Consider the following 56539-nt stretch of genomic DNA (forward strand, 5'->3'; position numbering starts at 1 on the left):
CTCCTGCCCAGAAGGCGGCCCCGGCGCCTGCCCCGGCGGCCCCCGCCCCTGCGCCGGCGGCTCCGGCTCCCAAGGCGGCGCCGATTCAGGCCCCGGCTCCCGCTCCGGCCCCCGCGCCGAAGGTCGCGCCTGCCCCCGCGCCCGCGCCTGCCCAGAAGGTTGCTCCCGAACCGGCGCCGGCGCCCCGGGCAGCTCCGGCCCAGAAGACGGCACCGACCGAGCCGCGCAAGGAGCAGGCTCCGGCACGCGGTCCCGACGCGACGCCGCGGGCCGGGCAGGCCCCCGCAGCAGCGCCGGACGCCAAGCGCGATCCCGCAGCCCCCGAGACCAAGCGCGATCCGGCCGCGGCGCCAGCTCCCGGAGCGCCCGATTCCCGACGCGAGCGGGGCCGCACGCCCGATGCCTCCCCGGCAGTTCCGACCGATGCCGCGCCTCGGGCGGGTGGTCGTGACCGCCCGGCCGACCCGGTCGGCAGCGACAGACGCGAAGGCCGTGACCTTTCACCGGGTGCCGGCCCGGCGGGCGCGACCGGCGAGCGTCGGCGGGATGGACGCGACGACCCGACGGACCGACGCGGCGGGGCCGACCGTGACGGTGACCGGCGTGACGGCGACCGGCGCGCCGGCCCGGATCGCGACAGTGACCGGCGGGACGGCGACCGCCGCGACGGCGACCGCCGCGACGGCGACCGCCGCGGGGGTGGCGACCGCTTCGACCCGCCGCGCGCGGGCGAGCCCGACCGCAGGCCGAGCCGGCTCGAGGACTTTCGCGACGACCGTCGCGAAACCCGCGAGGGCAACCGCACGATCATCCGCGAGCCGGGTGGCCGCACGATCATTCGGGAAGGCGGCCGCACCATCATCCGGCGCGAGGAATCCGACCGTTTCCGGGCGGGCGGGGCCGATATTCGGACCGAGCGGCGCGGCGCCGAGACGGTCACGATCACCGAACGTCCGGGCGGCGTCCGCATCCTGACCTATGTCGACCGGGACGGACGGCTGATCCGCCGCGCCCGTCGCGGCGCGGACGGGCGCGAGGTCGTCATCATCGACAACCGGACGCGCGGGAATGCCCGGGCGGGTTCCTATTTCGTCGACCTGCCTCCGCCGGTGATCCGCGGCCCGCGGGACCGCTACATCTTGGAGGCCGAGGACGCGCCGTATGAGCGCGTCTACGAGACGCTGCTCGCGCCGCCGGTGGAGCGGATCGCCCGGCGCTATACGCTGGACGAGGTGCGCTACAGCCCCGAGGTGAGAGCCCGGATGCCGCGGGTCGACATCGACTCGATCACCTTCGAATCCGGGTCCTGGACGGTCACGCCGGAGCAGGCTCAGCGCCTCACGGTGATCGCCAGGGCCCTGAAGGAGGCCGTCTCCCGCAATCCGCAGGAGGTGTTCCTGATCGAGGGCCATACCGACGCCGTCGGGGCGGACGACGACAACCTGTCGCTTTCCGACCGGCGCGCCGAGGCGGTCGCCGTCGCGCTCCAGGACGTGTTCCAGGTTCCGCCCGAGAACCTGACGACCCAGGGCTACGGCGAGCAGCAGCTGAAGGTGCCGACCGATGCGGCGGAACGCCAGAACCGCCGCGTGACGGTCCGGCGCATCACGCCGCTCCTCACGGGCGATGCGGGCGCCGCGCCGGCGGCCCCGGCGCGCCGCTGAGCAGGGCTACGTCATTCCGGGGCGGCGCGTAGCGCCGAACCCGGAACCCACCCGCATCCGCGGTACCCAACGTCGTGCAGGCGGGTGGAGGAACGTGGGTTTCCGGGTTCGCGCCCTCAGCGAGCCCCGGAATGACGGTCGCGGGCTACAGCCCGAGCTTCTTCTTCCGCTGCGCCAGGGTCCGGAGCCGGAGCGCGTTCAGCTTGATGAAGCCGGCCGCGTCGCGGTGGTCGTAGGCCACCGCGCCCTCCTCGAAGGTGACGAGGTCCTGGTCGTAGAGGGAGTTCGGCGATGAGCGGCCGATGACGTGGACGCCGCCCTTGTAGAGTTTCAGCCTGACCTCGCCGGCGACCAGTTCCTGCGAGGTGTCGATCAGCGCCTGCAGCATCTCGCGCTCGGGCGAGAACCAGAAGCCGTTATAGATGAGCTCCGCGTATTTCGGCATGAGCTCGTCCTTGAGATGCCCGGCGCCCCGGTCGAGCGTCACGCCCTCGATCGCCCGATGCGCGAGCGCCAGGATGGTGCCGCCGGGCGTCTCGTACATGCCGCGCGACTTCATCCCGACGAAGCGGTTCTCGACGAGGTCGAGCCGGCCGATGCCGTTGTCGCGGCCGAGGTCGTTCAAATGCTTCAGCAGCGTCGCGGGCGAGAGCCGCTCCCCGTCCACCGAGACCGGGTCGCCCCGCTCGAAGCCGATCGTGATCACGGTCGGCCGGTCGGGCGCCTCCTCGGGCGAGATCGTGCGCGAGAAGACGTAATCCGGCACCTCCGCGGCCGGGTCCTCCAGGACCTTGCCCTCGGAGGAGGAATGCAGGAGGTTCGCGTCGACCGAGAAGGGCGATTCCCCGCGCTTGTCCTTCGCGATCGGGATCTGGTGTTTCTCGGCGAAGTCGATCAGCTGCTCGCGGGAGCGCAGGTCCCATTCGCGCCAGGGCGCGATGATCGTAATGTCGGGCTTCAGGGCGTAATAGGAGAGCTCGAACCGGACCTGGTCGTTCCCCTTGCCAGTGGCGCCGTGGCAGACCGCGTCTGCCCCGACCGCCTCGGCGATCTCGATCTGGCGCTTGGCGATCAGCGGCCGGGCGATCGAGGTGCCGAGCAGGTAGAGCCCCTCGTAATGGGCGTTGGCCCGGAACATCGGGAACACGTAATCCCGGACGAATTCCTCGCGCAGGTCGTCGATATAGATGTTTTCGGGCCGTATCCCGAGGAGTTCGGCCTTGTGGCGGGCCGGCTCCAACTCCTCGCCCTGGCCGAGATCGGCCGTGAAGGTGACAACCTCGCAGCCATAGGTGGTCTGCAACCATTTCAGGATGATCGAGGTGTCGAGCCCGCCCGAATAGGCGAGGACCACCTTCTTGATGCTTTTCGTGTCTGACATCGAGGGCTCCGCGGACGGCACGCCTTATCAGCCTGCTCGCCGGCCGCGCAACGTTCGGGCCCCGGCGGGGCGAGATGACAAGTTGTCCATGTTCGGAACGGCTCCATGGCCGCCCGGTTGGGGCAGACCTTCACGAGGAGACGACCATGAGCAAGACCATCTTCGCCGCCGCCGGAGCCGGTGCGATCTACGCCCTGTCCGCCTTCGCCGCCCAGGCGCTCCCGCTGGCACCCGCGGGCGGCCCGACGCTCGTCGAACAGGCCGCACAGGGTTGCGGACGCGGCTTCGCCAGGGGCCCGCGGGGCGTGTGCAGGCCGCTCGTGCGACGCAAGGCCTGCTACGTGGTCCGGACGCCCAGGGGGCCGACGCGCGTCTGTCGCTGAACTGACGAACCTGGCGCGCCCCCGTTGCGCTGAAAAATGCGCATCGGAGGAAACAGCTTCCGTTCAGCTTCCGTGATGTATGTCCGCAGCGACAACCGATGGCGGGAGACGTTTTTCCGCTCTCGGACGTTAGCGGGTGGCTCTATGAGGAGATCACAACAATGAGCAGAGCAGCTTACCTCGGGATCGGCGCCGGCATGCTGATGTTCCTATCGACCTTCGGCGCCCAGGCGATGCCGGTCGCCGGACCGATCGGTGCGGACGTCGCCCCGCTCGTCGAGCAGGTGGCGGACGGGTGCGGCCGAGGCTTTCGCCGGGGTCGCGCCGGCTTCTGCCGCCCCTTCGGCGGCGGCGGCTATGGTTACGGCGGACCGCGCTTCTATGGTCCGCCGCGCTTCAATGGTGGCCCACGCTTCTACGGCCCCCGGCGTGGCTATTACGGCGGCGGGTACGGCCGCGGCTACCGCTGGTGATCGCTCGGGTGGCCTGACGGCCGCCCGATGATCGAAGGCTCCAGGCTCTCCGGCCTGGAGCCTTTTTCATGCCGGCTGCCCGAGAAGGCCTTGTTCATCCGGCCCGCATAGGGCGCCGCCCGAGCCGCGACCGCGATCTCCGCTTGTGGCCGACGGTCGCTTCGATTACATGCCGCTTGTCCGCAGGTGACGCCGCTCGTGCTTCGCACGGCCGCGCGACAAGCGGGCAACGCTCCCGTTCGTCGACGAAGCGCCGGCCCGCCTGCCCAGCAGGCGATCGGCCTCCGCGGAACCCAGAGGGTTCCGGAGGCCTAGCCGACGGCCAGGAGCGTCCCGCAACACGAACCGCCGGCGCCGCCCGATACGGGCACCAGGAGACCGAATGTCAGCAGCTTTGCAGAACCCGTCGCGCGATGATTTCGCCGCGATGCTCATGGAATCCTTCGAGAAGTCCGAGGTCCAGGAAGGGTCCGTCGTCAAGGGTATCGTCGTCGCGATCGAGAAGGACGTCGCCGTCATCGACGTCGGCGCGAAGACGGAAGGGCGCGTCGCGCTCAAGGAATTCGTCGGCCCCGGCCGGGGCGACACGCCGATCAAGGTCGGCGACGAGGTCGAGGTCTATCTCGAGCGCGTCGAGAACGCTCTCGGCGAGGCCGTCATCTCCCGCGACAAGGCCCGTCGCGAGGAAAGCTGGGTCAAGCTCGAAAAGGCCTTCGAGGCCAACGAGCGCGTGACCGGCCAGATCTTCAACCAGGTCAAGGGCGGCTACACGGTCGATCTCGACGGCGCAGTGGCCTTCCTGCCCCGCTCGCAGGTCGATATCCGGCCGGTTCGCGACGTCACGCCCCTCATGGGCACGCCGCAGCCCTTCATGATCCTCAAGATGGATCGCCGCCGCGGCAACATCGTCGTGTCGCGCCGCACCGTCCTCGAGGAGAGCCGTGCCGAGCAGCGTTCGGAGCTCGTGGCCAACCTCGAAGAGGGCCAGGTCATCGACGGCGTCGTCAAGAACATCACCGAGTACGGCGCCTTCGTCGACCTCGGCGGAATCGACGGCCTCTTGCACGTCACCGACATGGCCTGGCGCCGTGTCAACCACCCGTCCGAGGTCGTCACCATCGGCCAGACGGTCAAGGTCAAGATCATCAAGATCAACCACGAGACCCACCGCATCTCGCTCGGCATCAAGCAGCTGCTGGCCGATCCGTGGGAGGGCATCGCCCAGCGCTATCCGGTCGATGCCAAGATCAAGGGCCGCGTCACCAACATCACCGATTACGGCGCCTTCGTGGAGCTGGAGCCGGGGATCGAGGGCCTGATCCACGTTTCCGAGATGAGCTGGACGAAGAAGAACGTCCATCCGGGCAAGATCGTCTCCACCTCCCAGGAAGTGGAAGTGCAGATCCTCGAGGTCGATCCGGTCAAGCGCCGCATCTCGCTCGGCCTCAAGCAGACCCTGCAGAACCCGTGGGAGGCCTTCGCCGAGCAGCATCCTGTCGGCTCCGTCGTCGAGGGCGAGGTCAAGAACAAGACCGAGTTCGGTCTGTTCATCGGACTCGAGAACGACGTCGACGGCATGGTCCACCTCTCGGACCTCGACTGGAACCGTCCGGGCGAGCAGGTCATCGACGAGTTCAAGAAGGGCGACGTGGTGCGTGCCCAGGTTCTCGACGTCGACGTCGAGAAGGAGCGCATCTCGCTCGGCATCAAGCAGATGGCGGGCGATCCCTTTGCGGATGCGGGCGATCTCAAGAAGGGCCAGGTCGTCACCTGCGAGATCATCGAGGTGAAGGATTCCGGCATCGAGGTGAAGATCGTCGACAGCGACATGCAGACCTTCATCCGGCGCGCCGAGCTCGCCCGCGATCGCGGCGACCAGCGTCCGGACCGTTTCGCCAAGGGCGAGAAGGTCGATGCCCGCGTGACCATGTTCGACCGCAAGGCGCGCCGCGTCACGCTGTCGATCAAGGCGCTCGAGATGGCCGAAGAGAAAGAGGCGATCGCCCAGTTCGGCTCCTCCGATTCAGGTGCCTCGCTCGGCGACATCCTGGGCGCCGCGCTCCGCAAGGCCAGCACCCCCGAGAAGAAGTGACCTGAGGCGAAGCCTCATCCCGGGGGGGCTACGGCCGATCCGGGAGCCATGCCAAAAAGAGGCCCGCGCCGTCGACGGTGCGGGCTTTTCGTTGTCTGGATCCGAGAGCCTGCCCGACGTCGCGTTCGGCCCGGCGCATCAAGGGCAGAGCGGACCGGCCCTCGTCAGCCGAGCGGCCCCTTGAAGACGAAGACCGCTCCGGCCGCGATCAGGGCGAAACCGACCGCATGGTTCCAGGTGAAGGCCTCGCGCAGGTAGAAGACCGAGAACACGCCGAAGACCAGGAGCGTGATCACCTCCTGCATGGTCTTGAGTTCGGCCGCGCTCCAATGTGCGTGGCCCCAACGATTCGCCGGCACGGCGAGCCAGTATTCGAAGAAGGCGATCCCCCAACTCGCCAGCACGACAACCCAGAGCGGCCGGTCCCCGAATTTGAGGTGCCCGTACCAGGCGAAGGTCATGAAGACGTTCGACCCGAGGAGGAGGACGACAGGGGTCAGCGCGCCGAGCGACATGGAACAGGCTCCGAGGTGGTGCCCGGTGCCTAGCCGACGACCCGACCTCAGACGAGGGCCCCTCCTGCGAGCCGAGCGATGCGCTGCCGCCTACCCGTCTGCCGAAATGCCCAGGTCCTTGATGAGCCGGCCCCAGCGCTGCATGTCGGCCTCCATGAAGCTTCGGAAGTCCGAGGGCGAGGTGGCGCTCATCTCGAGGCCGAGCGTGGCCGCACGGTCCTGGATCTCCGGAGCGACCACGATCCGCGCCAGCGCCGCCCGCAGCGCCTCCGCCATCTCGACCGGCGCCTTCGGCGGCAGATATACGCCGAACCAGGCCAGGAATTCGTAATCCGGCACCACGTCGGCGACGGGCGGCACCTCCGGCGCGAGCTTCGAGCGCCGCTTCGACGTGATCCCGAGCGCCTTCAGCTTGCCGCCCTCGACCAGCGGACGGGCGGAAGGCAGGTTGTCCACGATCATGTCGATGCGGCCGCCGAGCAGGTCCCCGGTCGCGAGCGAGGCGCCCTTGTAGGGTACGTGCTTGATGTTGAGCCCGGCCATCTTGTTGAACAGCTCCGCGGCCAGGTGGAGCCCGCTCCCGATCCCGGCCGACGCATAGGTCAGCTCGCTCGGGCGCCTCTTCGCCTCCGCGATGAAATCCGCGAGGTTACCGGCCGTGACGGACGGCCCGACGCAGAGGAGGCTCGGGGCTTCCGCGACCATGCTGACGGGGACGAGGTCCCGGAGCGGCTCGTAGCCCTTGCTGGGGTAGAGGAACGGCATCGTGGCGATGGCAGACGAGGTCAGCATCACGGTCGAGCCGTCCGGCGCGGCGCGGGTCGCGGCCATGTAGCCGATGCTGCCGCCGCCGCCCGGCCGGTTCTCGACCACGAACCGGGCCTTGGTGGCGGCGCCGAGCCGGTCCGCGATCACGCGCGCCACCACATCCGTGCCGCCCCCCGCGGGAAACGGCACGAGCAGCGTGATCGTGCGGCCCTCGGGCCAGGCTTGGGCCCGGGCGACAGACGGTATCGCGAGGCCCGCCGCGGTCGCGCCGGCCAGGAGGCCGCGGCGTGTGGTGCTCGTGCTCATGCGCCTCTCCTTGCGTCGACTCCGGCAGATGCAAGCACAACGCCAGCGCGAGAGCGAGGGGGCTCGCCGCGGCGACCCGCGCGTGGCGCTCGGCCCCCGCATTCGCTATGGCCTTCCCGATGACAACCGGCCTGGACCCGATGCGCGGCGACGACACGACCCATTTCGGGTTCGACACCCTGCCGGTCCAGGAGAAGCAGGCTCGGGTGGACGAGGTGTTCCGCTCCGTCGCCGGCCGCTACGACCTGATGAACGACCTCATGTCGGGCGGGATGCACCGGCTCTGGAAGCGCAATCTGGTCGCGATGCTGCGGCCCTCCCACACCCGGCCCTTCCACCATCTCGACGTCGCGGGCGGCACGGGCGACGTCGCCTTCCGGGTTGCGGAGGCGGGCGGGCGACAAACCCGCGTCACCGTCGCGGACATCAATGGGAACATGCTCGCGGTCGGGCGCGAGCGGGCCGCCTCCCGCGGCGAGGACAGGGTCACCTTCGTCGAGGCGAATGCCGAGGAGTTGCCTTTCCCGGACCGCTCCTACGACGGCTACACGATCGCGTTCGGCATCCGGAACGTGCCCCGGATCGACAGGGCGCTGGCCGAGGCGCACCGCGTGCTGCGGCCGGGCTCGCGCTTCCTGTGCCTGGAATTCTCTCGCGTCGACGTGCCGGGGCTCGACCGGCTCTACGAGCGCTATTCCTTCGAGGTGATCCCGCGCCTCGGCGAGTTCGTGGCCAAGGACCGGGCCTCCTACCAATACCTCGTGGAATCGATCCGGCGCTTCCCGCCTCCCGGCGCCTTCGCCGGCATGATCGAGCGCGCCGGCTTCCGCCGGGTCACCCACCGGCCGCTCACGGGCGGCATCGTGGCCATCCATTCTGGCTGGAAGATTTAGCCAACATGCCAGCCGGGTCCCCATCGCTCACCCCGGCGCAAGCCGGGGTCCAGTCGCGCCGGTCTCGCTGGGTGCCGGCTTTCGCCGGCATGAGCGGAGAGGGTCGGCAGGCATGATCGCCGGCCTCATTCATCTCGCCCGCAACCTGCGGGCCGGCTTCGTTCTGGCGCGCGAGGGCGCGCTCTCGCTGGTCGACGCCTCGGCCTTGCCGCCCGGCGCCCGGCTCGCGATCAAGCTCGCGCGGCTCGTCGAGCGGAGGGGCGCCGGGTCCGGTGCGGCCCGGCTGTCGGCCGCCCTGACCCGGCTCGGCCCGTCCTACGTCAAGTTCGGCCAGTTCCTGGCGACGCGCCCCGACATCGTCGGCGCCGCGGTGTCGCGCGATCTCGAAAGCCTGCAGGACCGCATGGCGCCCTTCGGCCAGGCCGAGGCGGTGGCCACGATCGAGAGCTCGTTCGGGCATTCCGTCGAGCGGGTCTTCGCCGATCTCGGGCCGCCGGTCGCGGCGGCCTCGATCGCCCAGGTCCATCGCGCGCATGCACGGGACGGCCGCGAGCTGGCCGTGAAGGTGGTGCGGCCCGGCGTGCGCGAGCGTTTCGCCCGCGACCTCCAGGCCATGCGCTTCGCCGCGCGGCAGGCCGAACTCCGACTGCCCGTCGCGCGCCGCCTCCGGCCGACCGAGATCGTCGAGACCCTGGCCCGTTCGGTCTCGATGGAGACCGACCTCCGGCTCGAAGCCGCGGCGCTCTCCGAACTGGCCGAGAACACGGCAGGAGATGCGGATTTCCGGGTGCCGAAGCCGGATTGGGAACTCACCGGGCGCGACGTGCTCGTGACCGAATGGGTCGACGCCATCCCGCTGCACCGTCTCGACGCGATCGACGCGGCCGGGCACGACCGCCCGGCCCTCGCCCGCACGGTGCTGCAATCCTTCCTGCGCCAGGCGATCCGGGACGGCTTCTTCCACGCCGACATGCATCCCGGGAACCTGATGGTGGACCCGGAGGGCCGGCTGGTCGCCGTCGATACCGGCATCATGGGCCGGCTCGGGATCAAGGAGCGCCGCTTCCTGGCCGAGATCCTGCTGGGCTTCATCCGGCGCGACTACCGGCGCGTGGCGCAGGTCCATTTCGACGCCGGCTACGTGCCGGCCCGCCATTCGGTCGAGGATTTCGCGCAGGCGATCCGGGCGATCGGCGAGCCGATCCACAATCGTCGCGCCGACGAGATCTCGATGGCGAAGCTGCTCACGCTTCTCTTCGAGATCACCTCGCTCTTCGACATGGCGACCCGGCCCGAACTCGTCATGCTGCAGAAGACCATGGTGGTGGTCGAGGGCGTCGCCCGCAGCATCGATCCGCGGCTCGACATCTGGGCCGCCTCCGAGCCGGTGGTGCGCGACTGGATCGAGCGCAATCTCGGCCCGATCGGTAGGGCGGAGGAAGCCGGCCGCGGGCTCCTCACGCTTGCGAAGGTCGTCTCCGATCTGCCCGAGATCGCTCAGCGGGTCGAACGCATCCTGGCGAAGGTCGAGGGGACGATCGAGGGAGGCATCACGCTCGAGCGCGACACCGTCTTCGGCGCGGACCGCCACCCGACCCGCACGCTCCGGGCGATCGCGGCCGCCCTCTGGCTGATCGTCGCGATGCTGATCGTCATGGCCCTGACGGCAGGGTGAGGTGGGTCTTTGGTGAAACTGCGACGGCCGAGCAGGAGTGAGATGGTCGTAAAAGCGGCGCTTGCGCTGCTGTTCGCGTTGCTGCTTCGGGATTCCTCGAAGCACGGGACGCCGTCCGATGCTCGGAAGCTGTTTCTAGGGCGCTGAAAGCGAGCTGCTATCCTTAGGGCAGCGAGGGACCTGCCGCGGGAAGCTGGAACTATGCGAGTAGAGGGAATTACCTTCGCACCAGCGTGGTCCTTCTCGCTTGCTATTCGGGGCGGCGCATGCGCCATTTCCTACGAGACATTCGTGGGTCGGCCTCACTGCCATGCTGGTCCTCCCTGTGACCGCATTCGCCGGGCAGGAGTGGTTCGCTCGCCTACTCTGACGGGGGATCGCCCGACCTTGTCTCCAACGCCGCCGATGTGCATGTTGTACATCGGAGAGCGACATGAAGACGTGGCTGGTCAAGGACGCGCGGGCTCGCTTCGGCGACGTTATGGCGGGAGCCCTCGCGGGTGAACCGCAGCGGGTCACCAGGCGTGGACAGAACGCGGTGGTCGTCGTGGCCGAGGCGGAGTGGTGCCGCCTTCACGGTGATGTCGCGGCTCGTCCGTTCGAGGAGCATCTGCTCGCCTTTCCTCTGACCCATGATGAATGGTTGGAGGTTGCTCCCGGTCCAAGCCCGCTCAGGTCCAAGCCGGTCTTCGGCGACGAGTAGCCGTGTTCGTGCTCGACACCGACGTCGTGTCCCGAACCTCGCCCGTGTCCGGCGAAGGCGAAGACCTCGGTGCCTGGCTCATGCGGCACAGAGGGCTCTGCTTCGTGAGCGTCGTGACGCTGGCCGAGCTGCATTTTGGTGTCGACCGGCTCAGGCTGAGAGGATCGACCCGCAAGGCCGACATTCTCCGGGCCTGGCTGAGTGACACGGAACGTCTCTATGCGGCACGGCTGCTGACGGTGGACGCAGCCATCTCACGGACGACGGGCGAATTGCTCGCGAGAGCGGAAGCCGGCGGCGTCGCGCCCGGTCTCGCCGATGCCTGCATCGCGGCGACGGCGGAGTTGGCCCGCTACGAAGTCGTCACCTTCAACAGCCGTCATTTCAGCGCGCTCGGGGTCCGGCACCGGACCCCGTCGGCCGAGGCCAGGCCAGCATGACCCTCGCCGGCCGACGCATCCTCCTCGTCATCGGCGGCGGCATCGCGGCCTACAAATCGCTCGACCTGATCCGGCGGCTGCGCGAGCGCGGCGCCTCGGTGCGTTGCATCCTGACCGCCGGCGCCCAGCATTTCGTGACGCCGCTCGCCGCCTCGGCGCTATCCGGGCAGCGGTCGCACACGGACCTGTTCGACCGGGAGGACGAGGCCGAGATCGGCCATATCCGGCTCGCCCGCGACGCCGACGCGATCGTGGTGGCGCCCGCGACCGCGAATTTGATGAGCAAGATGGCGGCCGGCCTCGCCGACGACCTCGCCTCGACCGTCCTGCTCGCGACCACGCTGCCCATCCTGGTCGCGCCCGCCATGAATGTCCGCATGTGGCAGCACCCGGCGACGCGCCGGAACTTGGCGACGCTGCTAGCGGACGGGGTGCAGGTGGTCGGGCCGAATGACGGGGCGATGGCGGAGGTGGAGTTCGGGCCTGGCCGCCTGGCCGAGCCGGTCGAGATCGCGGATGCGGTCGCCGCGCTCCTCGCCGTTCGTTCCGGCGAAAGCCGGAACCCAGATGGGTTACTGGACCCCGGCTTGCGCCGGGGTGAGCGGGAGGGCGGCCCATTCAGTGGTCGCCACGTCCTGGTCACCTCGGGCCCGACCCACGAGCCGCTCGACCCGGTGCGGTACATCGCCAACCGCTCGTCCGGTCGGCAGGGCCACGCCATCGCGGCGGCCGCGGCCGCTGCGGGTGCGCGCGTGACGCTCGTCTCCGGGCCGGTCACAGTTCCGGACCCACCGGGCGTTTCCGTGATCCGCGTCGAGACCGCGCGCGAAATGCTGGCCGCGGTCGAGGCGGCGCTGCCGGCCGACATCGCCGTCTTCGCGGCCGCAGTCGCGGATTGGCGCGCGGCCGGGGAGGCGACGCAGAAGATCAAGAAGGAGGGCGGTGATCCCCCGCCGCTTCAGCTGGCGCTGAACCCCGACATCCTGGCGACGGTCGCGCATCTCGGCGAAGGCCGCCCCCGGCTCGTCGTCGGCTTCGCGGCCGAGACCGAGCGGGTGATCGAGCACGCCCGGGCGAAGCTCGCCCGCAAAGGCTGCGACCTGATCGTGGCGAACGACGTCACGCCCGCGACCGGCATCATGGGGGGGGCCCGCAACACCGTGCATCTCGTGACGGCGGATGCGGTCGAGGACTGGCCGGAGCTCGACAAGGAGGAGGTGGCGCGGCGCCTGATCGCGAGGCTCAGGGAGATGCTGGCCGACGCATCTCCGACCTCCTCATCCTGAGGTGGGGTAGGCCGGACTTCGCGGGGCCAACTCGTCCGCTCATGCCGGCGAAAGCCGGCACCCGGATGTCCAGGCTGGGCCCCGGCTTTCGCCGGGGTGAGCGTGGCAACCCCCTCAGGCCGCGATCGACATGTGCGGCTCGGCCGCCCGGACGTCGGCGTCGACATGGTCGGCGAAACGCTTGAAATTCTCCTGGAACATCGCGACCAGCCGCTTCGCGGTCTCGGCGAATTCGGCTTTGTTCTGCCAGGTCTTCACCGGATAGAGGATGTGGGGCTCGACGCCCGGCACCGAGGTCGGGACCGCGAAGCCGAAATAGGGGTCGCGCCGAAAATCGGCTCGGGCGAGCGAGCCGTCGAGCGCCGCCGTGAGGAGGCGCCGGGTGACCCGGATCGGCATGCGACGGCCGCCGGTCGCGACGCCGCCGCCGGTCCAGCCGGTATTCACGAGCCAGCAATCGACATGGTGCCGCGCGATGAGGTCTCGCAGCAGATTGCCGTAGACCGAAGGGTGGCGCGGCATGAAGGGGGCGCCGAAACAGGTCGAGAAAGTCGCCTCCGGCCCCTTCAGGCCCTTCTCCGTCCCGGCCACCTTGGCCGTGTAGCCGGACAGGAAGTGGTACATGGCCTCGGCGGGCGTCAGCTTGGCGATCGGCGGCAGCACGCCGAAGGCGTCGGCCGTCAGCATGACGATGTTCTTCGGATGGCCGGACCGTCCCGTCGTCGACGCGTTGGCGATGAAGTCGATCGGATAGGCGCAGCGGCCGTTCTCGGTCTTCGAGAAGTCGTCGAAATCGGGGATCCGGGTCAGGGGATCGAACGCCACGTTCTCGAAGATGGTGCCGAAGCGCTCCGTCGCCGCGTAGATTTCGGGCTCGGCCTCGCGCGAGAGCCGGATCGTCTTCGCGTAGCAGCCCCCCTCGAAATTGAAGATGCCGTTCGGGCCCCAGCCATGCTCGTCGTCGCCGATCAGAGGCCGTGCCGGGTCGTTCGACAGCGTCGTCTTGCCGGTGCCGGACAGTCCGAAGAAGATCGCCGACGAGCCGTCGTCGCCGGCATTGGCCGAGCAATGCATCGGCATGATCTTCTTCTTCGGCAGCACGTAGTTGAGATAGGTAAAGACCGACTTCTTCATCTCGCCGGCATAGGAGGACGAGCCGATCAGGACGATGTTGCGCGAGAAGTCGCAGGCGATGATCGTCTCCGAGCGGCAGCCGTGGCGGGCCGGATCGGCCTTGAACGAGGGCAAGTCGAGGATCGTCAGGTCGGGAACGTAGCCCGACAGCTCGCCCTCTTCGGGCCGCCGCAAGAGGTTGCGGATGAAGAGCGAATGCCAGGCATATTCCGTGAAGACGCGCGCCTTGACGCGGTGTGTCGGATCGGCGCCGCCATAGAGGTCCTGCGCGAAGAGGTCCTTGCCCTCGGCGTGTTTGAGGAAATCCTCGAGGATGACGTCGAACTGGGCGCGGGTGATAGCGCCGTTATTGTCCCACCAGACCTCGTTCTCGGTCGCCTCGTCGCGGACGATGAACTTGTCCTTGGGCGAGCGGCCGGTGTGGATGCCGGTATCGGCCGCGATCGCGCCGCCCCGGACGAGATGCGCTTCCTTGCGGGCGAGGGCATGCTCGGTCAGCGCCGCCGCTTCCAGATTCCAGGACACGGAGGCGAGGTTCCGGAAGCCGAATTGTTCCGCGCCGAAATTCGCGTTGTAGACGCCGACATTGGCGGGGTGGTTGCCCAAAGCGTGTTCCTCCGGAGGAGCTGTCTTGGCCCGGGATCGTATGTGGCCGGCGTTCAGAGCGTCCTATCCGATATTCTCCCTCTCCCTCAAGGGATCGAAGCCGTTTCGTCATGATTCCGTCGCTTCGGCCGTGCCGGCGGCCCTGGCCTCTGCCGCAAGTTTGACGAGCACACGCCGGAGCGCGCCCGCATCGGTGATCCGTTCGGGGAAGGAAACCCGGCAGGTGAGGTCGCCCGCCGCCATGTCGATGCCGTCCGGGTCGAGACCGGTCGCCCGCCACGGACCGGACGGCGCCCCCGCGAGCCGGGTCGCGTAGAGCCCGATCGCATCCGCGTGGTCCTCATTCACATGGGCGACCGCGCCGGCCTCGGCCGCGATCAGCGCCTCCGCGCCGGAGAGATCGGTCAGGATGTCCTTGGCGCCGAGCCGGGCCGCGCGCGCGAAGCCGCCGTTCAGATGGGCCGCATCGATCGCGAGCCGCCGGAAGCCGAAATCCGGGAAGTCGACATAGAGCTCGGCCTTCGGATGGCGCGCGAGGAAGCGGGGGCGGACGCGATCGGCGTCGCAGGGCTCCATCCGGCCGGTGACGGTCAGCCGCGGATGGGCGAGAGGGTCGCCCTTGCCGGTCCGGGCGAGCAGGATCGAGGCGCGCGGATCCGCGTCGAGATTGGCCGTGTGGGCGGATAGGCCCGAGAGGAGCACGACGGGCGAGCCATCGACGTCGGTCGCGACCGTCACGAGGGAGCCGAACGGGGCGCCGGTCTCCCGGTCGATCGTGGCGAGCGCGCCGGACCGCGTCGTCCGGAGCAGCATCCGGGCGGTGCCGGCCGCATCGAAGGGTATCGAAGGCGGCATGTTGACGTCCTGCATGGGTCTCGTCTCCCGGCCCGAACGGCGTCGGATTTGGCAAGCGTGGTCGGCTGCCTTAATGAGCGGCAACAATTCATGTGTGGACGAGCCCCGGCCGGCGAGACCTCGCCCACGAACCAAGCCACTCTCGGCCGGCCGCCGGCCGAACTTCGGGGTCATGAATGCCCACCATCGCCCTCGTCGACGACGACCGCAACATCCTGGCATCCGTGACCATCGCGCTGGAAGCGGAAGGCTACCGCATCCAGACCTACACGGACGGCGCTTCCGCCTTCGACGGCATGAGGCAATCGCCGGTGGACCTCGCCATCCTGGACATCAAGATGCCCCGGATGGACGGGATGGAGCTTCTGCGGCGCCTGCGCCAGAAGTCGGACATGCCGGTCATCTTCCTGACCTCGAAGGACGAGGAGATCGACGAGCTGTTCGGGCTCAAGATGGGCGCCGACGACTTCATCCGGAAGCCGTTCTCGCAGCGGCTGCTGGTCGAGCGCGTGAAGGCCGTGCTCCGGCGCGGCGCGCCGAAGGACACGACGAGCCCGCGCGAGACCGACGCGAAGGCGCTCGAGCGGGGCCTCCTCAAGATGGATCCCGAGCGCCACACCTGCACCTGGAAGGACGAGCCGGTCACGCTCACCGTGACCGAATTCCTGATCCTGCAGGCGCTGGCCACCCGGCCCGGCGTCGTGAAGAGCCGGAACGCCCTCATGGACGCGGCCTATGACGACCAGGTCTATGTCGACGACCGCACCATCGACAGCCACATCAAGCGGCTCCGCAAGAAGTTCAAGGTCGCGGATTCCGCCTTCGACATGATCGAGACGCTCTACGGTGTCGGCTATCGCTTCAAGGAAGCCTGAGGCCCCCGCCGACGCGGCCGACCTCGGGCCCGATCCGACGGCCGCGCCGCTTCCGGGGGACGAGACCGCATCCGCGGACCGGGCCGGCTGGCCAGGACGGGTTGGCCGCGCCGTTCTCAGCCAGGCCTCCTCGAGCCTCACGCGCCGGATCATCGCGCTCAACCTCGCGGGCCTCGTCGCACTCCTCCTCAGCTTCCTGACGCTGAACACATTTCGGCAGAGCCTGATCGAGGCCCGCGTCCAGAGCCTGATGATCCAGGGCGACATCATCGCGGGCGCGATCGCGGCGTCGGCGACGGTGGCCGCCGGAACCATCATCACCGATCCCGACCTGCTCCTGCAGATGCAGGCCGGCGAGGGCGGCAGCCCGGCCGACGACACCCCCTCGCCGCTCGAATTCTCGATCAACCCCGAACGGGTCGCGCCACTGCTCCGCCGCCTCGTAGGTCCGACCGGAACGCGCGCCCGGGTCTACGACCGGGACGGCAGCCTCACCCTCGATTCCCGCACGCTTTATGCGCGGGGCGACATCTCGAGGCCGGAACTCCCGACGGTGACGCCGGAGCCGACGGTGATCGAGCGGATGTGGCGCGGGTTCATCCGCCTGTTCCGGCGCGAGCGGCCGCGCTTCGAGGAGGTCGGGCCTTTCGACGCCCGGAACCTGCCCGAGGTCGGGCGCGCGCTCGGCGGGGCGGCCGCATCCATGGTCCGGGCGAATAGCCGCGGCGAGACGATCGTCTCGGTCGCGGTGCCGATCCAGCGCCAGCGCTCGGTGCGGGGCGCGCTCCTGCTCTCGACCCAGGGCGGCGACATCGATGCGATCATCGCGTCCGAACGTTTCGCGCTGCTCCAGACCTTCCTGGTCGCGGCTGGCGTGATGCTGGTCCTGTCCTATCTCCTGGCCAACGCCATCGCCGGGCCGGTGCGGCGCCTCGCCGACGCGGCGGAGCGGGTGCGGCACGGCATCAAGGCCCGGCAGGAGATCCCCGACATGACGGGGCGGTCGGACGAGATCGGTCACCTGTCGGGAGCGCTGCGCGACATGACCGAGGCGCTCTATTCGCGGATCGAGGCGATCGAATCCTTCGCGGCCGACGTAGCGCACGAGCTCAAGAACCCCCTGACCTCGCTCCGGAGCGCGGTCGAGACCCTGCCCCTCGCCCGTTCGGACGAGTCGCGAGGCCGGCTTCTCTCCATCATCCAGCATGACGTGACGCGGCTCGACCGGCTCATCACCGACATCTCCGATGCATCCCGGCTCGACGCCGAATTGGCCCGGGCCGATGCCGAGCCGGTCGACCTGCGCCGGCTCCTCGAGACCGTGGTCTCGGTCGCGAACGAGCGCCGCCGTCCGCACGAGGCCACCATCGACCTCCAGATCGACGAGGCGGCGGAGGCCGGTCCGCTGACCGTGAGCGGCCACGACAGCCGGCTCGGCCAGGTGATCAGCAACCTGTTCGACAATGCCCGCTCCTTCTCGCCTCCGGATTCGACGATCCGGGCACGCCTCGCGCGCGACCGGACCGATGTGGTGGTGACGGTCGAAGACGAAGGCCCGGGCATCCCGCCGCATGCGCTGGAGCGCGTCTTCCAGCGCTTCTACACCGATCGGCCGGATCACGGTTTCGGGCAGAATTCCGGCCTCGGACTCTCGATCTCGCGCCAGATCGTGGAGGCCCATCGGGGCAGTATCCGGGCTGCGAACCGTGCGCCGGAAGGCGGCCCGACGGGCGCGCGGTTCACCATCCGGCTGCCCCTCGCCGACGCCGCGTGACCCGGCCGGTCGACCGAGCCGCGACGGTCCACGCCACCGTCGTCCTCGTCGGCGGGGACGGCATCCTGATCCGAGGGGTCTCCGGCTCGGGCAAGTCCACGCTGGCCCGTCGCCTCCTCGACAGGGCCGAGAGGGAGGGCGGCTTCGCCCGTCTTGTGGCCGACGACCGGGTGAAGCTCTCGGTCTCGGGTGGCCGCCTGGTGGCGCGGCCGGTCCCGGCCATCGCCGGGCTGCTGGAGATCCGCGGCATCGGCATCGTCCAGGTTCCGTACGAGCCGGCTTGCGTCGTCCGGAGCGTTCTCGATCTCGCCGTCGAACAGCCCGGACGCTATCCGGCGGAAGAGGACCAGATCGCGACGGTTCTGGGCGTCGTGCTGCCGCGGCTCGCCATGACTCTGGCCGAGGCGGAGCAGCATGGCGGATTCGTGGCCCGGATGACACGACCGTGACTCAAAGATGAGCAAATGGTCGCACAGCCCTTGCGCTATGCACCGCACTGCACAAAAATGCTCCCTTCGCCTTCGGGTGTGGAATAGTCTTTCACATGATCGGCATGGTGCTCGTTACACACGGGCAGCTCGCGACGGAATTCCGGTCCGCGCTGGAACACGTGGTCGGACCTCAGGATCAGATCGAGACGGTAACGATCGGCCCCGAGGATGACATGGACATCCGCCGCAAGGATATCATGGCGGCGGTCTGCCGGGTGAATTCCGGAAAGGGGGTCGTCGTCCTGACCGATATGTTCGGCGGGACGCCCTCGAACCTTGCCCTGTCCTGCATGAACGGGGGATCTGTCGAGGTCGTGGCCGGGATCAACCTGCCCATGCTGATCAAGCTCGCCTCCGTCCGGGACGAAGAGGTGCTGCGTGAGGCGGTGCTCCACGCTCAGGAAGCAGGCCGGAAATACATCAACGTCGCCTCCCGCGTCCTGGCGGGAAAGTAGCGGGTGGACAGCGAGGCCGACTGCGCCGAGGCCGATATTCCGGAGGGCGTTCCCCACCGGGACCTCCTGATCGTCAACCGGAAGGGGCTGCATGCGCGGGCGTCCGCGAAATTCGTGCAGACGGTCGAGCGCCATAACGCCGTCGTCACCGTGACCCGTTGCGCGGAGACGGTCGGCGGCCGCTCGATCATGGGTCTCCTCACCCTCGGCGCCGCCCAGGGCACCCGGATCCTGGTCACGGCGGAAGGTCCCGATGCCGAGGCGAGCCTCGACGCCATCGAAGCGCTGATCGCCGCGCGGTTCGGCGAGGAAGAGTAGCGCCGCCCGCCGGCCCCGGTCTCGCCGCGATCGGCGAGGATTTTCCGCCAAGGATTCCGCCTCGGCCTGCGTCACAGGTCTAGCCACGCAGGCGACCGAGGCCAGACTGCATGATGCAGCGTGAAAGCCGGGCGAGACCGGGACGGGCGACCGGCCTGGCGCTCCGTCGCGACCCGGACGGCAATGCGTCCGGTCGATCGACGCCCCTCGCGAGCCAGATCACTGCGGCCGACCCCGCTCCCGCCGCGATCGGCGACCCCGATCGCGATCTCGCGCGGCGTGCGGCGGCCGGGCAGCGCGCGCCGTTCGAGATGCTGCTTCGCCGCCATTACGACCACATGCATCGCATCGCTTGGCGGATGACGGGATCGCGGCAGGATGCCGAGGACGTGGTCCAGGACGTGTGCTGCGCGCTGGTCGAGCGGATCGGCAGCTACCGGGGCGAATCCACCTTCTCGACCTGGCTCTTCGGCATCGTCGTGAATGCCTGCCACGACCACCGACGGCGCGGCTCGACGCTGGCCCGGATCAAGGACGGCTTGTCCGTGCTGGTCGGCCTCACGCGCCAGCCGGACGGGCGCGACCTCTACCGCCGGACGTGGCTCGCCTCCGGCCTCGCCCGGCTCGATCCGAGCCTGCGCGAGACGGTGGTGCTGGTCGTCGGAGAGGGCCTGACCCACGCGGAGGCCGGCGCGGTGCTCGGGATCGCGGAGCCGACGGTGTCGTGGCGGATGCACGAGGCGAGGCGGCGCCTCGGCGACGATCTCGGCAAGGGAGAGGCATGATGGGATCGGGACAGGACATGGACGGCATGCTCCCCGACGGACCGCCGCCCATGGACGAGACGCGCGAGCGCGCCGTAGCGGCCGCCCTGCGCGGCTATGATGCGAGGTTCTCCCAAGGGAACGGGGCCGGGACGCGTCTCAGGAGAGACGCACCATCCCGGAGCCCCTTCATGACCCGCCTCGCCCCCGCCCTCGCAGCCTGCCTCGTCCTCGCCGTCGCGACCCCGGTCGCCTGGCAGGTCACCCGGGACTGGCGGACGACGAGGACGATCCTGCCGCGGCAGCCCCTCGCGGGCGACCCGCCCGTGGCAGGCGACCCGCCCGCGCGCTCGCCGGAGCAGACCGCACCTATCGCCCTTCCGGCCCTACCCGACGGGTCGCCGACACGGCACGAGGACGTGGCCCGGCTCCTGGCCGAACGGTCAGCGTCGGAACAGGCGTCGCCGCCTCCCGCCACCCGCGAGATCGAGAGCCGGCGGGACGCCGCACCGGCCGTCGCGGCCGCGGAGCCGGTCCGGCCGTCTCCGGTGCCGGTCGCGCCCAAAACCGTCCCGACCGCTCCGCCTCCGCCGACTCGGGGGCGGGCGCCCCAGGAGGCGGTGGCCGGCACGATGGCGAGCCCGGCTCTCCGGCAGCAGCACAGCTACACCCGGTCCGTGGTGGCCGAACGCGGCCACCATCCGTTGCCCGACCTGCCCTCGCCGGCGGAGCCTGTCGGCCGCGACAGCTTCGCCGGGCAGCAGCCGAACGGCTTCAAGTCGTCCCGCGAGGCGCCGGTCTCGACCTTCTCGATCGACGTCGACACCGCCTCCTATTCCTTCACCCGAGCCTCGCTCGCCCGGAACGTCCTGCCGCCGGCCGCCTCGGTCCGGACGGAGGAGCTCGTCAACTACTTCCCCTACGACTACGAGGTGCCGACGAACCCGTCCGAGCCCTTCCGGACCAGCGTCGCGGTCTTCCCGAGCCCCTGGGCCCCGGACCGCAAGATCGTCCGGATCGGGATCAAGGGCTATGCGGTCCAGGCCGCGACCCGCCCGCGCGCCAACCTCGTCTTCCTGGTCGACACCTCCGGGTCGATGAACGCGCCGAACCGGCTGCCGCTCGTGAAACAATCGCTCGCGATGCTGGTCGGCCAGCTCGGGCCGGGCGACTCGGTCGCGATCGTGACCTATGCCGGCCAGGCCGGGACCGCGCTCGAGCCGACGCCCACCTCGGAGAAGGGCCGGGTCCTCGCCGCGATCGAGAACCTGGATGCGGGCGGCTCGACGGCGGGCGCTGAGGGCATCCGCCAGGCCTATGCGCTGGCCGAACGCACGCTCGATCCGAACGGCGTCAACCGGGTCATTCTGGCGACCGACGGCGATTTCAACGTCGGCATCACCGACCGGGACGAGCTCAAGGGCTATATCGAGCGCCAGCGCGGAAAGGGCATCTTCCTGTCCGTGCTCGGCTTCGGGATGGGCAATTACAACGACGCGCTGATGCAGGCGCTGGCCCAGAACGGCAACGGCACGGCGGCCTATATCGACACGCTGAACGAGGCCCGGAAGGTGCTGGTCGACGAGGCCACGACCACCCTCTTCCCGATCGCCAAGGACGTGAAGATCCAGGTCGAGTTCAATCCCGAGACCGTCCGGGAATACCGGCTGGTCGGCTACGAGACCCGTCTCCTCGCCCGCGACGACTTCCAGAACGACAAGGTCGATGCGGGCGATGTCGGATCGGGCGGGAGCGTGACGGCGCTCTACGAGATCGTGCCGGCGGGCTCGCCCGGCACGATCAGTGAGCTGCGCTACGGCACGCCTGCCGCGGCCTCCGCGGAGGGTGCGAAGAGCGGCGAATATGCCTTCGTGAAGATGCGCTACAAGCTGCCGGCTTCCGACACGAGCACGCTGGTCAGCGTGCCGGTCGACCGGGCGGCGGAGAGCGCGAGCTTCGACGCCGCGCCGGAAGACGCGCGTTTCGCGACCGCGGTCGCGGCCTTCGGCGAGATCCTGCGCGGCGGGCGCCACACGGGCAGTTTCGGCCATGCGGACGTTCTCCGCATCGCCTCGGCCGCGCGCGGCGCAGACCCCTTCGGCTACCGGAGCGAGTTCCTGCAGCTCGTCCGCTCCGCCCAGACCGCCGGGGCGATGCCGCGCACGCGGCGGTGAGCCCTCAGGCCCGCGCGATCTCGGCGAGCAGGGCGTCCGCGACGGGGAGGCCGTCGCGGGCGGCCCGGGCCCGGCTCTCGAGGCGGCGCGCACCGGGCAGGCGGGCGCCGTCCTGGTCCTCGATCTGGCCGGCCAAGGTCGCGAAATGGTCCAGGGCGCCGGGCCCGCCGATCGCGACCGGGTCGAGCGCCAGGATCAGCTGGCCCGTTCCGGGCGGACCGCCCTCGGCATCCATGAAGGACGAGGCGTCGGCCGCGTAGGTCGCGCCGGTCAGGCCGGCGGCGAGGAGTTCGACCATCAGGGCCAGCGCCGTGCCCTTGGCGCCGCCGAGCGGCACCATCGTACCCTTCAGGGCTTCGGCCGGGTCCGTCGTCGGCCGACCCTCGGCGTCGAGTGCCCAGCCTTCGGGGATCGGCTCGCCCCGCTGCTTTGCCGCGATGATGTTGCCGCGCGCCACGACCGAGAGCGCGAGATCCACCACGATCGGCGGGCGGCCCGGCAGGGGGCAGGCGAAGGCGATGGGATTGGTGCCGAAGACCGCCCGCCGTCCGCCCTGCGGCGCGATCGCCGAGGGCGTGTTGGCGAAGAGGAGTGCGACGAGGCCCGCCTCGCCCAGCCGCTCGACCGGGTGCCCGGCCGCGCCGCAATGATGCGAGCGCCGGACGGCCGCGACCGCGACGCCTTCCGAGCGGGCGATCTCCGGCAAGGCCGCCACGACGGCGTCGATCGCCGGATAGGCGAAGCCATGCGCGGCATCGGCGAGGAGGAGTGCGGGTTTCGGCCGGGCGAGGGTCGGGACGGCGTGGCCGTCTACCTTCCCGGCCCGGGCCTGGGCCGCGTAGGACGGCACGCGGGAGAGGCCATGCCCCTTCAACCCGTCCGCCTCCGCCGCCACGAGCGCGCGGGCGACGGCGCGGGCGTTCGGCTCGCCCGTGTCGGCCCGGACGAGGGCCGCGGTGACGAGGGTTTGGGCTTCGGCGAGGGTCAGGATGGGCATGACAGAACTCCCGGCGAGGACGCCAACCCCGCTCCTGCCGGCGAAAGCCGGCATCCAGGATCGCCGTGGCACTGGACCCCGGCTTTCGCCGGGGTGAGCGGGTGGTGGCTGCCCAGGACCGCGTCCCGGCTCACGCCCCGGCCAGCCCCTCGAGATGCGCCCGCACCCGCTCCACCACCATGGAGGAGACCCGCTCGTTCGCCTCGAGCGAGCGGCCGGCGATATGTGGGGTCAGGATGAGGTTCGGGCAGCCGACGAAGACCGCGGCCTTGGCGGCCGAGAGCGGCTCCTCGACAAAGACGTCGAGCGCCGCGCCGCCGAGATTGCCCTCCTGCAGGGCCTGCGCGAGCGCCGCCTCGTCGACGATGCCGCCGCGGGCGCCGTTGATCAGGATCGCGCCGGGCTTGCTGGTGAGGAGCCGTCCGGCATCGATCAGGTTGCGGGTCTCCGCCGTCAGCGGCACATGGAGCGAGATGACGTCCGAGGTCGCCACGATCTCGTCGAGCGTGAGCCTCTCGACGCGGCCGAAGGGCTGGGTCCAGGCCGGATCGTCGGCCGCCACGAAGGGATCGTAGGCCGCGACGCTCATGCCGAGCGCGGCGCCCCGGAGCGCCGTCTCGCGGGCGATCGATCCGAAACCGACGAGGCCGAGCCGCTTGCCGAAGATCTCGCGGCCGGCGATCAGGTTTTCCCGCGGCCAGGTGCCGGCGATGACGTCGAGGGTCGAGCCGTAGGCGCCGCGCAGCAGCACCATCGCGGTCGCGATCACCCATTCGGCGACCGAGACGGCATTCGCGCCCGTGGCCGGATAGACCGCGATGCCGCGGGCGCGCGCCGCCTCGACGTCGATATTGTCAAGCCCGACCCCGAGCCGGCCGATGCAGACGAGGTTCGGGCCCGCATCCATCACGTCTGCCGTCACCGGCGTGGCGTTCCGGACGATGAGGGCGCGCGACTCCCCGAGCAGCGCCTTCAGGGCCTCCGGCTGATCCACCAGCGTCTTGTCGTGATGCACGTCGAAGCCGCGCAGCCCCTGGCTGATCGCGTGCGGCTCGATGAATTCGGAGATGACGATGTCGGGCATGAGAACTCGGGTTTGCTCCGCCCGCTCATGCCGGCGAAAGCCGGCAACCAGGCCGGCGCTGGGCCCCGGCTTTCGCCGGGGTGAGCGGCGGTCTTACGCGCTCCGGTACAGCTTCGTCAGCGAGAACTCGCGGTGTCCGAGCGATTCCGCCGCCGTGAGGCGTCCGTTCGCGGTGCGGACCATCATGTCGATCAGCGCGTCGCCAGCCTCCGGGATGGTCATGTCGCGGCGCAGGATGCCCGAGACGTCGACGTCGATATGCTCGCCCATGGTCCGGATCGTCTTCGGGTTTCCGGAGATCTTGATCACCGGGACGATCGGGTTGCCGATGACGTTGCCCTGGCCGGTCGGGAAGGTGTGGACCGCGTAGCCGGCCGCCGCCATCAGGGTCACGCATTCGGCCGCGGCCGAGGAGGTGTCCATGTAGTAGAGGCCGGGGCCCCGGGCCGGCGCCTCGGCCGGGGTGAGCGCGTCGATATAGCGGCAGTCGCGGCCGATCTTCTCAAGATTGCCGAGCGCCTTCTCCTCGATCGTCGTCAGGCCGCCGGCGATGTTGCCCTTGGTCGGCTGGGAATCGGAGAGGTCGTCGGTCTTGTGGGCCTCGATCACGTCGTCCTGATAGGCCTTCCACATGGCGTACCATTTCTCGGCGATCTCGGGGCTGGCCGCGCGCTCCTTGGCCAGGTGCTCGGCGCCGGTGATCTCGGAGGTCTCGCCGAAACAGCCATAGATGCCGTGGGGGATCAGCTTGTCGTACATGTTGCCGACGGTCGGGCAGGAGGCGAGGCCGGTGGTCGTGTCGGATTCCCCGCACTTGGTGGACACCCAGAGGTCCGAGATCGGGCATTCCTCGCGCTGGAGCTCGGTTGCCCATTGCAGGAAGCGCTTCGCCGAATAGCTCGCCTTCGCGACCGTCGCGATGTCGCCGTGACCCTCGATACCGTAGCCGACGACGGGTTTGCCGGTCTTCGCGATGCCCTCGACCACCCGGCTCGTCCACTGGTCCTCGATCCCGATCACGACGACGGCCGCGACATTCGGGTTCGAGCCGGTGCCGATCAGGGTCCGGAAATGGATCTCCAAATCCTCGCCGAACTGCAGCCGGCCATAGGCATGCGGGATGGCGAGCGTGCCCTTCACGTTGTTCGCCACCGCCTCGCAGGCGGCATTCGACAGGTCATCCAGCGGCAGGATGAGGACGTGGTTGCGCACCCCGACCCGGCCATTCTCGCGGCGCCAGCCCATGAAGGTCGCGTTGCTGTAATCCTGCGAGGCGCGTTCCGAGGAGAGCGCGTCGGTGGTGAACTGGTCCGGCGCGCCGCCCGGGAACGGGGACGGCATGACGTGGTCGAGGGTGGCGGTGAGGCTGCTCATGGTCGGGGCGTCCTGATCGATCGGTGTCGGGTGGCCCCGGGCGGCCGGGGCACTGATCCTTCTCCCCCAAGGGGAGAAGGGAGCGGCGAGCTCACCAGCGCTTGGTCTTCACATTCTGCGTGTGGACGTGGTGGCCCTTGCGGATGTCGGCGACGGCCTTGCCGATGTCCTGGCCGTATTTCCAGATCGTATCGCCGGACGCGATGTCCCGGAGCGCCACCTTGTGGCCGATCGGGATGTCCTCCTCCGCGGTCAGGTGGAAATCCGAATTGTCGTGGGTGACGACGCCCAGCATGTCGGTGCCGGCCCGGAGGCCCTCCACCACCACGACCCCGACGGTGTCCTTGCCGTCATGCACGAGGAGTTGCGGCTGACTCATGGGATCTCCGAATTGCATCGACGCGGGGTCTTCTATAAGACCCAAGACATGGGCGTCAACCAGCCACTAGCAGCGGATGCGACGCTCGGATCCGTCGGCTTCCGGCCGCTCTATCGGCAGGTGAAGGACATCCTGGTGGACCGCATCGCGCGCGGCACCTGGCGCGGCGGCGAGGCGATCCCGAGCGAGTTCGAGATCGCGGCCGAGCTCGCGACCAGCCAGGGCACGGTCCGCAAGGCACTGGACGAGATGGCGGCCGAGAATCTGGTCGTGCGCCGGCAGGGCCGGGGCACCTTCGTCGCCCGGCACGACGATGCCCGCATCATGTTCCAGTTCTTCAAGCTCGTGCCGGACGCGGGTGCGGCGGCCTTTCCCGAGAGCCGCGTCCTGTCGATCGGGATCGGCCCGGCGGGCGAGGAGGCCGGGCGTCAGCTCGGGCTCTCGCCTGATTCCCAGGTCGTTAAGCTGGTGCGGGAGCGCTCGCTCGGCGGCCGGACCGCCATCCTGGAGGACGTGACCCTTCCGGCCGATCCCTTCGGGCCGCTCTGCGACGGGCCGGTGCCGAACAATCTCTACGAGCTCTACGCGACCCGGTTCGGGGTCACGATCGCTCGGGCGCGGGAGCGGCTGAAGGCGGTTCCGGCCGCGCCGGCCGCTGCCCGAAGCCTCGGCGTCGCCGTCGGGGCTCCGCTCCTACTCGTCGACCGGATCGCGGCCCGGATCGACGGCCGACCGGCCGAGTGGCGGGTCTCCCTCTGCCGCACCGACGACCTGCACTATCTCTCCGACCTGAAGTAGGCGCGGCCGGCTTGTGCCGGTCCGGGCAGGTGGTTACGAGCCGAGCAAAGAAGGAGCCCTCATGGACATCACCCCGGCCTCGAAACACGCCTCGCGCCGCGTCAACCCGGATTGGTTCACCGGCACCGTCTGGCAGGACCCGATCGTCGAGGCGCCGCCCCCGGCCCGCATCCGGTCGGCGCGCGTCGCCTTCGAACCCGGCGCCCGCACCGCCTGGCACACGCATCCGCTCGGCCAGACGCTGCACGTCGTGCACGGCATCGGCCACGTCCAGGCCAAGGGCGGCCCGGTCCGTGTGATCCGGGCCGGCGATACCGTCTACATCCCGCCGGACGAGAAGCATTGGCACGGCGCCTCGCCGACGAACGGCATGGTCCATATCGCCATGCATGAGTTCGACGGCGAAAAGCACGTGACCTGGATGGAGCACGTGACGGACGAGGAATACGGGATCGCTCCCACCACGTAATCTCAGACGGCGGTGCGCTGCCGCATCGCGGCCGTGAGCGTGCCTTCGTCGAGATAGTCGAGCTCGCCGCCGACCGGGACGCCGTGGGCGAGCTTCGTCACCCGGACCGGGAGGTGGGCGACGAGGTCGGTCACGTAATGGGCCGTCGTTTGGCCGTCCACGGTGGCGTTAAGGGCGAGGATCAGCTCGCGCGTCTCGGGAAGGGCAGCCCGGGCGACGAGGCCGTCGAGTGCGAGGTGTTCGGGCCGGACGCCGTCCAGCGGCGAGAGCACGCCGCCGAGCACATGATAGCCGGCCCGGACCGCGCCCGCGCGCTCCAGCGCCCAGAGGTCCGACACGCCCTCGACGACGACCAGGATCGAGCGGTCGCGACCCATGTCGCGACAAATCGTGCAGGGATCGCTCGTATCGATATTGCCGCAGCTCTCGCAGACGACGATCCGCTCGGCCGCGACCCGCATGGCGTCGGCCAGCGGCGACAGGAGCTGCTCCCGCCGGTTGATGAGGTGAAGCGCGGCCCGCCGCGCCGATCGCGGCCCGAGGCCCGGAAGCCGGGCGAGAAGCTGGATCAGGCGCTCGATCTCGGGCCCGGCAATGGCCTGGGCCATCGGCTCAGAACAGTTTTAGGCCGGGCGGCAGCGGCAGACCGGCCGTGACCTGCTGCATGCGCTCCGCGACCAGGCGCTCGGCCTTGCCGCGCGAATCGTTCAGGGCGGCCACGATCAGGTCCTCCAGGATCTCGGCCTCGTCCGGCATGAGCAGCGACGGGTCGATCCGGAGCGACTTCACCTGGCCCTTCGCGGTCGCCACGACCTGGACCATGCCGCCGCCCGAGGCCCCCTGTACCTCGAGCGTCTCAAGCTCGGTCTGGGCATCCTGCATCTTCTGCTGCAGGCCTTGCGCCTGCTTCATCAAGCCCATGATGTCCTTCATCGGATGTCTCCCTCGGAGGCGCCGCTCCGGTCCATGTCGTTGTCGTCTTCGATCGGGTCGGTCGGAACCGCGGTCACCTCGGGCTCGGGCGCCCGCTCGCGCACGTCCACGATCTCGGCCCCCGGAAAACTCTTCAGCACCGCCTGGACGAGCGGGTGCCCGACGGCCCCGTGCCGGCGCTCGTCCTCGCGCCGCCGCCGTTCCTCGACGATGGTCGGCGCCGCGCCGGCCTCGGACGAGACGGTCACGATCCAGCGCCGGTCGGTCCATTGCCCGAGCGCGCGCGTCAGGTCGCCGGGCAGGTTGCGCGAGGCGCCGTCCGCGAGCGCGATCTCGAGCCGGCCCTCCTCGAACCGGACCAGCCGGACGTCGCGCTCGAGCGCCGCCTTCAGCACGATGTCGCGCCGCTCGCCCGCGAGCGCGACCACGTCCTCGAAGCGGCGCAGCACGACCGGCGCGATCTCGGGCGCGGACCGTTGGGCCGCCATCTCGGGCTCCGGCCGGGACATCGGCGCCGACCGCGCCACTGCCAGCGCCGAGCCGCCGCGGCCGCCGTCGCTGGCCCGGGGCCCGTCGCCGGACGGGATGTGCCGGGGCGCCGGCGAGCCGGCGGGTTCTGGTGGCGTCTTTCGCAGCTGTCGCAGCGCCTCGTCCGGCGTCGGCAGGTCGGCCGCATAGGCGAGCCGCACGAGCGCCATCTCGGCGGTCGCGAGCGGACGCTGCGAGCCGCCCACCTCCGGCACGGCCTTGAGCAGGATCTGCCAGGCGCGGGACAGCGTCCGGATCGAGAGCGCGCCCGCGAAGGCGACACCCCGCACCCGCTCGGCCTCGGTCAGCCCCGGATCCTGCGCGGCTTCGGGCACGAGCTTCAGCCGGGTCACGAGGTGGGTGAAGGTCGCGAGGTCCTCCAGCATCTGGCGCGGGTCGGCGCCCGCCTCGTAACCCGCCCGGAGGGTCGCGAAGGCGCCCGGAACGTCGCCCCGCATCGTGGCTTCGAAGAGGTCGATCACCTGACCCCGGTCGGCGAGGCCCAGCATATCGCGGACGCCCGCTTCGGTGACGGTGCCGGCACCATGCGAGACGGCCTGGTCGAGGAGCGACAGTGCATCCCGGACCGAGCCCTCGGCCGCGCGCGCGATCATGGCGAGGGCGGCCGGCTCCGCCTCGACCGCCTCGGCCCGGCAGATCCGGTCGAGATGAGCGCCCAACACCGTGATCTCGACGCGGCGCAGGTCGAATCGCTGGCAGCGCGACAGGATGGTGACAGGGACCTTGCGGATCTCGGTCGTGGCGAAGACGAATTTCGCGTGCGGCGGCGGCTCCTCCAGCGTCTTCAGGAACGCGTTGAAGGCCGCCGCCGAGAGCATGTGCACCTCGTCGATGATGTAGACCTTGTAGCGGGCCTGGACCGGGGCGTAGCGGACCGCGTCCGTGATCTGGCGGATATTCTCGACGCCGGTATGCGAGGCCGCGTCGAGCTCGAGCACGTCGACATGACGCGATTCCATGATCGATCGGCAATGGAGGCCGAGTTCGGGCATCTCGATCGCCGGACCGCCGCCCTGGCCGGTGTCGTAGTTCAGCGCGCGGGCGAGAATGCGGGCGGTCGTGGTCTTGCCGACCCCGCGGACGCCCGTCAGCATCCAGGCCTGCGGGATGCGCTCCGCGGCGAAGGCGTTGCTGACGGTCCGGACCATGGCCTCCTGGCCGATCAGGTCGGCAAAGCTCTGCGGCCGGTATTTGCGGGCGAGGACGCGGTAGCCGCGATCCTTCGGGGCGGACGCCTCGGGCGCCGGCTCGAAACCCAGAAAGGCGGGCTGGTCGTCCGCGTCGGGAGCGGGCTCGCCGCGTGTCTCGCTCATGCTGGTCTGGATGGCCGGGAGCGTGGGGCGGAAGCGCCGGAGCCGGTTGGGAGGCTGGACAAAGACCCGCTCGGTCTCGTTAGGGCTGCTTCCTTCCGGACCTGACCCGGTTGGCGAGTGAAACGTCCCTCGCCAACCTCCCGCCCGCGATATGCGGCTTCGCGGGCGCGAAGGCAAGATCGACGGCATCGGTTGGACCTGTCCCGCCTTCATTCCGGGGCGGCGCGAAGCGCCGAACCCGGGACCCCACGGACGTCCACGAGCCCGACCACACGCTCGTGACGCGGGTGGGTTCCGGGTTCCGCTTGGCGGCCCCGGAATGACGGCGTGCAACGCTCGCTTTCGGCTCCGGAACGGATTACCGGTCCGGCCATGGACAGCTTCTCGCTCGATCCCCGTCTCGCGGCCGATACGCTGCCGGTCGGCGATCTCGCGCTCTGCTCGATCCTGCTCATGGACGACGCCCGCTTCCCCTGGCTCGTCCTCGTGCCGCGCCGGCCCGGGCTGGCCGAGATCACCGACCTGTCAAACGCCGATGCGGAGCTCATGATGCGGGAGTTGCGGATCGCGACCCGGGTCATGCTGGCTCTGGCGAAACCCGACAAGGTCAATATCGGCGCGCTCGGCAATCTCGTGCCGCAGCTTCACGTCCATGTGGTCGGGCGCTTCCTGTCCGATCCTGCCTGGCCCGGGCCCGTCTGGGGCCGCGGCACGCGCCAGTCCTATCCCGCCCATGCCGCGGCCGCGCTCGCGGACCGGGCCGCCGCGCTCTTCGCGGCCGATTGAGGATCTCGATGCCCACATCTCTCGTGCTCGGTTTCGGGCAGAACCTGCTCGACCGCGCAGGCGCCGAGCGCGAGGCGGACATCCTGGCCGGCGCTCCGGAGAGCGGGACCCGCTTTGTCGCGGTCGCGGGCGAGGTCGCGATCCTCTCGGCCGGCCCGGAAGGCGCGACGGCTCTCCTCTCGCCGGACCGGATCGCCGGGGAAGACATCCGGGAGCGCGTCTTCCTCGGTCGCCTCGACGGCGCTCCCGTGATCGCGGCCGGGCTCGATCCGGCCCGGGCCGAGGCCCTGCGCGAGGATCCGGCCTTCCTGGTCCTCGACCTCCGCACGATCGCGACGCAGGGCAGCGTTCCGGTGGGCGAGATCGGCATGCTGGCGCAGGCGAAGTCGCTGCTCCTCTGGCATAGCCGCCACCGCTTCTGCGCCAATTGCGGCGCCCCGACTGCGCCGGGCCAGGCGGGCCTGCGGCGGGATTGCGCTGCCTGCGGCGCGCAGCATTTCCCCCGCACGGATCCGGTGACGATCATGCTCGTCGCGCGCGGCGACCATTGCCTCCTCGGGCGTCAGGCCCGGTTCGTCGCGGGCAGCTATTCCTGCCTGGCGGGCTTCGTCTCACCCGGCGAGACGATCGAGGATGCGGTGCGTCGCGAGGTGCTGGAGGAGGCCTGCATCGCGGTCGGCCGCGTCCGCTACCACCTCTCGCAGCCCTGGCCCTTCCCGTCCTCGCTCATGATCGGCTGCCTCGGCGAGGCACTGGGCGACGATATCACGATCGATCGGGACGAGCTCGAGGATTGCCGCTGGTTCGCCCGGGACGAGGTCGCGTCCATGCTCGACCGCCGGCATCCCGACGGGCTCATCACGCCGCCCCCGATGGCGATCGCCCACCACCTGATGCGGGCCTGGGTCGACGGCGCCACGCCCTGACGACGCGGTCAGCGCGCCTCGACGCCAAGCCCTCGGCCGCGGGCTGGCTTAGCGGGGTTCGGCCTTCAATCGTAGGCGCAGCGGAACCCGATATAGACGGCGTGGAAGTCGGCGTCTTTCCACTGCATGCCGGTCGCCTCGGTCTGGCCGGATCCATACCACCACGACCCTCCGGCCGTGAGGGCCTGCCCGTCACGACGGTCTGCGAGCCACTCCCAGACATTGCCGCCCATGTCGTGCAGGCCATTGACGCCCGGTCGACCCTGCCCGACGGGGCGATGGCGGCTCGCGCCCGCGTCCTGCGTCCACATGCCGTCCGGCCGCTGGCCACTCGGATAGCGATAGGTCCGACCGGCGACGAGGTCGTCGGGCGGGGAAGTTCGTGCCTCGGTATAGGCCGCGCTCCGCCACTCCGAGGCTACCGGCAGCCGGCCGCCAGCCGCGGAGCAGAAGGCCGTGGCTTCGCTCCACGTGACATGCACCGCCGGCTCGTCCGCCGCGCCGGCCGAGCCGTAGGGTCGCAGGTAGGTCCAGCCGGGCCGACGTTGCCATCCTCCGGCATATTCGTGACCGCCGCCCGCCTGCTCGGCAGCGGTCCTCAGCCCGACAGCCTCGGCATGGGCGCGGAAGCGCCCGACGGATACCTCCTTCCGGTCGAGCCTAATGTTCCCGACCGAGACCACGTCGGAGCGAGGAAGGGACCCGGTCGCGAGCCCGGGCAACGGCACCAGAACGATCGCCGGCCCGACCAGCGCCGCCAAGACGGAGCGCCACGAAGCCCGGGAGGACGCCGTCATGAAAGCCTCTGTCGCATCCCTGCCTGCGAACGCCGGATCACGCCCTGGTACAGCGCCTGCTTGTCCGGGTACCAGGGTGCGCGACCAATGGTGTCGAAACCCGGGATGCCCTCCATGTGGCGCACCATCCGGGACCGCATCGCTTCGTCCGGCAGCGGACCGCGCAGTGCACCGACATTCTCGGCCGCATGGGCCGGGTCCGACGTGCCGCACAGCACCGTCGTCACCGCCGGGTGGCTCATGGCGAATTTGAGGAAGAACTGAGCCCAGTTCTCCGCCCCGAACTCACGCGCGAAGTCCGGAAGCGGCCGGTCGCCGACGAGCTTGTGCAGGCGCCCCTTGTCGAGCGGCATGTTGATGAAGACGCCGACCCCGCGGTCGAGCGCCGCTCGGAGCACACGCTGCTCGGCTCCCCGGTTGGCGATCGAGTAGTTGACCTGGACGAAGTCGACCGCGCCGCGCGCGACCCAGGACGCGAGCACCTCGTGGTAGTCGTTGTCGTGGTGGGTGACGCCGACGAAGCGGGTGCGGCCCTCCTTCTTCCAGGCCTGGAGCATCGGGACGACAACGTCCACGTTCACGAGGCTGTGGACCTGGATCAGATCGAAGCGCTGCCGCCACAGGCGTAGCTGCGACTGCTCGAAGCTGCGCATCGCATGGCTCTCGTCGGCCAGGAAGTCGCCCGTCGACCAGATCTTGTTGGCCACGAACATCTGGTCCGTCGCGCCCATCGCGGAGAGGAATTGGCCCACGCTGGCCTCCCCGGTCCCGTAGAGGGGAGAGGTGTCGACGACGCGCGCACCCGCCTCGACATGGATGCGCGTCACCTCACGCAGCCGGTCACGGTTCGCACCGGGCAGGAGGTCGAAAGTGAGGTAGGTACCGAGCCCGAGCCGCGTCAGCGTCTCGCCCGTTCGGCCCGCCGGCTTCGTGGCTGCCGGCTCAGCTGAAGCCGGTCGTGCCTGCATACCGGCGGCCGGCGGCGTCTGCGCCTGGGCAAACGCTGGCCGCGAACTCGCGGCCGCGACAGCTCCCAGCGCGATGCCGCCGAGCACCTTTCGACGGTCGGCCCCGCTGTCGTGACGATCGGTCATCAGGAAATCCTCCAAGGTCTGGGTCGATCATGGAAGATCGGTCGCCACGCATGCGCGCCCGATCCTGACTTGTCCGGTCCGATCCTGACCTTATCTTCCCGTCGCGGAGAGGAACGACGTGATGCTGGGTTCGACGAGCCATCAGGGACTGGACCCGCCCCCGCTCGGCGAGGTGACGCCGCCGCCGGAGAACCGGCGTTCTCTCAGGTTCGACGGCGGCCTCTTCCAGGCCGCCGATCGTCCGCTCACGGCCGAGGTCGAGGGCACGATCCGGCCGACGGCGCCGCTCCTCATGGTCACCCTACGGGGCGGCGCCGAGCGCCACCAATTGACGACCGCGGAGGGGTTGCGTTTCGACGGTGCCGACCGGGCCGGAATGGCTTCATATCTTCCCGCGCATTGCGAGCGGCGGCTCAGGTTGCGGAATGTTGCGTGGGGCTGGGCATCCATATCGCTGCCGGTAGCCGAGATGAATTCCGGACTCGCTCGCGTGGGGCCGTTCTGCGGCATTCGCGATCCCGTGATCCACGGCATCCTGGCCGAGATGGAGCGCCTTCACACCGCCGACGGCGCGCTGCAGCCTGAATATTGCGAGACCGCCGCTCGCATGCTCGCCGCCTATGTGGCCGGCCGCTTCGGCAACATGCCCCCGCGCCAGCCCGGCCACCCGACCCGCCTGACGGCGCGGCAGATCTCCAGGATCGAGGCCTATGTGGAGGCCCATCTCGACGGTCCGGTGCGGGTTTCCGCGCTCGCGGGCCTGCTCGGAATCTCCGAGGGCCATTTCCACCGGGCCTTCCGGACGACGACGGGCGAGGCGCCCCTCGCCTTTGTCGGCCGGCGACGGATCGAGCGCGCGATCGGTTTGATGCAGAATCCTCGGCTCGGCCTGACGGAGATCGCCGCGGAGGTCGGTTTCGCGAGCCCGTCCGCCTTCGCCCGGCAATTTCGCGCCCTGACCGAGTTCTCGCCGTCGGCCTATCGTCGCCGTCTCCTCGACAGCTAGGCCCCGTTCGCCAGCGGGTGGATTTGCAGGACCCTCGAGGCCCGGCCGAAACTCACCCCATCCCCTCGGCGGCAAGCAGTTCGGCCTGGTGCTCGCGCATCAGGGCGTCGACGACCTCGTCGAGCGCGGTTCCGGCCATCACCTCCTCGAGCTTGTACAAGGTGAGATTGATGCGGTGGTCGGTGAGCCGGCCTTGCGGGAAGTTGTAGGTGCGGATGCGCTCGGACCGGTCGCCCGAGCCGACCTGCGACTTGCGGTCGGCCGCCCGGGCGGCGTCCTTGCGGGTGCGCTCCTGGTCGTAGAGCCGGGCACGGAGGAGCCCCATGGCCCGGGCCCGGTTCTTGTGCTGCGAGCGCTCGTCCTGGACGAAGACCACGGTGCCGGTCGGCACGTGGGTCATCCGCACGGCGGATTCCGTCTTGTTGACATGCTGCCCGCCTGCGCCCTGGGCTCGCATCGTCTCGATCTTGAGGTCGGCCTCGTTGATCGCGATGTCGACCTCCTCGGCCTCCGGCAGCACGGCGACGGTCGCGGCGGAGGTGTGGATGCGGCCCGAGGCCTCGGTATCCGGCACGCGCTGCACGCGGTGCACGCCCGATTCGAATTTGAGCTTGGCGAAGACGCCGCGACCCTTGATCTCGGCCACGAGCTCCTTGTAGCCGCCGGCCGTTCCCTCGCTCTCCGTCATCACCTCGACGCGCCAGCCCTTCAGTTCGGCGTAGCGGGCATACATGCGGAAGAGGTCGCCCGCGAAAAGCGCGGCCTCGTCGCCGCCGGTGCCGGCCCGGATCTCCAGGATCGCACTCCGCTCGTCCGCCGCATCCTTCGGCAGAAGGAGAAGGTTCAGGGCCGAGCCTGCCTCCTCTACGGCCGCCTCGGCCGCCGGGCGCTCGTCCTCGGCCAGCGCCCGCATCTCGGCGTCGAGGCCCGCCTCCTCGATCATCGCGTCGAGACCGGCGAGTTCGTCCCGGGCGGCGCGATACGCCCGCACCGCCTCGACCACGGGGCCGAGTTCGGCGAGTTCGCGCGACAGCGCCACGAAGGCTTCGGGTTCCGGCGCCCCGTTCAGCGTCGCGGTGACGATCGCATGCCGGGCCAGGATCGCGTCGAGCTTGTCGCGCGGGGGTGCCGCCATCAGAGCGGAATCCCGTGTGCGCCGGCGAAGTTCGCGAGCGCCGCCCGCAGCGTTTCCGGCCGGGCGCCGCCTGTGGCCGGATCCGTCCCGGCGAGTGCCGCATCCAAGAGGGACGCGAGCGGTCCCGTGTCGAGCGCCAGCAGCATGGCCTTCACGGGCCCGACCGCCGCCGCCGACATGGACAGGCGCCGGAAGCCGAGGCCGATCAGCGCCATGGCGGAGATCGGCCGGCCGGCCATCTCGCCGCAGACCGTGACCGGGCAATCGGCAGCGTCTGCCTCGGCCGCGATCCGGCGGAGCGCCCGCAGGGCGGGCAGGCTCAGCGGGTCGAAGCGGCCGGAGACGAGCTTGTTGTCCCGGTCGGCCGCGAACAGGAACTGCATGAGGTCGTTCGAGCCGATCGACAGGAAGTCGGCCTCCCGGGCGATTCCGTCGAGGTCGAACAGGAGCGAGGGCACCTCGACCATGGCGCCGAGGGAGATCTCGGCCGGCAGCGGGTGGCCGGTGCGACGCAGATACCCGACCTCGCCCTCGACCAGGAGCCGCGCGCGCCGATACTCGTCCGTGGTTGCGACCATCGGGAACATGAGGCGGAGATGCCGCCCGGACGCCGCCTTTAGGAGGGCGCGGGCCTGGATGCGCAGGAGGGCCGGACGGTCGAGTGCGATGCGGATCGCCCGCCAGCCGATCGCCGGGTTCTCCTCGTCCACCCGCGGCATGTAGGGCAGCAGCTTGTCACCGCCGATATCGAGCGATCGGAAGGTGACCGGCCGGTCGTCCATCACGGCGAACACGTCGGCATAGAGCGCCTGCTGTTCCTTCGCCGACGGCATGCGCTCGGCGATCATGAACTGGAGCTCGGTGCGGAACAGCCCGACACCGGCCGCCCCCGTCTCGGCGACATGCGGCAGGTCGACGAGGAGGCCGGCATTCAGCTGAAGCGAGATCTCGACTGCGTCTCGCGTGACCGAGGGGACGTCGCGAAGCTGACGGTACTGCTCCTGTCGCCGAGCCCGGAGCCGGGCCTTGCCGGCATAGGCGGCCTCGACATCCGGCGGCGGCCGGACCTGCACGTCGCCCGTATCGCCGTCGACGATGATGCCGTCGCCCGTCTCGACGAGCGAGCTCGCATTCTCGACCGCGCTCACGACCGGGATGTTCAGCGCCCGGGCCACGATCGCGATGTGGCTCGTCTGGCCGCCCTCCTCCAGCACGAGGCCGCGGAGGCGGGAGCGATCGTAATCGAGGAGCGCGGCCGGCCCCATCATGCGGGCGACCAGGATCGCGTTGTCCGGCAGCACGTCCCGGGAGGCGACGAGGTCGCGCCCGACGAGCCGGTGCAGGAGGCGATTTGCGAGATCGTCGAGGTCGTGCAGCCGCTCGCGCAGATAGGGGTCCGTCGAACGCATCATACGGGCGCGGCTGTCCGACTGCACCCGCTCGACCGCGGCCTCGGCCGTGATGCCCGTCCGGACGGCGTCCCGCATGCGGCGGAGCCAGCCCTGGTCGTGGGCGAACATCCGGAAGGTCTCGAGCACGTCGCGGTGGTCGCCCTGATGGGCGATGTCGCCACGCTCCAGCATCTCGTCGATCGACGACCGGACCTCGCGGATCGCCGCGTCGAGCCGGGCGATCTCGGCATCGAGGTCGGAGGCGATGATGTTGCGCACGATCACGCGCGGCTCGTGCAGCACGACGTAGCCGAGGCCGAGCCCGTCCGCGAGCGGCAGGCCCCGGCAATGGAGGGGCCGCCGGGCCGCGGTCTCGGAGCCCGGCTCGCCGAGCGCCACGAGTTCGCCCGAGGCGATCAGCTCGGCCAGCACCATCGAGGTCGTCTGGAGAGCCTCGACCTCCTCCTCGGTATAGATTCGCCGGGCGGCGTTCTGGACGACCAGGACGCCGAGCGTGTTGCCGGCGCGGAGCACCGGCACGCCGAGGAAGCCGTGATAGGCCTCCTCTCCGGTCTCGGGACGGTAGGAGAAGGCCAGATGGGTCTGGGCGTCCGAGAGCGCGAGCGGCTCGGCATTTTCCGCGATCAGCCCGACGAGACCCTCGCCGGCCCGCATCTTGGTGAGATGCACGGCCTCCCGGTTGAGGCCCTCGGTCGCGTAGAGTTCGAGCGCGTTGTCGGCCCGCATCACGTAGAGCGAGCAGACCTCGGACACCATGTTGGCCGCGATCAGGACGACGATCCGGTCGAGGCGCGTCTGTGCGGCCACCGGCTCCGCCATGACCTCGCGGAGGCGGCGCAGGAGTACGCGCGGGCCGCCCGGAGCACCTGGCATCGATCTTCCTGTGAGCGGGATGTGGCGGCTTGTCCTGTGCCGCCGCGAGTCCCCCGACTCCTGGCCCGTTTCAGGCCTTATCGAGGCCGTATAGCGAGTGGAGCGTCCGGACCGCAAGCTCGGTATAGGCGGCGTCGATCAGCACCGAGAACTTGATCTCGGAGGTCGTGATCGCCCGGATGTTGATGCCCTTTTCGGCGAGCGCCTTGAAGGCCCGGGAGGCGACGCCTGCATGCGAGCGCATGCCGACGCCGATCGCCGACACCTTCACGACGTCTGTCGCACCCTGGATCACGGCCGCTCCGATCGCCTCCTTGTTCGCCTCGAGGAGCGCGCGCGAGCGGTCGTAATCGGCGGTCGGGACGGTGAAGGTGATGTCGGTCGTGGCCGCGTCGTCGGACACGACCTGGATGATCATGTCCACATTCACATTCGCGTCCGCGAGCGGACCGAAGATCGCGGCCGCGACGCCCGGCTTGTCGGCCACGCGCCGCAGCGTGATCTGGGCTTCGTCGCGCGAAAAGGCGATGCCGGTGACGACGGGGTGTTCCACGATATCCTCCTCGTCGCAGATCAGGGTGCCGGGATTGGGGTGGTCGGGATCGTCGAAGGACGAGCGCACATAGGTCGGGACCCGGTGCACCATGGCGAGCTCGACCGAGCGGACCTGGAGCACCTTGGCCCCGAGGGATGCCATCTCCAGCATCTCCTCGAAGGCGACGCGGTCCAGGCGCTGCGCGCGCGGCACGATGCGGGGATCGGTCGTGTAGACGCCGTCCACGTCCGTATAGATGTCGCAGCGCTCCGCCTTGAGCGCGGCCGCGAGCGCGACCGCGCTCGTATCCGATCCGCCGCGCCCGAGCGTCGCGAGCCGGCCGGTCTCGGCATGGACGCCCTGGAAGCCCGACACGACGGCGATCTCCCGCGCGGCCTCGAACCGGTCGAGGATGCCGGCGCCGTCAATCGAGACGATGCGGGCCGAGCCATGCTGGTCGGAGGTCTGGATCGGGATCTGCCAGCCCTGCCAGGACCGCGCCGGAAGGCCGGCCTGCTGCAGGACGATCGCCAGCAGCCCCGACGTCACCTGCTCGCCCGACGCCACGACCGCGTCGTATTCGGCCGGATCAGCGAGCGCGCCGGCCTCCTTGACCCAGCCGACGAGCTCGTTCGTCTTCCCGGCCATGGCCGAGACGACGACAGCGACGTCGTAGCCGGCCCGCACCTCGCGGGCGACGTGGCGGGCGACGTTGCGGAGACGCTCGACCGTCGCGACCGAGGTGCCGCCGAACTTCATCACGAGGCGGGGCATCGGCTGCTGACGGGCTTTCGAAGGTTGCCGACGCGGGCGGGTGTCGATCGGCCGGCCGGTATCAAGTAAGGTCGCGGGATGTCAACGCAGCGCGAGCCACAACTCCGGAGAGCGGCCTCCCCCTCGCCCTGCCCTCACCCCGACGGGGAGAGGGTTCTCGGTCGAGTCTCCCCGGCACATCCCGATGGTGGTGGCGCATGATGACGGGAGCAGCGCGAACGTCCTCGGTCGACCCGGCCGAAATCGCCAAGTTCGACCGCATCGCGCGGGATTGGTGGGACCCGAACGGCCCGATGCGGCCGCTGCACCGGATCAATCCGGTGCGGCTCCGTTGGCTGCGCGAGGAGGCCTGCCGGCATTTTTCGCGCGACGCGAGGGTTGCCTTCCCGTTCGAGGGCCTCGACGTGCTCGATGTCGGCTGCGGGGCCGGATTGCTGTCCGAACCGCTGGCGCGGCTCGGCGGCGCCGTCGTGGCCCTCGATCCCGCCCGGGCCAATATCGAGGCGGCGCGCCGGCATGCCGAGGCCGGCGGGCTCGCGATCGACTACCGGGCGGAGACGGTCGAGGCCGTGGCCGGACGGGGCGAGCGCTACGATCTCGTCGTCGCCATGGAGGTGGTGGAACACGTGGCCGATGTGGACGCCTTCGTCGGCGCCTGCGCGGCGGCGTTGCGTCCGGATGGCCTTCTCCTCATGGCCACGATCAATCGGACGCTGCGATCCTTCGCGCTCGCCATCGTCGGCGCGGAATACGTGCTGCGCTGGCTTCCGCGCGGCACCCACGATTGGGAGAGATTCGTCACCCCGGACGAGCTCCGCCGCGCCACGCTCCGGGCCGGCCTTGCGGGTTTTGGCACCCGCGGCATGATGTTCAACCCGCTCGCCGACGAGTGGCGCCTCGTCTCCGACACGGCCGTGAACTATCTCGCGGCGGCCACGAAGGCGGGGTGATGCCTTCCATCCACGGCCTGCGCGGAAATCGGGGATGATTGCCGTCACCCCTCGCATCCAGCTCCACGACGACGAAATCGGCGAGACCTTCGTGCGGGCCTCGGGGCCCGGAGGTCAGAACGTCAACAAGGTCTCGACCGCCGTCGAGCTGCGATTCGACGCGGCCGGCTCGCCGAACCTGCCCGACGGCGTGAAGCTGCGGCTGCGCGGGCTCGCCGGACGTCGCATGACGCAGGACGGCGTCATCGTCATCGACGCCCAGCGCTTCCGCACCCGCGAGCGCAACCGCGCCGACGCGCTCGAGCGGCTGGTCGAGCTGATCCGGGCCGCGACGATCGTGCCGAAGGTCCGTCGCCCGACCCGGCCGACGCTCGGCTCGAAGGAACGTCGGCTCGTCGGCAAGGAGAAGAGGGGGCGGGTAAAAGCGCTGCGGTCAGGCCGACCGGGGGACGATTAGCGCGTTCGTGCTGAAACGGGCGATCCCGTCCTGGTCCACGAACGGCGTGGACGAGAAGCTCGGTCGCCATCGACCGAGTCCTCGTCTTGGCTTCTTCAGTCGAATCAGCAGCGGTCGTAGGTCGTCACCTGGCCGCGCATCCGCCTGTCGCGAAGCATGAGGCGGTTCGGACCTGCCATCCGGATGGTACCCGAAGTCGTGTAACGTCCCGTGTCGTCGCTGCACTGCGCGACATAGGTGTAGGTCGCCCCGTCCTGGCGCGAGAGGCTGGTGAAGCGGCAAATGCCATTCGCAGCAAGCTCGTTCATCTGCGTCGCGCTCAATCTCATGCCGTACTCGCAGAGGTTGTCGCCCTCGCGCCAGCTGCCCTCGAACGGTAGGTCTGGCCTACCGCCGGACCGGACATCGCGAGCAGAACGAGCAGCAGGAGATCACGACGCACGGCCTTTCCTTCCCATGAACGGCCAAGATTAACGGCGACGAATGCGGCGCGAAAGAGTGTCTTACAGACGTGGCCGGTCGCCTCAGCCGACGCGGCGGAGATGCCGGATCGGCCGGCCGGGCGCGATCGCCTCGGCGGCCCTCGCGATGCCCTCGGCGTCGATGCCGTAATGGCGGAACAGGTCGTCGATCGTCCCGGTCTGCCCGAAGCGCTCGACGCCGAGCGCCCGGACCCGGTGACCGGCCACCGAGCCGAGCCAGGACAGGGTCGCCGGATGGCCGTCGAGCACCGTGACGAGCCCGCAATTCCGCGGCACCTCGGCGAGAAGCCGCTCCACATGCGAGCGGGCGCCGACAAAGCCGCGCTCGCGGGCGCGGGTCGCGGCGTTCCAGCCCGCATGGAGGCGGTCCGCGGAGGTGACGGCGAGGAGCCCGACGTCGCGGCGGTCCTCGCTCATCAGGCCCACGGCAGCGATCGCCTCCGGGGCCGGCGTGCCCTGGTAGGCCACGACGACCTCGGCATTGGGGCCGGGTTTCCGCATCCAATAGGCGCCGGCGATGATGCCAACGGCGAGGTCGCCATTCATCTCGCGCTGCGGCTGGGCGAGGCTCCGGGTCGAGAGCCGGAGATAGACGGAGCCGCCTGCCGCATCCGGATCGTCCAGCGGCCCGGCATCGGGTCCGGCCTCGCGCTGCATGTGCTGGAAGGCCCACCGCATTGCGACCGAGAGTTCGTCGACGAAGGCCGGCTCGAACGAGGCGAGCCCGTCTTGCGCCATCCCGATCAGCGGCGTCCCGATAGACTGGTGCGCCCCGCCCTCCGGCGCCAGCGCCACGCCGGACGGGGTCGCGACGAGCAGGAAGCGGGCATCCTGGTAGCAGGCGTAGTTCAGGGCATCGAGGCCGCGCGAGATGAACGGGTCGTAGAGCGTCCCGACCGGCAGCAGGCGCGCGCCGAAGAGCGAACGCGACAGGCCAAGCGCTGACAGCATCAGGAACAGGTTCATCTCGGCGATGCCGAGTTCCATGTGCTGGCCCTTCGGCCCGAAATCCCAGGAGAAGGTCGACGGAATGCGCTCGGACCGGAACAGGTCCTTCATCTCGGCCCGGGCGAAAAGTCCGCGCCGGTTCACGAAGGGTCCTAGATTGGTCGAGACGGTGACGTCGGGCGAGGTCGTGACGATGCGGTCGGCGAAGTCCGAATCGGCCCGGGCGAGATCGTTCAGGATCAGCCCGAAACCCTGCTGGGTGGAGATCGAGGGCTGGGTCGGGACCGGAAAGGTCTCTGGCACCGGGATGACCGGCGCGGCGAACCGGCGCGGCCCTTCGCGGAAGAACGGCACCTCGGCCAGGAACCGCTCGTAATCGGCCGGGTCGCCCGGCAGGCCCTCGAACCGGTCCCATTCGTGGCCGGGCCGGACCTTCATGCCGGCCTGGAAACCCTCGAGCTGGGTCGGGGTGAGGAGGCCCGCATGGTTGTCCTTGTGCCCGGCGAGGGGCAGCCCGAAACCCTTGATCGTGTAGGCGATGAAGACGACCGGCCGGTCGTGGTCGATGCGCTCGAAGGCCTGGATCAGGTTCGGCAGGTCGTGGCCGCCGAGATTCGACATCAGCGCCTGGAGTTCGTCGTCGCTCCTGCGCTCGATCAGGGCCGTGACAGCGCCCTGGTCGCCGAGATCGTCCATGAGGCGACGCCGCCAAGCCGCGCCGCCCTGGAAGGTGAGGGCGGAATAGAGCTGGTTCGGGCAGGTATCGATCCAGGTCCGGAGCCGCTCGCCGCCCGGCTCGGCGAAGGCGGCGTCCTGGAGCGAGCCGTATTTCAGCACGACGACGTCCCAACCGAAGGCGGCGAAGATCGCCTCGAACCGGTCGAACAGCCCCTCGCGCACCACGGCGTCGAGGCTCTGGCGGTTGTAGTCGATGATCCACCAGGTGTTGCGGAGGCCCTGTTTCCAGCCCTCCAGCAGCGCCTCGAAGATGTTGCCCTCGTCCATCTCGGCATCGCCGACCAGCGCGATCATGCGGCCCTCGGGCCGGTCGCCGGCCCAGCCGTGGGAATGGACGTAATCCTGGACGAGGCTCGCGAAGAGCGTCTGGGCGACGCCGAGCCCGACCGAGCCGGTCGAGAAATCGACGTCGTCGGTGTCCTTGGTGCGGGACGGATAGGATTGCGCGCCCCCATAGGCCCGGAAGGCTTCCAGCTTCTCCCGGGTCTGGCGGCCGAAGAGGTATTGGATCGCGTGGAAGACCGGGCTCGCATGCGGCTTCACGGCGACCCGGTCCTGCGGCCGCAGCACCGCCAGGTAGAGCGCCGTCAGGATGGTGGAGAGCGAGGCCGAGGAGGCCTGGTGGCCGCCGACCTTGAGCCCGTCGCTCGAGGACCGGACGTGGTTCGCGTGATGGATCGTCCAGGTCGAGAGCCAGAGGATCTTGCGCCCGAGTTCGCGCAGGATCGGGAAACGCGGATCGGCTTCGTTCTTGGACATGGCACTGCCTCGTTGCCGTCATCGATAGCACCAGGCGCCCGGCCATGGCAGTCCAAAAGGGGGGTTGTCGCCCGCCCGGTCTGCACGACATGAAGCTTGGAGAACACGCGAACCGGGAGACCCAAGGACCATGACCCAGACACGGCGCCTGTTCATGGCGGCTGCGGCCCTCGCGGCTTTCGCCCTCCCGGCATCGGCCCAGACCTATCCGGTCCGGCCGATCACGCTGATCGTACCTTTCGCGGCGGGAGGCCCGAGCGACGCCATCGCCCGTCTCGTCGGCCACTCGATGTCGGCGACCCTCGGCCAGCAGGTGGTGATCGAGAACGTCACCGGTGCTGGCGGCACCGTCGGCGCGGCCCGGACCGCGAAGGCCGATCCCGACGGCTACACGCTCCTGATCGCCCATGTCGCGCTGCCGGCCTCGGCCTCGCTCTACAAGTCCCTGCCATATGATACGGCGACCGCCTTCGAGCCGCTCGGTCTCGTCAATTTCGGCCCGATGGCCCTCGCCACGCGCAAGGATTACCCGGCCGCCGATGCCAAGGCGCTCCTCGCCAAGCTCAAGGAAGACGGCCCGAAGACCACGATGGCGCATGCCGGGATCGGGTCGAACGCGCATCTCTGCGGGCTCCTGCTGCAGCAGGCGGTCGGCGCCAAGATCACCGAAGTCGCCTATCGGGGCACCGGCCCTGCCATGAACGACCTCATGGGCGGGCAGGTCGACCTCCTCTGCGACCAGAGCACCAATGCCGTGCCCCAGATCGAGGCCAGGACGGTGAAGGGCTACGCGGTGACCTCCGCAAAGCGCCTCGACGTGCTGAAGGGCCTGCCGACCCTGCAGGAGGTCGGGCTGCCGGGCTTCGAATTCGTCATCTGGCACGCGATGTATGCGCCGAAGGACACGCCGGCCCCGGTCGTCGCGGCACTGAACAAGGCGCTCCGGATCGCGCTCGCGGACGTCACCATCCGGTCGCGCTTCGCGGCGGTCGGGACCGACGTCTATCCCGAGGCCGAGCTCACGCCCGAGGCGCACCGCGCGCGCTTCCTCAAGGAGATCGCGACCTGGCGCGACGTGGTGGCCAAGAGCGGCGTGTCGGTCGGGAACTGATCCGACCCGCTCGGGATGGCGGGCGACCTTGCCGCCCTATGGGCCTCTCCCGAATTGACATTCGCCGCACCGGACTCACTTTCTGGGGTGAGCTTCAGCAGGTCTCGCGATGCTCCCCCTCGTTCGCCTGATCCACAAGACGCTGCTCGATGGGCGTTACCACGTCTTCACCTCGCCTGACGTGCAAGGCCTCCATGTGGCCATGGAGACCCTGGCAGCCGCCAAGCGCGAGGCCATCTCAGTCCTCGACAAGATGGCCGAACTCGAAGGCGTGCCAAAGCCGGACTTCACCTTCGTCGACGAGATCGGACGCCAGGCCGCCTGAGTGATGGACTGCGTCCGGTTCTCGGAGGTGCGTGAGGCTCTGGCGGATCTCGGATTCCTGAGGTCGCGCGGAACGACGCCTTCGATGCTGCCGCGCTGACCCCGCCCTCGTGGTCGGTCTTCTGGTGCGATTGAAGCCGGTCCTAACACCTTGCCGAGGCAACGACGCCCTCGTGGCAGCCCTAATCCACTCGGCCCCGCGCCCGCTCCCAGATCAGGAGGTAGAGGCCGGAGGCGATGACGATCGCGGCGCCGGCGAAGGTCCATCCGTCCGGCACGTCGCCGAAGACCAAATAGCCGAGCGCCACCATCCAGATGAGCTGGGTGTAGATGAAGGGCGACAGCACCGGCGCCGGCGCCCGTGCATGAGCCAGCGTCAAGAAACCATGGCCCACCGCCCCGAAGAGCCCGGTTGCGGCAAGCGCGAGCCAGACGAGGAGGGTCGGCGGCGTCGTCCAGAAAAATGGCAGGACGGGTGTCAGCAGGAGCACGCCGGCGAGGCCCGAATAGGTGATGGTCGTGGCCGAGGGGTCGTGGGCGGCGAGCATCCGGGTCACGAGCGCATAGCACGCGTAGAGGATCGTGCTGCCGAGAACGAGCCAAGCGGCCGAATTCATCGAGCCCGCCCCGGGCCGCGTCACGACGAGCACGCCGAGGAAGCCGACCCCGATCGCGGCGAGCCGGCGCGGGCCAGCCCATTCACCGAGCAGGGGGCCAGCCAGCAGCGCGACGATGATCGGCATCGCGAATTGGATCGAGATCGACTGCGCGAGCTGGAGGTGCGGCAAGGCGAAGAAGTTCAGGATCGTGCAGAGGAAGAGGAGGATGGATCGCAGAACCTGCAGGAAGAACCGGTTCGAATGCAGGAGCCTCGGCCGCGTCCAGGGATTCAGCACGAGCGAGACCATCGCGACGCTGGCCGCGTAGCGGAACCAGGTGGTGACGATCGGGTCCACATGTTGCGAGGCCCATTTTGACGACGCGTCCAGGCCCGCGAAGCAGAATACGGCCCCGCACATCAACAGGATCGCGGCGCGCCGCCGCCGGGCCATGGACGTGGCCGTCTCGCCCGGATTTCCTTCGTCCTCGTTCAGCGTCCCGTGTCCTTGCGCGTTCCGGCCGAAGGCGTGCTCCGAACGGAAGCCGATCTCGACGAAGCGCTTCCGTTCTGGCATGAAATCGGCCAACAGGCGGCACAAGCCGCGAAACGCTTCTTGACGCGTGGGCTCACCGCTTCGGTAACCCTGCGTTAACCATCGACGGGCGACGTCGCAGGCGGTGCGGCGAGGGGGCAGGTCTGGCGTGACGACAGGGCGTTCGCGTGGCCGTCTCACAACCGCTGGTCGGAGATGGTGCGTCCTTCTCGGCCTGTCGGCCGCTGCGCTGGTCCTCGTCTCGGCGATCGATACGACCCAGGACGCCGTCGCGAATGGCGACACGCGGACGATCGAGATCATCCACGAACATACCAAGGAAAGCGCGTCGGTCACCTTCCGGCGCAACGGACAATACGATGCGGGTGGGCTGAAGCAGCTGAATTGGCTCCTGCGCGACTGGCGCCTCGACGAGCCGACCCAGATGGATCCCCGGCTCTTCGACATCGTCTGGCAGGTCTATCGCGAAGTGGGTGCGCGCGAGCCGATCCGCGTCGTCTCGGCCTACCGGTCGCCCCAGACGAATGCGTCCCTGCGCCGCCGATCGCGCGCCGTCGCCGAGCATAGCCAACACATGCTGGGCAAGGCGATGGATTTCTACCTGCCCGACGCATCCATGGCGCGGGTGCGCGAGATCGGCATGCGGCTCCAGAATGGCGGGGTCGGGTTCTATGCGAATGCCTACAACCCCTTCGTCCACCTCGATGCGGGCTCGGTCCGGTCCTGGCCGCGGATGCCGCGCCCGCAGCTCGCCCGCCTGTTCCCGGATGGCCGCACGGTCCATATCCCGAAGGACGGCAAACCGATGGCCGGCTACGAGGAGGCCAAGGCCACGATCCTGGCCCGGGGCGGCGCCGTGGCGGGCTACGCCTCCTATGCCGATGCGGGCGAGGAGAGCTCCGGGCCGCGCAAGAGCCTGTGGGCGACCCTGTTCGGCGGCGGCGACGACGAGGACAGCGATTTCTACCGCGGCCAGCCGTCCGGCGGACGCCAGGCAGCCGCCGCCGCCCCGGTAGCCGCCGGCGACGATGCCGGCGGCTGGAGCTTCTTCGGAAGCCGACAGCCGGCCGAGGCCCCGCGCGCCGGCGGCCGCATGCCGGTCGCCGCCGCGAGCGGGGAGGGCGCGGCCGCGCCGGAGACCGCCCCCAGGGCGCCGGCTCCGGTGCCGCCGCGACGGCCGAGCGACCTCGTTGCGCTAGCCGCCTCCGGCGCGGTCGCCCCGGCCAGGCCCGACATCGGGATGCTCGCCGGCATCTCGCCGCCAGCTGCGCCGGGACAGCGCGGCGAGATGAGGCCCGGCCCACGGCCGGGCGCGATCCCGGCCCCTGGCGACGACCGGGCCGCGCTGCGCAGCCTGTTCGAGGCTGCCGCGACCCCGACCACGCCCGGGCGACGCGCGGAGGTGCCGACCAGCCGCAGCCGCGTGCAGCCGCTCACGACCGGCGCGGTGCTGAACGAGCCGGACCCAAAGGTTCGCACCTCCTTCTCGTCCGTCAGGCTCGATGGCCCGCCCGCCGACGCCTTCCGCGGGCCCGCCGTCGCGCCGCTTCGCACGTTCCGCTGACGACCGATCGCGTCGGGGCTCGAAAGCCGTCGTGGGCATGTTATGCGTGGGACGTAGCAGCGCCCGACACGCGGCCGACCGGGGTTCACGATGGATGGTGATGCGACGAGCCTGGCCGAGCCGGGATCTATCGAAACCGCGCCCGAGCGCCCGGCCGGCGACCTTCGCAGCTTCCTCTTCGCCCGGGTCCCGGCCGAGGATCTGAAGCCCTACCCGGACGAGGTCCTCGACGCCGTCGCCGGGACCGCCGGAGAGCTCTTGGCGCGGCCGCGCCAGGACGGCGCGCCCGCGATGGCGCTCGCCGACGTCGCCGTCGAGCAGGCCGGCCGCTCCCGCGAGCTCACGCTCCTCGACGTCGTCAACGACGACATGCCCTTCCTGCTCGATTCGACCCTGGCCGAACTGGACTCACGCGGCCTCGAACCGGTTCTCGTCGCCCACCCGATCCTGGCGGTCGAGCGCGGCGAGGATGGCGGGCTCCTGCGTCTCCACGGCGAGGCGACGACGGGCGCTCCCTCGGGCGGCCGGCGCGAAAGCCTGATCCACATCCATCTCGACCGGATCGACGACCCGGAGGCCCGGGCCGGCCTCGTCGAGGCGCTCGGCCGGACCTATGCCGATGTCGCGGCGGTCGCCCGCGACGCGGAGGCGATGCGGGTTCAACTCGCGGGTCTCGCCGAGGATTACCGCAACAATCCGCCGCCGCTCCCGGAAGACGAGCGCGAGGAGACCTGCGCCTTCCTGGACTGGCTGAACGAGCGCCACTTCACCCTGGTCGGCATGCGGGCCTCCCGCATCCCGGAGGGCGTGGGCACGCCGGAACCGTTGGATGGATCCGGCCTCGGGCTCCTCGCCGATCCCGAGATCCAGGTCCTGCGGCGCGGCGGGCAGTCTGTCTCGATCACGCCCGAGATCCGGGCCTTCATGGAGCGTCCGGAGGCGCTCATCATCACCAAGGCCAGCGTGCGGTCGCGGGTGCTGAAACGAGCCTATCTCGACTATGTCGGCGCGAAGCTGTTCTCGCCCTCCGGCCGGCTCTGGGGAGAACTCGCCATCGTCGGGCTGTTCACCGGCTCGGCCTATGCGAGCCCGGCACCCGAGACGCCCTATCTGCGCCGCAAGGTCGCCCGGGTCCTCGCCCGCGCCGGGTTCGATCCGGCGAGCTTCGCCGGCCGCATGCTGGTCGAGACGCTGGAGGATATTCCGCGCGACGAGCTGTTCCAGATCGACGAGGACACGCTCTACGGCTTCGCCCTCGAGCTTCTCCGACTGCGCGAGCATCCCCGGGTCCGCGCGCTGGCCCGGGTCGACCGTCACGACCGCTACGTCTCCGTGATCGTCTATCTTCGCAAGGACCGCGACGACAGCGCGACCCGCGACCGGATCGGCAAGTATCTGGCGGAGGCCTACCAGGGCCGCGTCTCGGCGGTGTATCCGGCCTATCCGGAGGGCGTGCTCGCCCGCACCCATTTCATCATCGGACGCGACGGCGGCGCGACGCCCGAGGTCAGCCGCGAGACGCTGGAGGCCGAGATCGCGGCGATCGCCCGGACCTGGGCCGACCGGCTCGGCGATGCCCTCGCCGGGACCGTCGGCGGCCCCCGGGCCCGCGCGCTGGCGACCCGCTATGCCGGCGCCTTCGGGGCCGCCTATCGCGAGGCCTTCGACACTCCGGTCGCCCTCGCCGATATCGAGCGGCTCGAGCATCTGAGCGAGGCGCGGCCGCGCGCGGTTGATATCTACCGCCGCGAGGGCGAGCCCGCGAGCCGGGTCGACCTGAAGCTGTTTTCGCGGGGCGCGCCGTTGCCGCTCTCCGAACGCGTGCCGCTGCTCGAGCGGCTCGGCTTCCGGGTCGTGAACGAGCGGACCTACCGGATCGCCGGCGAGGGCGAGAACCGAGCCTGGCTGCACGACATGGCGCTCCAACGCGCGACCGGCCAGGATCTCGACATCGCCGCAGTCGAAGGTCGTCTCGAAGCGGCGCTCCTGGCTGTGTTCCGCGGCATCGCCGAATCGGACCGTTTCAACCAGCTCGTCGTCGAGGCCGGGCTCGGTTGGCGCGAGGCGGCCCTGTTCCGCGCCTACGGCCGCTACCTCCGGCAGATCGTGATCCCCTACAGCCAGGATTACCTCGCCGATGTCCTCGCCCGGCACGGCGAGATCGTGGCCGCGATCGTGGCCCTCTTCACGGCCCGGTTCGACCCGAAGGAGGCCGATGAGGCCCGGGCCGGCCGCGAAAGCGAGGCACGGGAGCGGATCGCCGCCCTGCTCGCGGCCGTGACGAGCCTCGACGACGATCGCATCCTGCGCCGCTTCCTGAATCTCGTCGATGCGACGCTCCGGACGAACTTCTTCCAGCTCGGCCCGGACGGGCTGCCGCCGACCATCATCGCCTTCAAGTTCGAGGCCTCGGCCGTCGACGCGATGCCGCGGCCAAAGCCGCTTTATGAGATCTTCATGAACTCGCCGCGGGTCGAGGCCTTGCATCTCCGCTTCGGCAAGGTCGCGCGCGGGGGCCTGCGCTGGACCGACCGGCCGGAGGACTTCCGCACCGAGGTGCTGGGCCTCGTGAAGGCGCAGCAGGTCAAGAACGCCGTGATCGTGCCGGTCGGCGCCAAGGGCGGGTTCTTCCCGAAGCTCCTGCCGCCGGCCTCGGACCGGGCCGCCTGGCTCGCCGAGGGGACGGAGGCCTACCGGCTCTTCGTCCGCACCCTCCTCGACCTCACCGACAATCTCGACGGCGCAACCGTGGTCCACCCCGCCGATACGGTGCGGCGCGACGGCGACGACCCCTATCTCGTGGTCGCCGCCGACAAGGGTACGGCCACCTTCTCCGACATCGCGAACGCGATCTCGCTCGAGCGCGGCCACTGGCTCGGCGACGCCTTCGCGTCCGGGGGCTCGAACGGCTACGACCACAAGCAGATGGCGATCACGGCCCGGGGCGCCTGGGAGGCCGTGAAGCGGCACTTCCGCGAGATCGACGTCGACATCCAGAAGGAGCCGGTCACGGTCGTGGGCGTGGGCGACATGTCGGGCGACGTGTTCGGCAACGGCATGCTGCTCTCGCAGAGCGTGAAGCTCGTGGCCGCCTTCGACCACCGCGACATCTTCATCGACCCGGACCCGGACGCGGATCTCGCCTTCCTGGAACGCGAGCGTCTCTTCGCCCTCCCGCGCTCGAGCTGGCAGGATTACGACAAGGGCCTGATCTCGGCCGGCGGCGGCGTGTTTCCGCGCTCCGCGAAGTCGATCCCGCTCTCGCCCGAGGCCCAGAAGGCCCTGGGCCTCGGGCAGAGCGAGATCGCTCCGTCCGAGCTGATGAGCGCGATCCTGCGCGCACCGGTCGGCCTCCTCTTCTTCGGCGGCATCGGCACCTATGTGCGGGCCTCAGACGAGACCGATGCGGCCGCCGGCGACCGCGCCAACGACCCGATCCGGATCGCCGGCCGCGAGATCCGGGCCCAGGTCGTGGGTGAGGGCGCCAATCTCGGCATGACCCAGCGCGGCCGCGTCGAGGCGGCCCGGGCGGGGATCCGGCTGAACACCGACGCGATCGACAATTCGGCCGGGGTGAACACCTCGGACATCGAGGTGAATATCAAGATCGCGCTCTCCGTCCCGGAGCGCGACGGCCGTCTCGCTCCGGACGACCGGAACGCGCTCTTGCGGGAGATGACGGACGAGGTCGCGAGCCTCGTCTTGCGCAACAACTATCTGCAGACGCTGGCGCTTTCCCTGTCGCAGCGGCGCGGGACGGCTGATCTCGGCTTCATGTCCCGCCTGATGCAGGTGCTGGAAGGGGAGGGCCGGCTCGACCGCCCGATCGAATTCCTGCCGGACGAGGCCGCGCTCGCGGCCCGGCGCCAGGCCGGCGAGGGACTGACAAGGCCGGAGCTCTCGGTGCTCCTCGCCTATGCCAAGCTCGCCTTGCACGACGAACTTCTCGCCTCATCCGTGCCGGATGACCCGTATCTGTCGCGCGAGCTCGACCGCTACTTTCCGGCCGCGCTTCGGGACCGCTTCCCGGATTCGGTTTCGGATCATCGGCTGCGCCGGGAGATCATCTCCACGCAACTCGCGAACGCCATCGTGAACCGGGGCGGCCCCGCGATCGTCACCCGCCTCGTCGACGACACGGGCGCCGACGCCACCACCATCGCGGCCGCCTATGCGGCGACGCGCGATTCTTTCGGCCTCACCGACCTCTATTGGGGAATCGACGCGCTCGACGGCAAGGTCCCGGGCGAGCAGCAGCTCGCGCTCTATGCCGCGGTCCAGGAGCTGATGCTGTCCCGCATCGTCTGGTTCATCCGCAACGTCGATTTCAAGACGCGCTCGCTCGACGACGTCGTCGGGCAATATGGGGCCGGCATCGCCGAGGTCTCGGCGGCGCTGGACTCCGCCCTTTCAGCGGCACGACGCGAGGCCTGGACGGCCCGGTCCGAATCCGTCGCCAGCGGCGGCGTGCCGGCCGGCCTTGCCCGCCGCCTCGCCGCACTCCCGGACCTCGCGGCCGCGCCGGACATCGTGCTGGTCGCTCGTCGTACCGGCCGAGCGATCACCGACGTCGCCGCGACGCATTTCGCGGTCGGCGCCCTGTTCCGACTGGGCGAGCTCGCCGAGGCTGCCTCCACGATCCCGGTCCTCGACCATTACGACCGCCTCGCCCGCGACCGCGCCATCGATTCCGTGGCCGAAGCTCACCGCCGCCTGACCTCGGAGGTGGTGACGGGTGATGCGACCGGCCCCGACGCCCTTTCGGCCTGGCAAGCTATCCGCGGCGGCGAAGCCGACCGTATCCGGGGCGCCGTGGAAGCCATCGCGGCCTCCGGGCTTACCGTATCGAAGATGACGGTCGCGGCGAGCCTCGTGGGGGATCTGGCCAAGGCTTGAGGCGAGCCTCGACGCACGCACGACGGCCAATTCTCATCCCGCCCGCCGCCCCCCCTGCTTCGGCCTGAGCCCCGCCTGCCGCTCGATCATCCAGCCCGGATACTCCTTCGGCAATGCGCTCGCGGCATCGAGGCGGGCGAGGTCGTCGTCTGTCAGCACGACGTCGACCGCCCCGAGATTGTCGGCAAGCTGGTCCGGCCGTTTCGCGCCGACGATGACGCTCGTGACGACGGGCTGGTGCAGCAGCCAGGCGAGCGCGACCTGGGCCACGCTGCAGCCCTTCTCGCCAGCGATCTCGCGGAGCACCACGACGGCGGCGCGGGCGCGAGGCCGCTCGACGGGCGGGAAGTCGAAGCTGGCGCGCCGGCCGGTGCCTTGCGTCGTGTCGTCGGCCTCGTCGAGATCGTATTTGCCGGACAGGAGGCCGCCGGCGAGCGGGCTCCAGACCATCAGGCCGACCTTTTCGGACAGGAGCATCGGCACGATCTCGCGCTCGAGGTCGCGGCCGGCCAGGGTGTAGTAGCTCTGCAATATGCGGGGCGGGGCGAGGTTCTTCCGCTCCGCGATGCCGAGCGCCTTCGCGACCTGCCAGGCGGCCCAGTTCGAGACCCCGACATAGCGGACGTGGCCGTGCCGAACGAGCACGTCCAGCGCCTCCAGCATCTCTTCGACCGGGGTCGCGGCGTCGAAACCGTGCAGCTGGTAGAGGTCGACATGGTCGAGCCGGAGCCGCCGCAGGCTGTTCTTGCAGGCCTGGAGGATGTGGGCCCGGGAGGCGCCGACCCGGTTCGGGCCGGGAGCGGAGCCGACCCGCCCGAACCCTTTCGTGGCCACCACGACATCCTCGCGCGCGATGCCGAGATTCTTGATGGCCTGCCCGGTAATCTCCTCCGAGCGACCCTCGGAATAGACGTCCGCCGTGTCCAGGAAGTTGATGCCGCCGTCGAGCGCGACCTTGATCAGCGCGTCGGCCTCGCTTTGGCCGAGGTCGCCGATCTTGCTCCAGACCTCGCCGGTGCCACCGAAGGTCATGGTGCCGAGGCACAGCTCGGACACCAGAAGGCCGGTCTGGCCAAGATTGTTGTACCGCATGGAAGAACTTTCGTAGGGCGCGGACATGGCTGCGACGTCGGGCGAAAGCCGGAAGGCAGCTTCGGTTCCGACGGGTGATACTGGCCTTGCGGGGCGGGCGTCATTCGAGGGCTGCATCGTCTCCGGACGCCGCCGAGGCCGATGCGTTCAGGATCGTTGCCCGGCCAGCCACCTCGTCGGAAGATATCGGACAGGTCGGAGAGAAAGCCATGCGAACCGGGGCTGTCGTGACGATTGGGCTTAGCCTTCTCTCGGCTGCTCCCGCCGCGGCCCAGCAACCCTACGAGGGTTAACTCCGCTGCGCCGGCCCGTGATCCTGCAGCACGAGCGATCGGTTACGTCGCCGCCTTCGGGCAGGTGACGACCGCGCCGGCCTGGCTGCCGATCAGCTGCCGGTCGGCTTCGTCCAGGTGATGCTCGCGCACGAAGAGCGGCCACGACGGGGCTGACGTCTCGCCGGCACCCGTCCAGGCGATCGTCTCGGCATATTCCGCCATCATCTCGTCGATCTCTGCTGGGCCGATCACGCGGTGTCCTGTCATGTTGCACTGCAGCAAAGCCGCGCCGACCGCTCCGTTCCACGCCCGGTCAGCATGCCGCAGCCCCGGATGGGAGCAGCCGACCCGCAAGCTTGACCGTATCGCGGGTGCGTTCTACCCAAAAGAGGTTCCGCTCCCGGCACCGGAGAGAGGCTCCAGGCGCCCATGTCGCGTCTCTTCATCAGCCATTCCAGCCAGAACAACGCCGAAGCGGCGGCTTTGCTCAAATGGCTGAGGGAGCAGGGCTGGGACGACGTCTTCCTCGACATCACGCCCGATCGGGGCATCGCGGCCGGCGAGAAATGGGAACGGTCGCTGAACGAGGCGGCCTCGCGCTGCGAAGCGGTGCTGTTCCTCGTCTCGCGACCCTGGATCGCCTCGCGCTGGTGCCGCAAGGAATATGATCTTGCCCGCCGGCTGAACAAGCGGCTCTTCGGCGCTCTGGTCGAGGTCATCCCGGTCGCGGAGCTGCCCTCCGAGGTGACCGAGACCTTCCAGATGGTCGACCTCGCCTCCGGCCAGGATCACCGCATGATCCGGACGGAGCTCCCTCGGACGCATGAGGAGATCCATGTCACCTTCTCGAACGAGGGCCTGGCCCGCCTGAAAGACGGCCTTGCCCGGGCCGGGCTCGATCCGCGCTTCTTCGCCTGGCCGCCGGACGCCGATCCGGGCCGGTCGCCCTATCGCGGTCTGAAGGCGCTGGAAGCCGAGGATGCCGGCATCTTCTTCGGCCGCGATGCGCCGATCGTCGAGGGCCTCGACATGCTGCGGGGCCTTGCGGAGGCCGCCGCGCCGCGCCTCTTCGTGATCATCGGGGCGTCTGGGGCCGGGAAGTCGTCCTTCCTCCGGGCGGGCCTCCTGCCGCGGCTCGCGCGCGACGACCGCACCTTCCTGGCCCTGCCGGTGATCCGGCCCGAGGGCGGGGCCGTGACCGGCGAGAGCGGCCTCCTGCCGGCGCTCGAAGCGGCGCTCGCGGCCCGCGGCATCCCGCAATCCCGCGCCGCGATCCGGACCGCCCTCGCCGGCGGGGCCGCGACGCTGAAGCCTTTGCTCGCCCGGCTCGCGGGCCGGGCCCAAACCGTGATGCCCGATGCCGAGGGCGCGGCGAAGCCGCCGATGGTCACGATCTCGATCGACCAGGCCGAGGAGCTGTTCCGGCAGGATTGCGAGGGCGAGGAGTTGCTGGCGTTCGTGCGCGACCTCGTCACCGCCGACGACCCGGCCGTGATCGTGCTGTTCACGATCCGGTCGGATTCCTACGACCATCTCGAGACCGCGAAGCCGCTGGAAGGCCTGCGCCAGCGTACCCTACCGCTCCTGCCGATGCCGCGCGGCGCCTACCAGACCGTGATCGAGGGCCCGGCGGCCCGCCTCGCGGGGACCAACCGGCCGCTCGCGATCGAGGCGCGGCTGACCCAGCGGCTGCTCGAGGATATCGAGCGGGGGGGCGGCTCGGACGCGCTGCCGCTCCTCGCCTTCACGCTCGGCCAGCTCTATCTCGATTTCGGCGGCGGCGGCGCGCTCCGGCTAGAGGATTACGAGGAATTCGGCGGCATCCGGGGCGCGATCGAGGCCGCGGTCCGGCGAGCCATGGTGGCAGCCGACCACGATGCCCGCCTGCCGCGCGATCCCGCCTCCCGCCTCCTCCTGCTCCGGCGCGGGCTGATTCCGTGGCTCGCCAATGTCGACCCGGAGACCGCGAGCCCGCGACGGCGACGGGTGCCGCTCTCTGACATCCCGAGGGAGGCCGAACCGCTCATCCGTCTCCTGGTCGAGCAGCGGCTCCTCTCGATCGACCGGTCGGTCCTGCGGGACACCGCGGGGGAGCGGGTCGAGACCACGATCGAGCCGGCGCACGAAGCGCTGCTGCGGCAATGGGGCTTGCTGCGGGGCTGGCTCGAGGAGGATTTCTCCGCCCTCACCATCCTGGAGGCCGTGAAGCGCGCCGCCCGTGACTGGGTTGCGAATGCGCGAGGCCAGGACTGGCTGAACCATACCGGCACCCGCCTTGCCGAGGCCGAGACGATCGCGGCCCGCCAGGACCTCGCCGGCGACCTCGGCGAGACGGCGCGAGACTACCTCGCGGGCTGCCGCACGCGCGACGACGCTGAGGAAGAGGCCCGCCTGCAGCGGATCGAGAACGAGCGCCGGCTGGCCGAAAGCCAGCTTCGGCTCGCCGAGGCTGACCGGCTGGCCGCGGAGGAAAAGGCTGCGGCAGCGCAGGCCCGGGCCGCGGCCTCGCGCCGTTTTGCCCGGCTCACGA

At 70.0% G+C, this 56539-nt stretch carries 50 protein-coding genes and 1 other RNA gene (1 of these 51 cut by a window edge); 28 read left to right on the plus strand and 23 right to left on the minus strand.

The window, feature by feature from the left end; genetic code table 11:
* Positions 1-1664: OmpA family protein (locus ACFE87_RS07760; protein WP_375459055.1), on the plus strand; the 1664-nt coding region annotated here is incomplete at its 5' end.
* A gap of 145 nt (positions 1665-1809) precedes the next feature.
* On the opposite strand, the gene ACFE87_RS07765 is transcribed toward ACFE87_RS07760, so the two are convergent.
* Entirely contained in the window at positions 1810-3045 is a 1236-nt protein-coding gene (locus tag ACFE87_RS07765) for an argininosuccinate synthase (protein WP_375459056.1), read from the minus strand.
* A gap of 146 nt (positions 3046-3191) precedes the next feature.
* On the opposite strand from ACFE87_RS07765, the gene ACFE87_RS07770 reads away from it, so the two are divergent.
* From ACFE87_RS07770 to rpsA, 3 genes are all read left to right on the plus strand, one after another.
* Positions 3192-3428, plus strand: a complete 237-nt coding sequence (locus tag ACFE87_RS07770; protein WP_375459057.1) for a GCG_CRPN prefix-to-repeats domain-containing protein — start codon at positions 3192-3194, stop codon at positions 3426-3428.
* A 161-nt stretch (positions 3429-3589) separates the two neighbouring features.
* On the plus strand, positions 3590-3901 hold the full coding sequence (locus tag ACFE87_RS07775; protein ID WP_375459058.1) for a GCG_CRPN prefix-to-repeats domain-containing protein: 312 nt from the start codon (positions 3590-3592) through the stop codon (positions 3899-3901).
* A gap of 382 nt (positions 3902-4283) precedes the next feature.
* Entirely contained in the window at positions 4284-5993 is a 1710-nt protein-coding gene (gene rpsA / locus ACFE87_RS07780) for a 30S ribosomal protein S1 (RefSeq protein WP_375459059.1), read from the plus strand.
* A gap of 164 nt (positions 5994-6157) precedes the next feature.
* Here the strand turns inward: rpsA and ACFE87_RS07785 are convergent, their stop codons facing one another.
* Positions 6158-6508, minus strand: a complete 351-nt coding sequence (locus tag ACFE87_RS07785) for a DMT family protein (RefSeq protein WP_375459060.1) — start codon at positions 6506-6508, stop codon at positions 6158-6160.
* A 90-nt stretch (positions 6509-6598) separates the two neighbouring features.
* Positions 6599-7582, minus strand: a complete 984-nt coding sequence (locus tag ACFE87_RS07790) for a Bug family tripartite tricarboxylate transporter substrate binding protein (protein WP_375459061.1) — start codon at positions 7580-7582, stop codon at positions 6599-6601.
* 119 nt (positions 7583-7701) lie between these two features.
* On the opposite strand from ACFE87_RS07790, the gene ubiE reads away from it, so the two are divergent.
* From ubiE to ACFE87_RS07815, 5 genes are all read left to right on the plus strand, one after another.
* Positions 7702-8475, plus strand: a complete 774-nt coding sequence (gene ubiE, locus ACFE87_RS07795; protein ID WP_375459062.1) for a bifunctional demethylmenaquinone methyltransferase/2-methoxy-6-polyprenyl-1,4-benzoquinol methylase UbiE — start codon at positions 7702-7704, stop codon at positions 8473-8475.
* A gap of 112 nt (positions 8476-8587) precedes the next feature.
* On the plus strand, positions 8588-10150 hold the full coding sequence (ubiB, locus tag ACFE87_RS07800; protein ID WP_375459063.1) for a 2-polyprenylphenol 6-hydroxylase: 1563 nt from the start codon (positions 8588-8590) through the stop codon (positions 10148-10150).
* 433 nt (positions 10151-10583) lie between these two features.
* Complete coding sequence (locus tag ACFE87_RS07805) at positions 10584-10853, plus strand: type II toxin-antitoxin system prevent-host-death family antitoxin (RefSeq protein WP_375459064.1); 270 nt, start codon at positions 10584-10586, stop codon at positions 10851-10853.
* A 2-nt stretch (positions 10854-10855) separates the two neighbouring features.
* Positions 10856-11293, plus strand: coding sequence for a PIN domain-containing protein (locus tag ACFE87_RS07810; protein ID WP_375459065.1), 438 nt, complete (start codon positions 10856-10858; stop codon positions 11291-11293).
* A complete protein-coding gene (locus ACFE87_RS07815) occupies positions 11290-12579 on the plus strand; it encodes a phosphopantothenoylcysteine decarboxylase (RefSeq protein ID WP_375459066.1) in 1290 nt (429 codons plus the stop codon). Before ACFE87_RS07810 ends, ACFE87_RS07815 begins: the two co-directional genes overlap by 4 nt.
* 114 nt (positions 12580-12693) lie before the next feature.
* On the opposite strand, the gene ACFE87_RS07820 is transcribed toward ACFE87_RS07815, so the two are convergent.
* Entirely contained in the window at positions 12694-14319 is a 1626-nt protein-coding gene (locus ACFE87_RS07820; RefSeq protein WP_375459067.1) for a phosphoenolpyruvate carboxykinase, read from the minus strand.
* 108 nt (positions 14320-14427) lie between these two features.
* Positions 14428-15189, minus strand: coding sequence for a HugZ family protein (locus ACFE87_RS07825; RefSeq protein WP_375459068.1), 762 nt, complete (start codon positions 15187-15189; stop codon positions 14428-14430).
* 161 nt (positions 15190-15350) lie between these two features.
* Here ACFE87_RS07825 and ACFE87_RS07830 point away from each other — a divergent pair, with 161 nt between their 5' ends.
* From ACFE87_RS07830 to ACFE87_RS07860, 7 genes are all read left to right on the plus strand, one after another.
* The gene (locus ACFE87_RS07830; RefSeq protein ID WP_375459069.1) at positions 15351-16049 is read left to right on the plus strand and encodes a response regulator transcription factor; all 699 of its coding nucleotides are present in this window, start codon (positions 15351-15353) and stop codon (positions 16047-16049) included.
* The gene (locus ACFE87_RS07835; protein ID WP_375459070.1) at positions 16021-17823 is read left to right on the plus strand and encodes a stimulus-sensing domain-containing protein; all 1803 of its coding nucleotides are present in this window, start codon (positions 16021-16023) and stop codon (positions 17821-17823) included. The genes ACFE87_RS07830 and ACFE87_RS07835 overlap by 29 nt, the downstream gene beginning before the upstream one ends.
* Positions 17820-18272, plus strand: coding sequence for an HPr kinase/phosphorylase (locus ACFE87_RS07840; RefSeq protein ID WP_375459071.1), 453 nt, complete (start codon positions 17820-17822; stop codon positions 18270-18272). Before ACFE87_RS07835 ends, ACFE87_RS07840 begins: the two co-directional genes overlap by 4 nt.
* A gap of 95 nt (positions 18273-18367) precedes the next feature.
* Positions 18368-18769, plus strand: a complete 402-nt coding sequence (locus tag ACFE87_RS07845; RefSeq protein WP_375459072.1) for a PTS sugar transporter subunit IIA — start codon at positions 18368-18370, stop codon at positions 18767-18769.
* Between the two features lie 3 nt (positions 18770-18772).
* Positions 18773-19087: an HPr family phosphocarrier protein gene (locus ACFE87_RS07850; RefSeq protein ID WP_375459073.1), complete on the plus strand. Its 315-nt coding sequence runs from the start codon at positions 18773-18775 to the stop codon at positions 19085-19087.
* 110 nt (positions 19088-19197) lie between these two features.
* Positions 19198-19872 carry an RNA polymerase sigma factor gene (locus ACFE87_RS07855; RefSeq protein WP_375459074.1) on the plus strand — a complete coding sequence of 225 codons (675 nt, stop codon included), beginning with the start codon at positions 19198-19200 and terminating at the stop codon, positions 19870-19872.
* Entirely contained in the window at positions 19869-22025 is a 2157-nt protein-coding gene (locus tag ACFE87_RS07860; protein ID WP_375459075.1) for a von Willebrand factor type A domain-containing protein, read from the plus strand. Before ACFE87_RS07855 ends, ACFE87_RS07860 begins: the two co-directional genes overlap by 4 nt.
* A 4-nt stretch (positions 22026-22029) precedes the next feature.
* Here the strand turns inward: ACFE87_RS07860 and ACFE87_RS07865 are convergent, their stop codons facing one another.
* The 4 genes from ACFE87_RS07865 to ACFE87_RS07880 form a co-directional block, all read right to left on the minus strand.
* On the minus strand, positions 22030-23022 hold the full coding sequence (locus ACFE87_RS07865) for an Ldh family oxidoreductase (protein WP_375459076.1): 993 nt from the start codon (positions 23020-23022) through the stop codon (positions 22030-22032).
* Positions 23023-23152: 130 nt separating this feature from the next.
* Positions 23153-24106, minus strand: a complete 954-nt coding sequence (locus tag ACFE87_RS07870; protein WP_375459077.1) for a hydroxyacid dehydrogenase — start codon at positions 24104-24106, stop codon at positions 23153-23155.
* Positions 24107-24199: 93 nt separating this feature from the next.
* On the minus strand, positions 24200-25480 hold the full coding sequence (locus ACFE87_RS07875) for a UxaA family hydrolase (protein ID WP_375459078.1): 1281 nt from the start codon (positions 25478-25480) through the stop codon (positions 24200-24202).
* 91 nt (positions 25481-25571) lie between these two features.
* A complete protein-coding gene (locus tag ACFE87_RS07880) occupies positions 25572-25859 on the minus strand; it encodes a UxaA family hydrolase (protein ID WP_375459079.1) in 288 nt (95 codons plus the stop codon).
* A gap of 48 nt (positions 25860-25907) precedes the next feature.
* Here ACFE87_RS07880 and ACFE87_RS07885 point away from each other — a divergent pair, with 48 nt between their 5' ends.
* The gene (locus ACFE87_RS07885) at positions 25908-26657 is read left to right on the plus strand and encodes a GntR family transcriptional regulator (protein ID WP_375459080.1); all 750 of its coding nucleotides are present in this window, start codon (positions 25908-25910) and stop codon (positions 26655-26657) included.
* 61 nt (positions 26658-26718) lie between these two features.
* Entirely contained in the window at positions 26719-27126 is a 408-nt protein-coding gene (locus tag ACFE87_RS07890; RefSeq protein WP_375459081.1) for a cupin domain-containing protein, read from the plus strand.
* A gap of 2 nt (positions 27127-27128) precedes the next feature.
* Here the strand turns inward: ACFE87_RS07890 and recR are convergent, their stop codons facing one another.
* From recR to ffs, 4 genes are all read right to left on the minus strand, one after another.
* Positions 27129-27734 (minus strand): recombination mediator RecR, encoded by a 606-nt coding sequence (gene recR / locus ACFE87_RS07895; RefSeq protein ID WP_375459082.1) that lies wholly within the window; start codon positions 27732-27734, stop codon positions 27129-27131.
* Between the two features lie 4 nt (positions 27735-27738).
* Positions 27739-28059, minus strand: coding sequence for a YbaB/EbfC family nucleoid-associated protein (locus ACFE87_RS07900; RefSeq protein WP_375459083.1), 321 nt, complete (start codon positions 28057-28059; stop codon positions 27739-27741).
* Positions 28056-29921 (minus strand): DNA polymerase III subunit gamma/tau, encoded by a 1866-nt coding sequence (locus ACFE87_RS07905; protein ID WP_375459084.1) that lies wholly within the window; start codon positions 29919-29921, stop codon positions 28056-28058. The genes ACFE87_RS07900 and ACFE87_RS07905 overlap by 4 nt, the downstream gene beginning before the upstream one ends.
* 44 nt (positions 29922-29965) lie before the next feature.
* Positions 29966-30064: signal recognition particle sRNA small type (gene ffs / locus ACFE87_RS07910), an RNA gene on the minus strand.
* A 229-nt stretch (positions 30065-30293) separates the two neighbouring features.
* On the opposite strand from ffs, the gene ACFE87_RS07915 reads away from it, so the two are divergent.
* Both ACFE87_RS07915 and nudC read left to right on the plus strand, forming a co-directional pair.
* Complete coding sequence (locus ACFE87_RS07915; RefSeq protein WP_375459085.1) at positions 30294-30707, plus strand: HIT domain-containing protein; 414 nt, start codon at positions 30294-30296, stop codon at positions 30705-30707.
* Between the two features lie 8 nt (positions 30708-30715).
* Positions 30716-31633 (plus strand): NAD(+) diphosphatase, encoded by a 918-nt coding sequence (gene nudC / locus ACFE87_RS07920; RefSeq protein WP_375459086.1) that lies wholly within the window; start codon positions 30716-30718, stop codon positions 31631-31633.
* Positions 31634-31698: 65 nt separating this feature from the next.
* Here nudC and ACFE87_RS07925 read toward each other — a convergent pair whose 3' ends face one another.
* Together ACFE87_RS07925 and ACFE87_RS07930 are read right to left on the minus strand one after the other, a co-directional pair.
* Positions 31699-32430 carry a formylglycine-generating enzyme family protein gene (locus tag ACFE87_RS07925; RefSeq protein WP_375459087.1) on the minus strand — a complete coding sequence of 244 codons (732 nt, stop codon included), beginning with the start codon at positions 32428-32430 and terminating at the stop codon, positions 31699-31701.
* On the minus strand, positions 32427-33524 hold the full coding sequence (locus ACFE87_RS07930) for an aldo/keto reductase (RefSeq protein ID WP_375459088.1): 1098 nt from the start codon (positions 33522-33524) through the stop codon (positions 32427-32429). Before ACFE87_RS07930 ends, ACFE87_RS07925 begins: the two co-directional genes overlap by 4 nt.
* Positions 33525-33645: 121 nt before the next feature.
* Here ACFE87_RS07930 and ACFE87_RS07935 point away from each other — a divergent pair, with 121 nt between their 5' ends.
* Entirely contained in the window at positions 33646-34530 is an 885-nt protein-coding gene (locus tag ACFE87_RS07935) for a helix-turn-helix domain-containing protein (protein ID WP_375459144.1), read from the plus strand.
* 52 nt (positions 34531-34582) lie between these two features.
* On the opposite strand, the gene prfA is transcribed toward ACFE87_RS07935, so the two are convergent.
* The 3 genes from prfA to ACFE87_RS07950 form a co-directional block, all read right to left on the minus strand.
* Positions 34583-35665: a peptide chain release factor 1 gene (gene prfA / locus ACFE87_RS07940; protein WP_375459089.1), complete on the minus strand. Its 1083-nt coding sequence runs from the start codon at positions 35663-35665 to the stop codon at positions 34583-34585.
* Positions 35665-37950 carry a phosphoenolpyruvate--protein phosphotransferase gene (gene ptsP / locus ACFE87_RS07945; RefSeq protein ID WP_375459090.1) on the minus strand — a complete coding sequence of 762 codons (2286 nt, stop codon included), beginning with the start codon at positions 37948-37950 and terminating at the stop codon, positions 35665-35667. Before ptsP ends, prfA begins: the two co-directional genes overlap by 1 nt.
* Before the next feature lie 70 nt (positions 37951-38020).
* Positions 38021-39259, minus strand: a complete 1239-nt coding sequence (locus ACFE87_RS07950) for an aspartate kinase (RefSeq protein WP_375459091.1) — start codon at positions 39257-39259, stop codon at positions 38021-38023.
* Positions 39260-39459: 200 nt separating this feature from the next.
* Here ACFE87_RS07950 and ubiG point away from each other — a divergent pair, with 200 nt between their 5' ends.
* On the plus strand, positions 39460-40209 hold the full coding sequence (ubiG, locus tag ACFE87_RS07955) for a bifunctional 2-polyprenyl-6-hydroxyphenol methylase/3-demethylubiquinol 3-O-methyltransferase UbiG (RefSeq protein ID WP_375459145.1): 750 nt from the start codon (positions 39460-39462) through the stop codon (positions 40207-40209).
* A 34-nt stretch (positions 40210-40243) separates the two neighbouring features.
* The gene (arfB, locus tag ACFE87_RS07960; protein ID WP_375459092.1) at positions 40244-40666 is read left to right on the plus strand and encodes an alternative ribosome rescue aminoacyl-tRNA hydrolase ArfB; all 423 of its coding nucleotides are present in this window, start codon (positions 40244-40246) and stop codon (positions 40664-40666) included.
* 104 nt (positions 40667-40770) lie between these two features.
* Here arfB and ACFE87_RS07965 read toward each other — a convergent pair whose 3' ends face one another.
* Complete coding sequence (locus tag ACFE87_RS07965; RefSeq protein WP_375459093.1) at positions 40771-40995, minus strand: hypothetical protein; 225 nt, start codon at positions 40993-40995, stop codon at positions 40771-40773.
* Positions 40996-41190: 195 nt separating this feature from the next.
* Positions 41191-43593, minus strand: a complete 2403-nt coding sequence (locus tag ACFE87_RS07970; RefSeq protein WP_375459094.1) for a transketolase — start codon at positions 43591-43593, stop codon at positions 41191-41193.
* A 130-nt stretch (positions 43594-43723) separates the two neighbouring features.
* On the opposite strand from ACFE87_RS07970, the gene ACFE87_RS07975 reads away from it, so the two are divergent.
* A complete protein-coding gene (locus tag ACFE87_RS07975; protein WP_375459095.1) occupies positions 43724-44704 on the plus strand; it encodes a tripartite tricarboxylate transporter substrate-binding protein in 981 nt (326 codons plus the stop codon).
* A 109-nt stretch (positions 44705-44813) separates the two neighbouring features.
* Entirely contained in the window at positions 44814-45029 is a 216-nt protein-coding gene (locus tag ACFE87_RS07980) for a hypothetical protein (protein ID WP_375459096.1), read from the plus strand.
* A 181-nt stretch (positions 45030-45210) separates the two neighbouring features.
* Here ACFE87_RS07980 and ACFE87_RS07985 read toward each other — a convergent pair whose 3' ends face one another.
* Positions 45211-46203, minus strand: coding sequence for a DMT family transporter (locus tag ACFE87_RS07985; protein ID WP_375459097.1), 993 nt, complete (start codon positions 46201-46203; stop codon positions 45211-45213).
* A 127-nt stretch (positions 46204-46330) separates the two neighbouring features.
* Here ACFE87_RS07985 and ACFE87_RS07990 point away from each other — a divergent pair, with 127 nt between their 5' ends.
* Positions 46331-47746, plus strand: a complete 1416-nt coding sequence (locus ACFE87_RS07990) for a DUF882 domain-containing protein (RefSeq protein ID WP_375459098.1) — start codon at positions 46331-46333, stop codon at positions 47744-47746.
* 90 nt (positions 47747-47836) lie between these two features.
* Positions 47837-52642, plus strand: coding sequence for an NAD-glutamate dehydrogenase (locus ACFE87_RS07995; RefSeq protein WP_375459099.1), 4806 nt, complete (start codon positions 47837-47839; stop codon positions 52640-52642).
* Positions 52643-52675: 33 nt separating this feature from the next.
* On the opposite strand, the gene ACFE87_RS08000 is transcribed toward ACFE87_RS07995, so the two are convergent.
* Positions 52676-53734 (minus strand): aldo/keto reductase, encoded by a 1059-nt coding sequence (locus ACFE87_RS08000; RefSeq protein WP_375459146.1) that lies wholly within the window; start codon positions 53732-53734, stop codon positions 52676-52678.
* 335 nt (positions 53735-54069) lie between these two features.
* Positions 54070-54261 carry a hypothetical protein gene (locus ACFE87_RS08005; RefSeq protein WP_375459100.1) on the minus strand — a complete coding sequence of 64 codons (192 nt, stop codon included), beginning with the start codon at positions 54259-54261 and terminating at the stop codon, positions 54070-54072.
* Between the two features lie 177 nt (positions 54262-54438).
* Here ACFE87_RS08005 and ACFE87_RS08010 point away from each other — a divergent pair, with 177 nt between their 5' ends.
* On the plus strand, positions 54439-56539 hold the beginning of the coding sequence (locus tag ACFE87_RS08010; RefSeq protein ID WP_375459101.1) for a TIR domain-containing protein. Its footprint extends 2177 nt past the window's final position; 2101 of the gene's 4278 nt are visible here — the first part of the coding sequence; it begins with the start codon at positions 54439-54441; its stop codon lies beyond the right edge, outside the window.

Source organism: uncultured Enterovirga sp., from assembly GCF_964242715.1.
GTDB lineage: Bacteria > Pseudomonadota > Alphaproteobacteria > Rhizobiales > Beijerinckiaceae > Enterovirga.

Excerpts from the sequence above, each read along its gene's own strand:
- ACFE87_RS07765 (WP_375459056.1), bottom strand. The coding sequence starts at position 3,045 with ATGTCAGACACGAAAAGCATCAAGAAGGTGGTCCTCGCCTATTCGGGC.
- ACFE87_RS07770 (WP_375459057.1), top strand. The coding sequence starts at position 3,192 with ATGAGCAAGACCATCTTCGCCGCCGCCGGAGCCGGTGCGATCTACGCC.
- ACFE87_RS07775 (WP_375459058.1), top strand. The coding sequence starts at position 3,590 with ATGAGCAGAGCAGCTTACCTCGGGATCGGCGCCGGCATGCTGATGTTC.
- rpsA (WP_375459059.1), top strand. The coding sequence starts at position 4,284 with ATGTCAGCAGCTTTGCAGAACCCGTCGCGCGATGATTTCGCCGCGATG.
- ACFE87_RS07785 (WP_375459060.1), bottom strand. The coding sequence starts at position 6,508 with ATGTCGCTCGGCGCGCTGACCCCTGTCGTCCTCCTCCTCGGGTCGAAC.
- ACFE87_RS07790 (WP_375459061.1), bottom strand. The coding sequence starts at position 7,582 with ATGAGCACGAGCACCACACGCCGCGGCCTCCTGGCCGGCGCGACCGCG.
- ubiE (WP_375459062.1), top strand. The coding sequence starts at position 7,702 with ATGACAACCGGCCTGGACCCGATGCGCGGCGACGACACGACCCATTTC.
- ubiB (WP_375459063.1), top strand. The coding sequence starts at position 8,588 with ATGATCGCCGGCCTCATTCATCTCGCCCGCAACCTGCGGGCCGGCTTC.
- ACFE87_RS07805 (WP_375459064.1), top strand. The coding sequence starts at position 10,584 with ATGAAGACGTGGCTGGTCAAGGACGCGCGGGCTCGCTTCGGCGACGTT.
- ACFE87_RS07815 (WP_375459066.1), top strand. The coding sequence starts at position 11,290 with ATGACCCTCGCCGGCCGACGCATCCTCCTCGTCATCGGCGGCGGCATC.
- ACFE87_RS07825 (WP_375459068.1), bottom strand. The coding sequence starts at position 15,189 with ATGCAGGACGTCAACATGCCGCCTTCGATACCCTTCGATGCGGCCGGC.
- ACFE87_RS07830 (WP_375459069.1), top strand. The coding sequence starts at position 15,351 with ATGCCCACCATCGCCCTCGTCGACGACGACCGCAACATCCTGGCATCC.
- ACFE87_RS07845 (WP_375459072.1), top strand. The coding sequence starts at position 18,368 with ATGATCGGCATGGTGCTCGTTACACACGGGCAGCTCGCGACGGAATTC.
- ACFE87_RS07855 (WP_375459074.1), top strand. The coding sequence starts at position 19,198 with ATGATGCAGCGTGAAAGCCGGGCGAGACCGGGACGGGCGACCGGCCTG.
- ACFE87_RS07860 (WP_375459075.1), top strand. The coding sequence starts at position 19,869 with ATGATGGGATCGGGACAGGACATGGACGGCATGCTCCCCGACGGACCG.
- ACFE87_RS07865 (WP_375459076.1), bottom strand. The coding sequence starts at position 23,022 with ATGCCCATCCTGACCCTCGCCGAAGCCCAAACCCTCGTCACCGCGGCC.
- ACFE87_RS07870 (WP_375459077.1), bottom strand. The coding sequence starts at position 24,106 with ATGCCCGACATCGTCATCTCCGAATTCATCGAGCCGCACGCGATCAGC.
- ACFE87_RS07875 (WP_375459078.1), bottom strand. The coding sequence starts at position 25,480 with ATGAGCAGCCTCACCGCCACCCTCGACCACGTCATGCCGTCCCCGTTC.
- ACFE87_RS07880 (WP_375459079.1), bottom strand. The coding sequence starts at position 25,859 with ATGAGTCAGCCGCAACTCCTCGTGCATGACGGCAAGGACACCGTCGGG.
- ACFE87_RS07885 (WP_375459080.1), top strand. The coding sequence starts at position 25,908 with ATGGGCGTCAACCAGCCACTAGCAGCGGATGCGACGCTCGGATCCGTC.
- ACFE87_RS07890 (WP_375459081.1), top strand. The coding sequence starts at position 26,719 with ATGGACATCACCCCGGCCTCGAAACACGCCTCGCGCCGCGTCAACCCG.
- recR (WP_375459082.1), bottom strand. The coding sequence starts at position 27,734 with ATGGCCCAGGCCATTGCCGGGCCCGAGATCGAGCGCCTGATCCAGCTT.
- ACFE87_RS07900 (WP_375459083.1), bottom strand. The coding sequence starts at position 28,059 with ATGAAGGACATCATGGGCTTGATGAAGCAGGCGCAAGGCCTGCAGCAG.
- ACFE87_RS07905 (WP_375459084.1), bottom strand. The coding sequence starts at position 29,921 with ATGAGCGAGACACGCGGCGAGCCCGCTCCCGACGCGGACGACCAGCCC.
- ACFE87_RS07915 (WP_375459085.1), top strand. The coding sequence starts at position 30,294 with ATGGACAGCTTCTCGCTCGATCCCCGTCTCGCGGCCGATACGCTGCCG.
- nudC (WP_375459086.1), top strand. The coding sequence starts at position 30,716 with ATGCCCACATCTCTCGTGCTCGGTTTCGGGCAGAACCTGCTCGACCGC.
- ACFE87_RS07925 (WP_375459087.1), bottom strand. The coding sequence starts at position 32,430 with ATGACGGCGTCCTCCCGGGCTTCGTGGCGCTCCGTCTTGGCGGCGCTG.
- ACFE87_RS07930 (WP_375459088.1), bottom strand. The coding sequence starts at position 33,524 with ATGACCGATCGTCACGACAGCGGGGCCGACCGTCGAAAGGTGCTCGGC.
- ACFE87_RS07935 (WP_375459144.1), top strand. The coding sequence starts at position 33,646 with ATGCTGGGTTCGACGAGCCATCAGGGACTGGACCCGCCCCCGCTCGGC.
- prfA (WP_375459089.1), bottom strand. The coding sequence starts at position 35,665 with ATGGCGGCACCCCCGCGCGACAAGCTCGACGCGATCCTGGCCCGGCAT.
- ptsP (WP_375459090.1), bottom strand. The coding sequence starts at position 37,950 with ATGCCAGGTGCTCCGGGCGGCCCGCGCGTACTCCTGCGCCGCCTCCGC.
- ACFE87_RS07950 (WP_375459091.1), bottom strand. The coding sequence starts at position 39,259 with ATGCCCCGCCTCGTGATGAAGTTCGGCGGCACCTCGGTCGCGACGGTC.
- ubiG (WP_375459145.1), top strand. The coding sequence starts at position 39,460 with ATGACGGGAGCAGCGCGAACGTCCTCGGTCGACCCGGCCGAAATCGCC.
- arfB (WP_375459092.1), top strand. The coding sequence starts at position 40,244 with ATGATTGCCGTCACCCCTCGCATCCAGCTCCACGACGACGAAATCGGC.
- ACFE87_RS07965 (WP_375459093.1), bottom strand. The coding sequence starts at position 40,995 with ATGAGATTGAGCGCGACGCAGATGAACGAGCTTGCTGCGAATGGCATT.
- ACFE87_RS07970 (WP_375459094.1), bottom strand. The coding sequence starts at position 43,593 with ATGTCCAAGAACGAAGCCGATCCGCGTTTCCCGATCCTGCGCGAACTC.
- ACFE87_RS07975 (WP_375459095.1), top strand. The coding sequence starts at position 43,724 with ATGACCCAGACACGGCGCCTGTTCATGGCGGCTGCGGCCCTCGCGGCT.
- ACFE87_RS07980 (WP_375459096.1), top strand. The coding sequence starts at position 44,814 with ATGCTCCCCCTCGTTCGCCTGATCCACAAGACGCTGCTCGATGGGCGT.
- ACFE87_RS07985 (WP_375459097.1), bottom strand. The coding sequence starts at position 46,203 with ATGCCAGAACGGAAGCGCTTCGTCGAGATCGGCTTCCGTTCGGAGCAC.
- ACFE87_RS07995 (WP_375459099.1), top strand. The coding sequence starts at position 47,837 with ATGGATGGTGATGCGACGAGCCTGGCCGAGCCGGGATCTATCGAAACC.
- ACFE87_RS08000 (WP_375459146.1), bottom strand. The coding sequence starts at position 53,734 with ATGCGGTACAACAATCTTGGCCAGACCGGCCTTCTGGTGTCCGAGCTG.